This window comes from Algoriphagus halophilus (assembly GCF_900129785.1).
In the GTDB taxonomy this organism is placed as follows: domain Bacteria; phylum Bacteroidota; class Bacteroidia; order Cytophagales; family Cyclobacteriaceae; genus Algoriphagus; species Algoriphagus halophilus.
On the sequence record NZ_FSRC01000004.1, the window covers coordinates 1 to 57,671 of the forward strand.

General features: G+C 38.4%; 37 protein-coding genes (1 of these 37 running past the window's edge). 21 read left to right on the forward strand and 16 right to left on the reverse strand.

The genetic code is table 11. The features are described 5' to 3' along the window. Window positions 1-166 precede the first annotated feature (166 nt). On the reverse strand, window positions 167-1,492 hold the full coding sequence (locus BUR11_RS18990; protein ID WP_074226620.1) for a peptidoglycan DD-metalloendopeptidase family protein: 1,326 nt from the start codon (window positions 1,490-1,492) through the stop codon (window positions 167-169). Window positions 1,493-1,820: 328 nt separating this feature from the next. On the opposite strand from BUR11_RS18990, the gene aspS reads away from it, so the two are divergent. The 5 genes from aspS to BUR11_RS19015 all read left to right on the forward strand — a co-directional run bounded on the left by aspS (window position 1,821) and on the right by BUR11_RS19015 (window position 9,759). Then, window positions 1,821-3,575 (forward strand): aspartate--tRNA ligase, encoded by a 1,755-nt coding sequence (gene aspS / locus BUR11_RS18995; protein ID WP_074226621.1) that lies wholly within the window; start codon window positions 1,821-1,823, stop codon window positions 3,573-3,575. A gap of 144 nt (window positions 3,576-3,719) precedes the next feature. After that, a complete protein-coding gene (locus tag BUR11_RS19000) occupies window positions 3,720-6,146 on the forward strand; it encodes a glycoside hydrolase family 95 protein (RefSeq protein ID WP_234982203.1) in 2,427 nt (808 codons plus the stop codon). 207 nt (window positions 6,147-6,353) lie between these two features. Next, window positions 6,354-7,124 carry a 6-phosphogluconolactonase gene (locus BUR11_RS19005; RefSeq protein ID WP_074226622.1) on the forward strand — a complete coding sequence of 257 codons (771 nt, stop codon included), beginning with the start codon at window positions 6,354-6,356 and terminating at the stop codon, window positions 7,122-7,124. A 3-nt stretch (window positions 7,125-7,127) separates the two neighbouring features. Next, window positions 7,128-8,600, forward strand: a complete 1,473-nt coding sequence (locus BUR11_RS19010; protein WP_074226623.1) for a sodium:solute symporter family protein — start codon at window positions 7,128-7,130, stop codon at window positions 8,598-8,600. A gap of 10 nt (window positions 8,601-8,610) precedes the next feature. Beyond that, window positions 8,611-9,759, forward strand: coding sequence for an N-acetylglucosamine-6-phosphate deacetylase (locus tag BUR11_RS19015; RefSeq protein ID WP_074226624.1), 1,149 nt, complete (start codon window positions 8,611-8,613; stop codon window positions 9,757-9,759). Window positions 9,760-9,777: 18 nt separating this feature from the next. Here BUR11_RS19015 and BUR11_RS19020 read toward each other — a convergent pair whose 3' ends face one another. Continuing rightward, entirely contained in the window at window positions 9,778-9,999 is a 222-nt protein-coding gene (locus BUR11_RS19020; protein WP_074226625.1) for a DUF3820 family protein, read from the reverse strand. Between the two features lie 21 nt (window positions 10,000-10,020). Next, window positions 10,021-10,710 (reverse strand): lysoplasmalogenase, encoded by a 690-nt coding sequence (locus BUR11_RS19025; protein ID WP_074226626.1) that lies wholly within the window; start codon window positions 10,708-10,710, stop codon window positions 10,021-10,023. A gap of 334 nt (window positions 10,711-11,044) precedes the next feature. On the opposite strand from BUR11_RS19025, the gene BUR11_RS19030 reads away from it, so the two are divergent. The 8 genes from BUR11_RS19030 to BUR11_RS19065 all read left to right on the forward strand — a co-directional run bounded on the left by BUR11_RS19030 (window position 11,045) and on the right by BUR11_RS19065 (window position 24,506). Next, window positions 11,045-14,314, forward strand: coding sequence for a TonB-dependent receptor (locus BUR11_RS19030; RefSeq protein WP_074226627.1), 3,270 nt, complete (start codon window positions 11,045-11,047; stop codon window positions 14,312-14,314). Window positions 14,315-14,400: 86 nt separating this feature from the next. Next, complete coding sequence (locus tag BUR11_RS19035) at window positions 14,401-15,471, forward strand: DUF481 domain-containing protein (RefSeq protein WP_074226628.1); 1,071 nt, start codon at window positions 14,401-14,403, stop codon at window positions 15,469-15,471. Next, window positions 15,459-16,532, forward strand: coding sequence for a DUF481 domain-containing protein (locus BUR11_RS19040; protein ID WP_074226629.1), 1,074 nt, complete (start codon window positions 15,459-15,461; stop codon window positions 16,530-16,532). Before BUR11_RS19035 ends, BUR11_RS19040 begins: the two co-directional genes overlap by 13 nt. A 149-nt stretch (window positions 16,533-16,681) precedes the next feature. Continuing rightward, a complete protein-coding gene (locus BUR11_RS19045; RefSeq protein WP_074226630.1) occupies window positions 16,682-17,464 on the forward strand; it encodes an alpha/beta fold hydrolase in 783 nt (260 codons plus the stop codon). A gap of 21 nt (window positions 17,465-17,485) precedes the next feature. After that, window positions 17,486-18,568 carry an efflux RND transporter periplasmic adaptor subunit gene (locus BUR11_RS19050; RefSeq protein ID WP_074226631.1) on the forward strand — a complete coding sequence of 361 codons (1,083 nt, stop codon included), beginning with the start codon at window positions 17,486-17,488 and terminating at the stop codon, window positions 18,566-18,568. 1 nt (window position 18,569) lies between these two features. Continuing rightward, entirely contained in the window at window positions 18,570-21,632 is a 3,063-nt protein-coding gene (locus BUR11_RS19055) for an efflux RND transporter permease subunit (protein ID WP_074226632.1), read from the forward strand. After that, entirely contained in the window at window positions 21,632-22,978 is a 1,347-nt protein-coding gene (locus tag BUR11_RS19060) for a TolC family protein (RefSeq protein ID WP_074226633.1), read from the forward strand. The genes BUR11_RS19055 and BUR11_RS19060 overlap by 1 nt, the downstream gene beginning before the upstream one ends. 133 nt (window positions 22,979-23,111) lie before the next feature. Next, window positions 23,112-24,506, forward strand: a complete 1,395-nt coding sequence (locus tag BUR11_RS19065; protein WP_074226634.1) for an MltF family protein — start codon at window positions 23,112-23,114, stop codon at window positions 24,504-24,506. On the opposite strand, the gene BUR11_RS19070 is transcribed toward BUR11_RS19065, so the two are convergent. Together BUR11_RS19070 and BUR11_RS19075 are read right to left on the reverse strand one after the other, a co-directional pair. Next, on the reverse strand, window positions 24,503-24,976 hold the full coding sequence (locus BUR11_RS19070) for a RidA family protein (RefSeq protein ID WP_074226951.1): 474 nt from the start codon (window positions 24,974-24,976) through the stop codon (window positions 24,503-24,505). The genes BUR11_RS19065 and BUR11_RS19070 overlap by 4 nt on opposite strands. Window positions 24,977-24,995: 19 nt before the next feature. Beyond that, complete coding sequence (locus BUR11_RS19075) at window positions 24,996-26,309, reverse strand: gluconate:H+ symporter (protein ID WP_074226635.1); 1,314 nt, start codon at window positions 26,307-26,309, stop codon at window positions 24,996-24,998. 580 nt (window positions 26,310-26,889) lie between these two features. Between BUR11_RS19075 and BUR11_RS19085 the strand changes: the two genes are divergently transcribed. From BUR11_RS19085 to BUR11_RS19095, 3 genes are all read left to right on the forward strand, one after another. Continuing rightward, a complete protein-coding gene (locus BUR11_RS19085; RefSeq protein ID WP_074226637.1) occupies window positions 26,890-28,089 on the forward strand; it encodes an Lnb N-terminal periplasmic domain-containing protein in 1,200 nt (399 codons plus the stop codon). Window positions 28,090-28,150: 61 nt separating this feature from the next. Beyond that, complete coding sequence (uvrB, locus tag BUR11_RS19090) at window positions 28,151-30,193, forward strand: excinuclease ABC subunit UvrB (RefSeq protein ID WP_074226638.1); 2,043 nt, start codon at window positions 28,151-28,153, stop codon at window positions 30,191-30,193. An 18-nt stretch (window positions 30,194-30,211) separates the two neighbouring features. Further along, window positions 30,212-30,847: an AlbA family DNA-binding domain-containing protein gene (locus BUR11_RS19095; protein ID WP_074226639.1), complete on the forward strand. Its 636-nt coding sequence runs from the start codon at window positions 30,212-30,214 to the stop codon at window positions 30,845-30,847. Here BUR11_RS19095 and BUR11_RS19100 read toward each other — a convergent pair. Further along, window positions 30,831-31,763 carry a 1-aminocyclopropane-1-carboxylate deaminase/D-cysteine desulfhydrase gene (locus tag BUR11_RS19100; RefSeq protein WP_317045297.1) on the reverse strand — a complete coding sequence of 311 codons (933 nt, stop codon included), beginning with the start codon at window positions 31,761-31,763 and terminating at the stop codon, window positions 30,831-30,833. The two genes, BUR11_RS19095 and BUR11_RS19100, sit on opposite strands and share 17 nt — an antisense overlap. Window positions 31,764-31,810: 47 nt before the next feature. Between BUR11_RS19100 and BUR11_RS19105 the strand changes: the two genes are divergently transcribed. Together BUR11_RS19105 and BUR11_RS19110 are read left to right on the forward strand one after the other, a co-directional pair. Beyond that, entirely contained in the window at window positions 31,811-32,845 is a 1,035-nt protein-coding gene (locus BUR11_RS19105) for an RluA family pseudouridine synthase (RefSeq protein ID WP_074226641.1), read from the forward strand. A 1,326-nt stretch (window positions 32,846-34,171) separates the two neighbouring features. Then, a complete protein-coding gene (locus tag BUR11_RS19110) occupies window positions 34,172-38,278 on the forward strand; it encodes a hypothetical protein (protein WP_143186089.1) in 4,107 nt (1,368 codons plus the stop codon). A 69-nt stretch (window positions 38,279-38,347) separates the two neighbouring features. Here the strand turns inward: BUR11_RS19110 and BUR11_RS19115 are convergent, their stop codons facing one another. From BUR11_RS19115 to BUR11_RS19140, 6 genes are all read right to left on the reverse strand, one after another. Next, entirely contained in the window at window positions 38,348-45,010 is a 6,663-nt protein-coding gene (locus tag BUR11_RS19115) for an Ig-like domain-containing protein (protein WP_074226643.1), read from the reverse strand. An 840-nt stretch (window positions 45,011-45,850) separates the two neighbouring features. Continuing rightward, complete coding sequence (locus BUR11_RS21385; RefSeq protein WP_074226644.1) at window positions 45,851-47,368, reverse strand: T9SS type A sorting domain-containing protein; 1,518 nt, start codon at window positions 47,366-47,368, stop codon at window positions 45,851-45,853. A 329-nt stretch (window positions 47,369-47,697) separates the two neighbouring features. Next, window positions 47,698-49,452 (reverse strand): transcription termination factor Rho, encoded by a 1,755-nt coding sequence (rho, locus tag BUR11_RS19125; RefSeq protein WP_074226645.1) that lies wholly within the window; start codon window positions 49,450-49,452, stop codon window positions 47,698-47,700. A gap of 205 nt (window positions 49,453-49,657) precedes the next feature. Then, window positions 49,658-50,347 (reverse strand): DNA repair protein RecO, encoded by a 690-nt coding sequence (gene recO, locus BUR11_RS19130; protein WP_074226646.1) that lies wholly within the window; start codon window positions 50,345-50,347, stop codon window positions 49,658-49,660. Continuing rightward, on the reverse strand, window positions 50,347-50,931 hold the full coding sequence (locus BUR11_RS19135; RefSeq protein WP_074226647.1) for a thymidine kinase: 585 nt from the start codon (window positions 50,929-50,931) through the stop codon (window positions 50,347-50,349). The genes recO and BUR11_RS19135 overlap by 1 nt, the downstream gene beginning before the upstream one ends. Window positions 50,932-50,935: 4 nt before the next feature. Beyond that, complete coding sequence (locus BUR11_RS19140) at window positions 50,936-51,262, reverse strand: 2Fe-2S iron-sulfur cluster-binding protein (RefSeq protein WP_074226648.1); 327 nt, start codon at window positions 51,260-51,262, stop codon at window positions 50,936-50,938. A 32-nt stretch (window positions 51,263-51,294) separates the two neighbouring features. On the opposite strand from BUR11_RS19140, the gene BUR11_RS19145 reads away from it, so the two are divergent. From BUR11_RS19145 to BUR11_RS19155, 3 genes are all read left to right on the forward strand, one after another. Continuing rightward, the gene (locus BUR11_RS19145; RefSeq protein ID WP_074226649.1) at window positions 51,295-52,422 is read left to right on the forward strand and encodes a hypothetical protein; all 1,128 of its coding nucleotides are present in this window, start codon (window positions 51,295-51,297) and stop codon (window positions 52,420-52,422) included. A 148-nt stretch (window positions 52,423-52,570) separates the two neighbouring features. Continuing rightward, window positions 52,571-53,137, forward strand: coding sequence for a Pycsar system effector family protein (locus BUR11_RS19150; RefSeq protein WP_074226650.1), 567 nt, complete (start codon window positions 52,571-52,573; stop codon window positions 53,135-53,137). 70 nt (window positions 53,138-53,207) lie between these two features. Next, entirely contained in the window at window positions 53,208-53,729 is a 522-nt protein-coding gene (locus BUR11_RS19155; protein WP_234982204.1) for an HD domain-containing protein, read from the forward strand. Here BUR11_RS19155 and rodA read toward each other — a convergent pair. The 4 genes in view from rodA to mreC are tightly spaced (each overlapping or abutting the next) and all read right to left on the reverse strand, a layout consistent with a single transcriptional unit that may run on beyond the window. Then, window positions 53,726-55,000 carry a rod shape-determining protein RodA gene (gene rodA, locus BUR11_RS19160; protein WP_074226652.1) on the reverse strand — a complete coding sequence of 425 codons (1,275 nt, stop codon included), beginning with the start codon at window positions 54,998-55,000 and terminating at the stop codon, window positions 53,726-53,728. The two genes, BUR11_RS19155 and rodA, sit on opposite strands and share 4 nt — an antisense overlap. Continuing rightward, entirely contained in the window at window positions 55,001-56,803 is a 1,803-nt protein-coding gene (gene mrdA / locus BUR11_RS19165) for a penicillin-binding protein 2 (RefSeq protein ID WP_074226653.1), read from the reverse strand. Next, the gene (locus tag BUR11_RS19170; RefSeq protein WP_074226654.1) at window positions 56,803-57,324 is read right to left on the reverse strand and encodes a rod shape-determining protein MreD; all 522 of its coding nucleotides are present in this window, start codon (window positions 57,322-57,324) and stop codon (window positions 56,803-56,805) included. Before BUR11_RS19170 ends, mrdA begins: the two co-directional genes overlap by 1 nt. Next, window positions 57,314-57,671, reverse strand: partial view of a rod shape-determining protein MreC gene (gene mreC / locus BUR11_RS19175; RefSeq protein WP_074226655.1) — the end only. The gene runs 479 nt beyond the window's last position; 358 of the gene's 837 nt are visible here — the last part of the coding sequence; its start codon lies off the right edge, out of view; the stop codon is at window positions 57,314-57,316. Before mreC ends, BUR11_RS19170 begins: the two co-directional genes overlap by 11 nt.

Here is a 57,671-nt window from a genome sequence, read left to right on the forward strand (position 1 = left end):
CTGCGATGCACCAGCTGAACAGAAGGACAGAGCTGAGGATCGGAAAGTCCCAGTTCACCTACTCAGGTAGACAGAAAAAAGTGGATGTGCTGTAAGCCTAAGCAGAACATAAAAAAATGGGTTCCAGATAGCTGGAGCCCATTTTTTTATAGGGAGAATGTAATAATCAATCCGTTTTGGCCTTCAAGGTAGTCTGATTTGGATTTCCCTCAACTCCAGCTACTAATTTTGGAGTTTCTCCAGGGTAGGTAATGTTGGCCAATACTTTCAAAGCCTCGAATTTTGTGGATTCAAAAGCCGCTTTATTAGCCGCTAATATTGGTTCGGAAGGTGGTATTTTTTCTCTTAGCCAATCCACTTGCTTTCCATTTTTCCAGAACCTAAAACATAAATGTGGGCCTGTAGCAAGTCCTGTACTGCCTACATATCCGATTACTTGACCTTGTTTAATTCGAGTGCCTGGTTTCACACCATTAGCAATCTTCGACATATGAAGGTATTGCGTAGTATACGTTCCGTTATGTTTGATCTTTACATAATTACCATTGGCAGAGGTATAGGTAGCATGGGTAACTACGCCATCTCCTACCGAACGAATTTCTGTGCCCCTACTAGCTGCATAATCAGTTCCTAAATGTGCTTTGTATCTTTTTTGTACAGGATGGAATCTTCTCAGGTTATATCGAGAACTGATTCTAGTGTATTTTACAGGATCCCGGAGGAATGCTTTCTTCAAGCTGTTTCCTTCTTGATCAAAGAAATTCATTTCTCCATTTTGCTCAAAAGGAATTGCGTGAAAAGGTTCTCCCCTGTGCTCCATGTATGCCAATTTGATTTCACCAGCACCAATTACATTTCCATCAATCATTTTGACATCAAAAACCACTTTGAATTTGTCTCCTGGCTGAAGTGCTCCAAAATCCACGGACCAGCCATATAAATCTGCAAATTGATCGACAATGTCGTAGCTAACATCCTGCTTCAACATTTCCACAGCCAAATTACTTCGATCTTCTATTACGCCGGCTATTTCTTTTTCAACAAATTCAACTGGCTTTTCCGCCTTATAAATATCTACCGAATCCAAGTTAAAAACCACGTATTCAGCAGGATTGGGTTCATAAATAAAAAATTGAGCTTGGGCAGAATCGGAAGGGGTAATTACAGTAAATTTTTTGTTGGTAGCGATTCCTCTAACATCAAAGACCTCTTTTGACTTTTTGGCAATTTCATCAATGATTTGATAAGGAACATTAAAAGGAGCCAAAATGGTGGCCAATGTCTGGTTTTTACTGACTGTTCCTTCCACGATATTAAGACCTGTCACATTGATACCATACAAATAGACCTCATTGGAGACCTCCTCTACAGGAACCTCGTCTATAGGTTCTTGCATGGTATTGGATTCAGGTGAATTGCCATACTGCTGGAAAATAGCTGCTGCTCCAAGTGTTAAAGCCACGGATGCGACAACGATCCATCTTTTGTTCATTTAATTTGAAATCTTATGGGATGATTGAATAACCTTAAAGCAAGGAAAAAAGACACTTTATTCCAAGTTTTGAGGGAACTTACTTAAGTTAAAACAAATCCAACTTTAATGCCAACGCTTTGAGAAGGTGAAAAATTTTATCAAGAAATCTGAAAGTTTTTTGGAAGGAATGGAAAAAACGCTCTTCTCAATTAAGGATAATTTAATGATTACAGCGTTTTGAAGTAAAATCTACAAAGTTTTATTCAATATGGTAAGGAATCTCAAAAAGAGGGTGGTGTTCTAGAACTCAATTCTTTATCTTTGACCTCCCAAAAAAACTAATATCATGCTGAGGACGCATACTTGTGGCGAATTACGCCTAGACCATACTGACCAAGAAGTAACACTAGCTGGCTGGGTTCAGCGAGTTCGAAATAAAGGAGGGTTGATCTGGGTTGACTTGAGAGATAGATACGGAATTACCCAATTGATTTTTGAAGAGGAATCTTCTGAAAAGGAGTTGTTGGAAAAAGCTGCCGAATTAGGAAGAGAATTTGTCGTTCAAGCTTCGGGTAAAGTGATCGAAAGAACTTCCAAAAATGATAAAATCCCAACTGGATCCATTGAAATCAAAGTGAGCAAGTTGGAGGTTTTAAATGCCGCAAAAGTTCCCCCTTTTATTATAGAGGATGAGACTGATGGAGGCGAGGAACTTCGAATGAAATATCGATACCTTGATTTGAGAAGAAATGTGGTAAGGGAGAAGCTTCAATTGCGTCACAAAATGATGCAGGAGACCAGAAAATACATGGATGCTCAGCACTTCATGGAAGTGGAAACTCCTGTTTTAATCAAATCTACTCCTGAAGGTGCCCGTGATTTTGTGGTACCAAGCAGAGTGAACCCGGGAGAATTTTATGCACTTCCTCAATCCCCTCAAACCTTTAAGCAATTATTGATGGTGTCTGGTTTTGACAGATACTTCCAAATTGTAAAATGTTTTAGGGATGAAGATTTGAGAGCAGATCGCCAACCTGAATTTACACAGATAGATTGCGAAATGGCCTTTGTGGAGCAGGAAGATATTTTGTCCACTTTCGAAGGTCTTACCAAACATTTGTTTGCAAATGTTAAGGGAGTAGAGCTGGAGGAAGTTCAAAGAATGACTTTTGCAGATGCCATGAAATATTATGGCAATGACAAGCCTGACCTTCGATTTGATATGAAGTTTGTGGAGTTGAATGCCCTGGCTCAAGGAAAAGGATTTGGAATCTTTGATAGTGCTGAACTAGTAGTAGGAATCTGTGCTAAAGGAGCAGCGGAGTATACTAGGAAGCAGCTGGATGCCTTGACAGAATGGGTGAAAAGGCCGCAAATCGGAGCTAAAGGTATGGTTTATGCCAAATTCAATGAAGATGGCACCATCAAGTCCACGGTAGATAAGTTTTATACACAAGAAGATCTTCAAGCTTGGGCCAACGAATTCGGTGCAGAGCCTGGAGATTTGATGTTGATTTTGAGTGGTGATACAGCTACGGTTAGAAAACAACTTTCTGAGCTTCGACTTAAAATGGGCGAAGATCTTGGTCTAAGAGATAGAAATGTGTTCAAGCCACTTTGGGTGGTAGATTTTCCTTTATTAGAATGGGATGAGGAAACGAAGAGATATCATGCCATGCACCATCCATTTACCTCTCCTAAAACGGAGGATATTCCTTTGTTAGATTCCGATCCTGGAGCTGTTCGTGCCAATGCCTATGATTTGGTAATTAATGGAGTGGAAATCGGAGGAGGATCAATTCGTATCCATGATAGGGCTACACAGCAATTGATGTTCAAACATCTAGGATTCACGGAAGAAGAAGCACAAAAGCAATTTGGTTTCTTAATGGAGGCATTTGAGTATGGAGCGCCACCTCATGGAGGAATCGCCTTTGGATTTGACCGTCTTTGTGCAATTTTCGGAGGTTCTGACTCCATTAGAGATTACATCGCCTTCCCGAAAAACAATTCTGGTAGGGATGTGATGATTGATTCACCAAGTACCATTGCAGACGAGCAACTCAAAGAGCTCTCCATTTTGGTCAATCTAAAAAAATAGGGAAAGAGGCTTCGGCCTCTTTTTTTGTTTACGGTATAATTTTTTAGCGATCGGGTAGGATACCTAAGCGGAAGGGGATTATTTAGTATTTTCAAAAGAACCACCCTTTCAATGATTGCTATAAGTTTTTTACAAAGATACTTTTTGAGTATCCTTTTTTTAGTAGGGATCTCCCAATTTTCAAATGCCCAAAGGGCAGATTTAACTCTAAAATTTGATCAGCCTGCGATCAATTTTCTAGAATCTTTGCCAATTGGTAATGGACACCTAGGAGGAATGATCTTTGGTAACCCCAACCGGGATCGAATAGTATTGAATGAGAAAACACTTTGGTCAGGAGGTGTACAGGATGCAGATCGGGAAAATGCAAACCAATACCTCAAGCAAATTCAGCAGTTATTGTTGGAAGGAAAGAATCAGGAGGCTGAAGCATTATTGCAAGAGCATTTTGTCAGTAAAGGAGTTGGTTCTGGGTATGGAAATGGAGCCAATGAACATTATGGTAGCTATCAAACGCTTGGAGACTTATGGATTACCTGGAAAGATACTGCGAGTCTCTTTACAGATTATGAAAGAATTTTGGATTTGGAGAAGGCGATCGCAACTACTCAATGGAACCGAAATGGAGTGAAATTTATACAAGAGGCTTACTCGAGTATTCCAGATGATGTAATGATCATCAAATTGTCTGCTTCTGAAAAAGGTGAATTGAACTTCGATGTGGAGCTTTCTAGAAAAGAAAATGCTTCTTTGTCGAATTTGGGGGAGAATAGCTTACTTCTTAGTGGTCAACTTCCAAACAAGGATCTACCTGGGATGAAATATGCTGCTTTACTTCAAGTGATTCCAATCAATGGGACAATTTCGAATGGAGAAGGTAAATTACACGTGAAGGATTCAGAGATATGTTACTTGATTATTTCCTCAGCGACAGACTATAATATAGACCATCCAGAAATACCATTGGGAGATCCAGTTCAAAAGGCTCAAGAGATAGTAGCTGCATTGGATTTGAAGGAAGCTCAAGAAAGGCATGTAGAAGCCTTTCAATCGTTTTTCAATAGGAACAGCTTTAAACTCAATAAAGAAAATCCAGAAGTTCAACAATTAACTACCCCGGAAAGACTACTTCGATTTGCTGAAGGGAAAGAGGATGCTCAGCTTCCGGTGCTCTATTATAATTTTGGGAAGTATTTATTGATTTCATCTTCACAGCCTGGTCAACTCCCGGCTAATTTACAAGGAATTTGGGCTACTGAATACCAGGCGCCTTGGAATGGAGACTATCACTTGGATATCAATATTCAAATGAATTATTGGTTGGCAGAGCCGATGGGTTTAGGGGATTTAGCAGAACCCATGAGAAATTTCACTTCCAATTTAGTTCGAAATGGAGAAAAAACAGCCAAAGCCTATTATGATGCCGAAGGTTGGGTTGCTCACGTAATTAGTAACCCATGGTATTTCACTTCTCCAGGAGAAGGAGCCAATTGGGGTTCCACAATGACTGGAGGTGCTTGGATGACCGAACATATTTGGGAGCATTTTAGATACACCAGAGATACAGCATTTTTGGAGGAATATTATCCGGTTTTAAAAGGAGCTGCACAGTTTTTGGCATCGGTATTAATTGAGGAACCCGAGCATCGCTATTTGGTTACAGCACCATCTAATTCTCCAGAAAACACTTACCTAAAACCGAATGGTTACAAAGGTCATACTGTCATGGGGCCTACCATGGATATGCAGATCACCAGAGAGGTTTTTGGGAATACGATTGCTGCTGCAACTATTTTAGGGATTGATGAGACATTTGCCAATCAATTGAAGGATAAAAAGAAACGATTAGCTCCTAACCAAGTAGGAAAGAATGGGGATTTAAATGAATGGTTGCAAGATTGGGAAGATGCGGATCCAAATCATCGACATGTTTCGCATTTGTATGGGCTACACCCCTATGATGAAATCACCCGATGGGACACACCAAAGTTGGCAGCTGCTGCTAAAGAAACATTAATCCAGCGTGGAGATGGGGGAACGGGTTGGAGCAGAGCCTGGAAAATCAATTTTTGGGCAAGATTAGGAGATGGAGATCATGCTCTTTTATTATTGAAAAAATTACTGCAGCCTGCAGGAGGAGATGGGACCAAAATCGTCATGAGTAATGGTGGAACTTATGCGAATTTATTTTGTGCACATCCACCTTTTCAAATTGACGGTAATTTTGGTGGAGCTGCCGGAATTTCAGAAATGCTTCTACAAAGTCATGGCAAAGATGAGGTGATTCGTTTATTGCCTGCCCTTCCCACTGACCAATCCTGGGAAAAGGGTTCTGTAAAAGGGATGAGAGCCCGAGGTGGATTTAGCGTAGATTTTGAATGGGATTTTGGAAAAATATCCAAGGCCACCATTTTATCAGAAGTAGGAGGAGAATGCAAAATTTTACTTCCTGGAGGAGGTAATTTAGTAAATGAGAATGGGCAAGAATTAGTTAGAAATTCAGATAATAAGCCAAGGGTAGTTAGTTTCAATACGGAAAAAGGTGCTGCCTACCTAGTGAATATAAAATAAGGATACTTTAGCTAAAGAAATCCAATTTATTAAAGAGATAAGTGATTTGGGAGGTGTCTAATAGAAAGGCTATTTATAATTCAGCCAACTTTTAAAACCACAGGATGATGAATTTGCTTTCGAACTAATAAGGATATCTTATATTTAAGAGATAGCCCCAAGTAATCTTTTAGGTCTGTTAGGGGAAAGAACTTATATCTCAATTAGATGGAAGAAATTCAACAGGAAATCCATGTATTTTCTACAAGAGACTTAGCTTGGAAGGCTGCGGGAAAAGCAGTGGAAAAGTGTATAGAAGATCTTCAGGAAACGCAAGAAGAAATCAGGATGATATTTGCTGCGGCCCCTTCCCAAACGGGAATTTTGAACTATCTAGCCGCCTCCTCTAAAATCAAATGGGAAAAAATAGTGGCAATGCATATGGATGAATACATCGGTCTTCCCATTGGTGCTACTCAATTTTTTTCCAAGTATTTAGAGGAGAACTTGTTCTCCAAAGTTCCTTTCAAAGAAGTGCATTTGATACGAACTCATGGAAGTCAAGAGTTGGAGATTAATCGGTATTCAGACTTGTTAATGAAAGCCCCTATTGACATTGTTTGCTTGGGAATAGGTGAGAATGGACATATTGCCTTTAATGATCCTCCCGTGGCAAATTTTAAGGATTCTGTATTAATCAAAAAAGTACAGTTGGACCAGGCATGTAGAGCCCAACAAGTGCATGATGGGTGCTTTGAAAGTTTAGATGATGTTCCTAAAACAGCACTTACTTTGACGATTCCAGCCTTGATGTCCGGAGATAATTTATTTTGTGTGGTCTTGGGTGAAAATAAAAGCGAAGCAGTGAAAAATACATTGACCGGACCACTTTCTGAAGCTTGTCCTGCCACTATCTTGAGGACGCACCCTCAATGCAAATTTTACTTCGATGCTGCTGCCGTAAGCAAACTTCCACATGCTCCCCTCAACACCAATTGATTCATGGAATTACTGGATTGGATTATTCTTGCTCTGTATTTTCTGATGCTTTTATCCATTGGGATATGGGCTTATTTTAAAGTGAACAATTCGGCTGATTTTTTTACCGCAGGAGGAAAATTGCCTTGGTGGTTATCGGGTATTTCCCACCATGTTTCAGGTTATAGTGGAGCAGTTTTTGTTGCCTATGCAGGCATAGCCTATACCCATGGATTTACAATTTATGTATGGTGGGCCTTTACGGTAGGGATTTCAGTTTTGGTTGCAGCGTTTTATATCGCACCTCGTTGGTCACGACTCAGAATTCTTTCGGGAATCCAATCCCCAACAGAGTACCTTTTAGTAAGATACAATTTACCTACGCAACAATTAATTGCCTGGGTTGGGACTTTGATCAAAGTATTTGACACTGGAGGGAAATTGGCAGCCATAGCCATCTTATTAAATGTATTCTCTGGTGCTTCCATCACTTTTGGAGTGCTCTTGGTAGGGTTTGTATCTCTGATTTATATTACGATTGGTGGGCTTTGGGCAGATGTTTGGAATGATTTGGGACAATTTGTAATCCAAGTATTGGCTGGGCTGACCATGTTCGTCATGATCCTTATTCAATTGGGTGATGGAATAGAAGGGATAGTTACATTATGGGATAGGCTACCTCAAGAAAATGCGCAGTTTTTCCATGATCCCTATACCTTGGGTTTTGCATTAGTGATGTTAGTCATCAATTTTTTCAGTTATAGCGGAGGAACCTGGAACTTAGCGACCAGATTCATTTCTACTTCCTCGGGAGCGGTTGCGAAAAAGGCGGCAATTTTATCCTCCTTTTTGTATTTCATATGGCCTTTGATATTGTTCTATCCTATGTTTGCTGCTCCAATATTTTTTGAAAATCTTGCAGATCCCACTCTTTCTTATGGGAAATTGGTCCTAGAATTTTTACCAGTTGGGCTAGTAGGGTTGATTTTGGCGTCCCTCTTTGCAAATACACTTTCTATGACTGCATCGGATTCCAATACTATTTCAGCAGTCATCAGTAGAGATATCCTTCCAATATTATTTCCTCGATTAAAACATTTATCCAAAAAGAACGGATTGAAATTGGCCAGAATTACGACCTTTTGTTTTACCCTGTTGACCATTCTTACTGCACTGAATTCATCTCATTTTGGAGGAGTTATCGGTTTGATTATTTCTTGGTTTGCAGCCTTATTGGGACCAATTGCTATTCCTATGATATTAGGATTATTGCCTGCATTTAAACGAAGTGATGGAAAAATTGCAGTGATTTCTATTCTGGGAGGATTGTTGACATTTGTACTTCTCAAATTGTTTCCCATGGATTCCTTGGCAATTACAATTGGCGCACCTACCATCGTTTCGTTTTTACTATTTACCCTAGCTGGTTGGCTTAGTAAGAAGGAACCATCCTTAGAGGTTGAACAACTTTTAAAAAATCTGAGCGCGAAAGAATAGAAATAATCATATGGAATACAGCTTAGAAGGGATTCATTTTCAAACTGGGAAGCCAATCCAAGTGATCATAATGGATGGAATCATCCAAGAAATCATGGAATTGGAATCATCAAAATCAAAAAATCTGATTGCCCCCGGTTTTGTTGACTTACAGGTAAATGGTTTTCAGGGGATAGATTTTAATGATTCAAATCTAAAGGAGCAAGATGTTCTAAAGGTAACTAGAGCAATGTTTGAAAGTGGGGTAACTACTTATTTCCCTACCGTTATCACCAATAGCGATGATTCTATTCGAAAATCCTTAAAAATCATTTCTTTGGCTTGTGCTTCCAATGGACTGATTCAAAGTACTGTCCAAGGAATTCATTTGGAAGGTCCTTTTCTCTCCAAAGAAGAGGGGCCGAGAGGAGCTCACCCTTTAAAATATATTCAGGCTCCAAACTGGAAAATGTTCAGTGCTTGGCAAGAAGCAGCAGAAGGAAGAATCAGACTGATTACGATATCTCCTGAATGGGAAGGGGCAGTTGGATTCATTGAGAAATGCATTGAATCTGGAGTAAAAGTAGCGATTGGACATACAGCTGCGAATACTTCCCAGATTGAAGCTGCGATAGAGGCTGGAGCAACTTTGTCAACCCACCTTGGAAATGCAGCTCATCTTATGCTGCCGAGACATCCCAACTATCTATGGGACCAACTGGCTTCTGAAAAACTTTGGACGAGTTTGATTGCTGATGGATTTCATCTTCCTGATGCTGTCCTCAAAGTTTTTATGAAAGTGAAACCAAAAACCACTTTCCTTATCAGCGATTCCACACGTTTTGCTGGGCTTTCTCCCGGAAATTATCAAAGTCCAATTGGAGGAGATGTGGTGTTGAGCAAAAATGGAAGACTGTATATGGAAAAGAATCTTGGGTTATTGGCTGGGTCGGCTTCTTCTTTACTTCAATGCATTAACTACTTGGTAGATCGTCAACTAACTTCTAGACCAGAAGCAATAGAAATGGCTTCGGTAAGACCCTTACAATTTTTGGATACGGGTTATTCTGGTGGATTGAGAAGTGGAAGTAAAGCTGATTTGTTAGTATTAAATATCAATGGGAAGGATTTGGAAATCCTGCAGACGATAAAAACGGGGGAAGTTGTTTATACAAAGTAGTTGGTGAATGATTGGGTTTTAATACGAATAATTCTTTTTCAACTCTCTCAAAATATCTTCCAATCCATTCAGCCTGATTTCATACAAGGTATGTAGCCACATACCCAGTTTGCCTTCGGGGAATCCTTGTCCATGCATCCAGACTAAATAATGCTCTGGAATATCGCATAAAAGCCTCCCTTTATATTTGCCAAAAGGCATTTTTTTGGTGACAAGATCAATGAGGATTTGCTTATCCATTAGAAGTAGGTGTTGAATAAATCATTGGGGTTGAATAATGAAGCTTCGAATTCCCATAATTATTAATAGTTGACCTACCGCATAGGTGCCCATCACTAGGATTCCTGCTTCAGGAAACTCTAGGTAAAACCGATTAATGGCAAGGATTCCGTCTGAAATAAAAAATAAAGTTGCTCCAACCATTACCTGCCAAAAGCTAGGGGCATGCACTTTCCCATATCGTTCTCTAGCCATGGTAACCATGGAAATAATTGCAATCACATAGATGATCACAGGGATTTTCAATACCCCAAGATTAGGTTGAATCAGGTAATAAACAAATGCTGCAAGGATGTAGAATGGAAGGTTTAATAAAAAAGCCTTGACAAAATTTACATTGCCTATTTCTCCTGGATTTTTTTGAGCCACTTTAAACCCAATGATGTAACAGATATGTGCCATCAAAAAAGAGCCAAGTCCAAAGGCAAATAACTCCGGCCACAATAGGAGAATATCTCCTATCCAAGAGAAAATCAAGGCTCCCATAATTGTTCTGGAAAGCAAAGTTCGGGCTATCGGTTTGGAAATAAGGTAGAAGTAGATGATTAACCCCAATATTATCAGGGGTTTAGAGAAAAGGCGTAAGTCTGACTTATTCTCTAAAATAAAGAAAAGGTCTGCCAGCGTAGCAAACAAAAACAGGTATAACCAAGCAAAATCTTTATTTCTCAATTGGTAGGATATTTTGTGATAATTATCTGATCAAATTTATTTAACTGCAAAAGCAGGTGTTCTCAAAATCTGATTTTGAATTTGTGAAAATTTTAAGGCTCCTCCTTTTCGGTAAGCTTTTCAAAATTGACTCAAATTAATTTTCTATTCAATAAAGAATTGAAAGATTTTTTAGAAATAAGAAAACATTATTCGCTTTTTGATATTAATTTATTGTTAAAATTTGTGAAATTTGGGATGTGAATCTTAACAATTCCTACCCCAAAATACCGCATCTCGATTTTACTTTTGTAGGGAATTAATTAAAACCAACTTATATCAAAACCAATTTATTATGAGGCAAAATTTACTGAGAAATTTGTTGTCATTAATTTTCCTTTTTGTGGGTACAGGTATAGCCTTTTCACAGGGTGTTACCACAGCCAGCATTCAAGGAAATGTAATTGACGAAACTGGTGAGTCCCTTCCGGGGGCAAATATTGTGGCAACGCATGAACCATCAGGGACGCGTTATGGAGCAGTAAGTAATTTAGAAGGAAGATTTGTACTTCCAAATATGAGGGTCGGCGGACCTTATACGGTCGTAGTATCATTTGTAGGATTTGAAGAGCGAACTTTTGATGGGATTGTTCTAGGCCTTGGTGCTACTTACACCTTGAATGTACAACTATCCGATGGAATGGAATTAGATCTAGTAGAAGTGGTAGCAAGTAAAGATGCTATCATGAACTCTGATCGTACGGGTGCTTCTTTGAACTTAAACAATGATAAAATTAATTCATTGCCTACCGTAAACAGAAGTATCAATGATTTCACTCGATTAACACCACAATCGAATGGAACTTCCTTTGCGGGTACTTCAAGCAGGTTCAATAACTATACAATTGATGGCAATATCTATAACAATAACTTCGGTTTAGGTTCTGGCCAATTTGCTGGATCAAACCCAATTTCATTGGATGCTATCGAGGAAGTACAGGTAAACTTGGCTCCATTTGATGTTCGTCAAGCTGGTTTTACAGGAGCTTCTGTAAATGCGATTACCAAATCAGGAACCAATGATTTCTCTGGTTCTGCTTATTATTTCCTAAGAAATGACCAAATGATTGGTGATAAAGTAGGAGATACTCGATTGAATGTAGGAGACTCTAAAAATGAAATTGTAGGATTCAGATTAGGAGGACCAATCCTAAAGAATAAATTATTCTTCTTTGTTTCATATGAAAAAGAGACCGAAGCGGTACCAAGTTTTACAAAAGTTGCTTCAAGACCAGGCTTAGAGCCTGATGGTTTGACAGTTTCTAGAGTACCTGCGTCCCAATTGGATTTTGTAAGAGAGAGCCTTTCTCAAATATATGGCTACGAGGCAGGTCCTTATGAGAATTATTCATTTGCTTCAGAGCAGGAAAGATTTAATGCTCGATTGGATTGGAACATCAATGACAATCACAAAGTATCATTACGATATAACAATTACACAGCATTTACTGATGTACCAACCAACGGAAACTCTGTAAGATACATTTCTACCAGATATAGAAATACTAGCAGAACTGGAATTGAAGCAATGAATTTCAGAAATGCGAATTACACGAATGATAGAAAAGTACAGTCTTGGGTTGCTGAAGTAAACTCCAGAATCGGAGTGAATATGTCCAATCAAATCAATGTTGGATATACCTCAATTACGGATCCAAAAAGAGGGATCCCTGGAGGACAGGATTTTCCATTTATTGAAGTAATGGAGCCAGATGCATCTGGTAACTTACTTTACTACATGTCCATGGGTAATGAGTTATATACCGTGGGTAACTTATTGGAGAATAATATTTTCAATTTCACCGACAATTTCTCCATTTACAAAGGAAACCATACGTATACTTTTGGGGTGAACTTTGAATACATGACGTTCAAAAATGCCTTCAACCCGGTATTTAATGGATTTTATCGATTCAATTCCTATGATGATTTTGTAGCAACTGTTATTGATCGTACGCCAGGTTCCTATCCAGAAGCATTTGCAAAAGGATATGCATTAGACGGTTCAACAACTCCTCCAGTAGATAATACCAAATTTGGTCAAATCGGTTTTTATGTTCAGGATGAATTTCAAGTAACTCCAAACTTGAAATTGACTGGTGGGTTGAGAATTGATTTTCCTTTCTACCCAATTGATATTCCGACCAATGAATTGTTGGATGACTTAAACAAAACCTTTGAAACTCCAGACGGAACGATTACACCAGATGTAAGTCAGTTCCCTAAAGTGAACCCTCTTTGGTCTCCAAGAGTAGGTGTGAACTGGGATGTACATGGTGACCGTACCACACAAGTACGTGGAGGTACAGGTATATTCTCAGGGAGAATTCCTTTTGTATGGTTGTCAAATCAAGTGAATGGTTCCGGTGTGGTAAGAGGTGGACTTGGTTATGAAGGAGAAGATGTAGTAGATGCTTTAGGCCCTAATTACGTGTTCAATCCAGATGTAACTTTTGGGAATCCAGAAAATCCTGGCCAATCGCTTTCCAACGAGCTAAACCTGACCGATAGAAACTTCAAACTTCCTCAAGTATGGAGATCTAACCTTGCAGTGGATCAGGTATTACCATTTGGAATCATTGGAACCCTAGAGTTTATTTATTCTAAAGATGTTTCTACTCCTATTGCATACAATCCAGTGGTAAGAACTCCAGATGGAACATTCTCAGGTCCTGATCAGAGACCTTATTGGGAAGGAAGTAACTATTCCAATGATGATGATTTTAGAAATGTCTTTTATTTAACTAATGCTCAGAGAAAGGCAGACTATTATTCCATTACTGCACAATTACAAAAGCAATTCGATAATGGATTTTCAACGATGGTAGCATATACAAGATCTAGATCTCGTGATTTGGATGCTTCCAGCGGTGCCCAAGCGATCTCACTTTGGCCTGCTACTGTTCAATCAGATAGAAATGATCCAGAATTAAGTTTTGCTGGCTTTGATATTCCTAATAGAGTAATCGCAAACATTGCCTATCAAACAGATAATACCACGATTTCATTATTCTATGAAGGTTCTGACGCTGGTAGATTCTCTTATACTTACTCTGGAAACTTTGGCGATGCCTCAAACCGATTGATGTATATACCAAACAATGCTAGTGAATTGGCGTTCCAGGAATTTACCTTAAATGGAACTACCATTACTGCTGCTGAACAAGCGCAGTTATTGGATGCTTATATTGATCAGGATAAGTATTTAAGTGAGAACAGAGGGTCTATTGCTGAAAGAAATGGAGCTGTCAGACCATTTGTAAATAGATTTGATTTGAGAATCACTGAAGATATCGTGTTATCTAAAGATCAAAAGAATAGACTTCAATTATCTATTGATATTTTGAATATTGGCAATATGTTTAACTCTTCATGGGGAATTCAAAAGTTTGCGTATCAAGATAACTTGCTGAACTATAGAGGTGTTAATAGTGCTGGTCAACCAGAATATCGATTGAACACTATCCCTGGAACTAGTGAGTTCCCTACAGATACATTTAGAAATACTACCTCAATTGGAGATACTTGGAGAATGCAGGTAGGCGTTCGTTATATCTTTAATTAAAAATTGAAAATTTGGCAAAAAATGCACCCATTTTTGGGTGCATTTTTTATTTTTAACAATTCTAAGTTTTTAATGGTTAATCGTTTATGAAAAATCTTATAGCCTTAATTTTTGCTTTTGGAATTACTTTTTCCATTCATGCACAGACGGATTCTTTAATTTTAAAGAATAAAGACGTCATTATCGGTGAAATAAAAAGTATGGATCGGGGAGTCCTAACTATTGAAACCGATTACAGTGATTCTGACTTTAAAATTTCTTGGGACGGAATCGCACAATTGTATTCTAACACAAAATATTTAATTACCCTTTCTAATGGAAAGAGGTATAACGGTAAAGTGAATAGCGTAGGAGATGGGGTGATATCCATCGATACCTATGACCCTGATAATCTTCTTCCCTTAAGGAAAAAAAGAAGAAACACGGGTACTGAAGATATTGGAGGGGGAACAATTCAGGTTGATATAGATCAAATCGTTTACTTAAATGCGCTAGATGAAGGGTTTTGGAGTAGACTATCTGCCAACATTGACTTGGGGTGGAGCTTAACTAAAGCCAATAACCTAAGACAATTTAATATAAGAAGTGGATTGGGATATTTAGCAGACCGTTGGAAAGCAAACGCAACCTATAACTCTCTAAGATCCGCGCAAGATGAGATAGATCCAGTGAAAAGGACAGATGCAGATTTCTCCTATAACTATTTTTTGCCTAAAGATTGGTATTTACTCTACAACATTACTTTTCTTTCCAACACGGAGCAGTTGATTAAACTCCGAACCGGTAATAAAATTGGTATTGGTAAATACTTGGTTCATAATAATCAGACCTACTTTGGCTTTCAAGCAGGGGTCAACTATAACAATGAAAGATACTTTGACGACACCCCATCAAGGAGAACAGGGGAAGGTTTCATAGGAGCCGAACTCAATATGTATGATATAGGAGATTTAACGCTTTATTCCCAAGTAGTGGCCTATCCAAGTTTTTCCGAATCAGGAAGATTCAGAACAGATTTTAAAATGGATGTGAAGTATGAATTCTTTTCTGATTTTTATGTGAAGCTTGGTACAACCATGAACTACGATAACAGACCGATTGAAGGAGCCACTACGCTCGATTATATTTTCCAAACCACCGTTGGATGGGAGTTATAAATTTCCTTTACAAATTGATATTACTTGGAACCCTACTTTTGGTAGGGTTTCCTCATTTAAGCAAAGCTCAAAAAGATACGTTGAGGCTATCCAATGAGGATGTTTTGGTAGGAGAAATCAAATATATGGATAGGGGAATTCTTTTTATCAAAACGATTTATTCCAATGCTGATATTCAGGTCAAATGGAAAGAAGTAAATACCATTCATTCCGAAAGCCTATTTTTGATTACGCTTGAAAATGGGGAGCGGCTTGAGGGAAACTTAAAATCAATATCCAATGACTCTTTGTTGATTCATGTGATTAAACCCACAAAAAGGACATTGAGCCATATTGAATTGGATGAGTTTGAAAATTTTCAAATCAATAAAGACCAACTGGTATTATTGAATGAAATTAATACCTCTTTTTCAAGTCGGTTTAATGGAGATATTAGTGTTGGATTCAACTTGGCAAAAGCAAACAAACTGAGACAGTTCTCAATCAAGTCAAATTTGGGTTATTCAGGAGATATCTGGGGAGGAGCACTGGACTTAAACGTGATTAGATCCATTCAATCTTCTACTGCTGCTATTGAGCGTTATCAAGGTAGCGGATCAATTTTATTATTTCTCCCCAAGGATTTTTTTTTAATAGGGGTGGTCAGCTTACTCAGCAACACACAACAATTGTTGGAATTAAGGGTGAATTCCATCCTAGGAGCAGGTATGTATTTAATTCATACCAATCATTCCTATTGGAACCTACAAGTAGGGGTTAATAATAACAATGAACGATTTCAAGGTGACTTGCCATCTGAAAATTCATTCGAGGCAATAATTGGGACCGATATTAATTTTTATGATGTGGGTGTTTTTAATTTTTCAGGTTCAATAGCAGGGTATAGAAGTTTCTTGGATGAGGGAAGATATAGATCAGATGCGAGGTTTGATGTTACCTATAAATTTGTAGATGATTTTTTCCTAAAACTTGGATTGGCATTCAATTATGATAGTAAACCTACAGAGGGAGCCACTGATTTTGATTATGTCGTTCAAAGTACATTGGGGTGGAAATTTTAGGTTTATTTGAGAATTACAGAATAAAACATCCTCTTTTTTTTCCATTGATAAGGAACATTTGCCACGAGTATCTTTTTTACCATTAATCAAAAATTATCAATTTACTTTTATTGTTTACAACCTTTGTGTGGCATGAGGGTTTAATCTATATGTTATATAATAAAAGGTATATTCATCCGAACAGTTCTGAGTGGGTTGTGTTTATCCATGGTGCTGGAGGTTCTTCAGTGGTGTGGTATAAACAGTTGAAAGAATTTAAAGCCCATTTTAATCTACTGATGATTGATCTTCGAGGACATGGTAAGTCCAGCGATCTTTCTGAGGCAATTTGGAAAGAGGAATATACCTTTCAGGAAATAACCATGGATATCATTGAAGTATTGGATTATCATGCTATTCCACCTGCTCATTTTGCTGGAGTTTCATTAGGGACAATTATCGCTAGAAATCTTGCAGAGTTGGAACCATCACGTGTAAAATCAATGGTATTGGCAGGGGCAGTGACTAGGTTGAATATACAATCTAGGGTATTGGTATTTCTTGGCAATACATTTAAAAAAGTCATTCCCTATATGTGGCTTTATAGTTTGTTTGCATTCATTATCATGCCGAGGAAGCAGCATGAAGAATCAAGAAACTTATTTATTAATGAGGCAAAGAAGCTTTGCCAAAAAGAGTTTATCAGGTGGTTTAAATTAACAAAAGATATCAATCCTCTTTTAAAATATTTTAAAGAGAAAGCTATAAATATTCCTACCCTTTATGTGATGGGTGATCAGGATTTGATGTTTTTAGAACCGGTAAAAAATATTGTTGAAAAGCAGAGTAATTCTATTTTGAAAATTGTGGAAAAATGTGGGCATGTAGTCAATGTAGAACAACCAAAGCTATTTAATCAGTACGCATTAACATTTATTCAAGGACAAACCTAAAACGGAGTACTTTCATTATTTATGAAAAACCAGACAAAGATCATCCTGATAGTAGGGATTATCCTCATTATTATCGCAGCTTTTTTATATCCAAGGCTGGACAGTCGTAAAACCAATGATACAAGCGTTGCTTCTTCGGGTGCAGGACCAGGTGCCCCTGCTAATTTGCCCGTAAAAGTGGTGAAGCTTCAACGGGAGACACTTAGGAACCAGCTTTCCGTTACTGGAACTATTTTGCCAAACGAATCAGTTGACCTTAGACCTGAAATTTCGGGGTTGGTTACCAAGATTTCATTCAATGAAGGACAGTATGTATCAAAGGGTACTCCGCTATTGTATTTAAATGACGATGAGCTTCAAGCTCAATTTCAGAGATTACAGTACACGCAAAAATTATTTGAAAGTCAAGAAAATAGGCAAAAGCAATTGCTTGCAAGAGAAGCAATTAGCCAGGAAGAATATGATATTGTTCTAAATCAGTATAATACGACCTTATCTGATTTAAAATTGGTGGAGGCTCAATTGGCAAAGACCGTTGTGAGGGCTCCATTTAATGGGATACTAGGTTTGAGACAAGTTTCTGAGGGGAGCGTGATCGGAACAGGTGATATCATTGCCAATTTCGTAAATATTGATCCTGTAAAAATCGAGTTTTCCATCCCTGAAAGATATGCCAATCAAGTTGAGGTAGGGTCTGAGATTTACTTTACCAATGAGTCTTCCCCTGAAGAGGTAGTAGGAAAAGTATATGCATATGAACCACAAATTGACGCTGCTACCCGTACGTTAAAATTAAGAGCAGAAAGCCCAAATAAAGACAGGAAGTTTTTACCGGGAATGTTTGTGAGAATTCGTTTTGTTTTGGGTGAAACTGAAAATGCCTTGATGGTTCCTTCAGAATCCGTAATTCCAGAACTTCAAGGATATAAAGTTTTTGTTGTTGGTGCTGATAATAAGGCTGAAGAGCGTACTGTAGAAATCGGCACTCGTACAGACACCCATGTTCAAATCATCAGTGGTTTGGAAGTAGGCGATCTGGTGTTCACCACAGGTGTATTACAAGCAAGACAGGGATCCCCTGTAGAGTATACTCAAATCAACTAATATGTCGAGCTTATCAAATGTAAGTATCAACAGGCCGGTATTGGCAATTGTGATGTCTTTGGTCATCATACTTTTTGGAGCCATAGGGATTTCTTTATTGGGGATTCGTGAATTTCCAAGTGTTGACCCGCCTGTCATTAATGTTAGGACCACCTACGTAGGAGCCAATGCCGATGTAATTGAAGCCCAGATTACCGAGCCATTGGAAGAAGCCATCAACGGGATCCAAGGAATTAAATCATTGACTTCTACAAGTAATGATGGAGGTAGTAGCATAACAGTGGAGTTTGATGTGGGAGCGGATCTGGAAGCAGCTGCTAATGATGTTCGTGATAAAGTATCCGGAGCGCAAAGAAATTTACCTCCAGATGCAGAGCCACCAGTAGTATCCAAAGCAGATGCAGATTCTCAGCCCATTGTCTTTTTGAATGTAAAAAGTGATGAGCGAAGCCTTTTAGACTTATCAGATATTGCTGAAAATATTTTTAAAGAAAGGCTTCAAACTATTCCGGGAGTAAGTAGAGTTCAGATTTGGGGAGAAAAAGAATATGCCATTCGTTTAAGAATGGATCCCTTGAAAATGGCTTCTTATGGAGTGACTCCATTGGATGTACTTTCAAAAGTTCAAAGTGAAAACGTGGAACTTCCTTCAGGTAGAATTGAGGGAGAGACGATTGAACTTTCGGTGAGAACCAAAAGTAGGTTGAGTTCTCCTCAAGAATTTAATAGTTTGATCATCAAAGAAGATCAAAATAATATTGTCAGGTTTCAGGATGTGGGTAAGGCAGAATTGGCTGCTTTGAATGAGCGAACCGTCCTGAAGCGTGATGGGGTGCCAATGGTAGGGGTTGTTTTAGTACCTCTTCCGGGTTCCAATAACATTGAAATCGTAGATGAATTTTACAGAAGATTAGAATTCATTAAAAAGGATTTGCCGGATGATGTAGGCCTTGAGATTGGATTTGACTCTACTGACTATATCCGAAGTTCTATTGCAGAGGTTCAGGAAACAATAATCACAGCGTTTATCCTCGTAGTAGCGATTATCTTCCTCTTTTTAAGAGATTGGAGAACGACGTTTATCCCTGTATTGACGATTCCAATTTCCTTAATTGGGGTCTTCTTTATCATGTATTTGATGGACTTCTCCATCAATGTTCTGACGCTACTTGGTATTGTACTTTCTATTGGTCTGGTAGTGGATGATGCCATTGTGGTATTGGAGAATATATATACCCGAATTGAAAAAGGAGAAAAACCATTGGCAGCTGCCGAAAAAGGAGCAGAGGAAATTTTCTTCGCGGTTATTGCAACAACAGTTGCTCTAGCAGCGGTATTCCTTCCAGTAATATTCTTGACAGGGACTACAGGTAGACTTTTCAGGGAGTTTGGTATTGTGGTAGCTGGATCTGTAATTATATCATCCTTCGTGGCTTTGACCATGACTCCAATGCTTAGTTCGCGTTTATTAAAGCGTAGAGAGAAGCACAATAGATTCTACAATGCAACCGAGCCGATTTTTGTCTGGTTGAATAATGGTTACGATAAGATGTTGAGTGGATTTATGAAATTCCGCTGGGTTTCATTCGTATTAATCGCATTTATGGGTTTTGGGATTTATTGGTTGTTTAACCAAATTCCAAGTGAATTAGCGCCAGTAGAGGACAGAGGAGAAATCAGGATTCAATTGAGTGGTCCCGAAGGAGCAACTTTTGGTTACATGGATCGAGTAATTGATCAAATGGTGGCTGACTTCAAAGCGAAATTCCCACCTGAGGAAGTTACTGGGCTCATTTCTGTAACTTCTCCTGGATTTGGAACCGCCAGCACAAACTCCGGTTTTATTAGATTTATTTTGACCGACTCGGAGAATAGGGAGCGAACTCAAAACGATTATTTCAATGAAATCAATGCCATGCTTAAAAACTATACTGAAGTTAGGGCATTTGCTTCCGAACCCCAATCCATTGGGAATAGGAGAGGTGGTCTTCCTGTTCAGTATGTATTGCAAGCTCCCAACATGGAGATGCTTAAAGAAGCGATTCCAACCTTTATGGAAGAAGTAGGGAAAAGTCCAATATTCATTTTCTCTGACATCAACCTTAAGTTTACCAAACCAGAATTGGAGATTGAAATAGATAGGGCAAAGGCAAGGAATATTGGTGTATCCATACAAGAAATTGCCAGAACCTTACAGCTTTCTTATTCCGGACAGCGGTTTGCCTATTTTATCAAGAATGGAAAACAATACCAAGTGGTAGGTGAAATGAGATTAGAGGACAGAAATGAGCCTATTAATCTAAGAATGCTTTATGTACGTGCAGAAAATGGAAGCTTGGTTCAATTGGATAATTTGGTTACGGTAACAGAAAGAAGTACACCTCCTCAATTGTATCGATTCAACAGATTCGTAAGTGGTACCGTTTCTGCAAACTTAGCTCCTGGGTATACCATCGGGGATGGATTGGAAGAAATGGATCGTATTGCTGCGGAGGTATTGGATGAATCTTTTACGACAGATGTTTCAGGTCCTTCCAAAGAATTTAGGGAAAGTTCTAACAGTTTGCTGTTTGCATTCCTATTTGCACTGGTGTTAATTTATTTGGTACTGTCTGCCCAGTTTGAAAGCTTTATGGATCCGTTAACAATCATGTTTACTGTTCCATTAGCGATTTTTGGTGCCTTGTTTACCCTTTGGGCCATGGGCTTTACTCTAAATATTTTCAGCCAGATCGGTATAATTATGTTGATAGGTTTGGTGACCAAAAACGGTATTCTTATCGTGGAATTTGCAAACCAGAGGAAAGCTACAGGAATGTCAATTCATGAAGCGATTTATGGAGCAGCGGTAGCTCGTTTCCGTCCTATTTTGATGACTAGTTTATCGACCATTCTAGGGATTTTGCCTATTGCATTGGGATTAGGTGCTGGTGCTGAAAGCCGCGTGCCAATGGGGGCAGCTGTAATTGGAGGGTTGACATTTGCGACCATCCTAACCTTATTTGTAATCCCTGCTATTTATACTTATCTCACTTCCAAAGAAGGAAGATTAGCCAGAATTTAATGAAAAAATTAATTGCCACGCTCTTGATGAGCAGCTTAGGTTCCGTAATTTTTGCTCAAAGTCAAGAAGCTTTAGATCTTGAAAAAGCAATCCAAATTGGATTGGAAAAAAATCTGGATATAAAAATTGCGGTAGAGAATATCACAATTAATGAGATCAACCAAAGAATCGGTACGGGGGATTATTTTATGCCTACGATCGATGCGACCTACGCAAGAAATTTTAGTAGAGAGGATGTCGAGCAACGCTTTGTGAATGATCCAGAGCCCAGAACAATTGATGGAGCAAAGTCCCGAACAGAAAACTTTTCGGTAGTTGGTATATACGGGTTTCAGCCTGAAAATATTATTGTAATGAAAAGGCTAGGACAATTGACTGAAATCTCTGAGTTAGATGCCAAAGTGGCAGTGGAAAATACTGTAGCCTCCATCTCAACTGCCTATTACCGATTGGTTTTGGAACTTCAAAGGTATCAAGTGCTGGAAAGAACCTTGGAACTCAGTCAATCAAGACTGGATATCGCGGAAGCACAATATGAATTGGGTGGTGCCGGAAAACGAGATTTCCTAACTGCAGAGGTTGATTATAATTCGGATCTGACTCTTTTAGTCAATCAAGAGCAAATCATTAAAGCCGCTAGAATTAATTTAAATGAATTAATGGCATTGGCTCCTGACACTCAGTTTGCCGTGAATGACACGATCTTGATAGAGGAACCTTTGAGGTTAATAGATTTAGAGGAGAATGCATTTATCGATAATAAGCAATTATTGATCACGCAAAGACAGCAGAATGTTGCATTTCTACAGATGAAGGAGCTTCAAATGCAAAGGCTTCCTCAAATAAACCTAAATGGTAGCTATGTGAATAACACTTCCAATTCAGATGCAGGTTTCCTTTTACAAAATCAAAGGCAAGGTTTCAATTATGGGGGGAATATCACACTGAATTTATTTAGTGGATTTACCTTGAACCGTAGAATTCAAAATGCAAAGGTTCAGCAAAAAGTGCAAGCCTATGCATTGGATCAATATGAGATACAATTGCAGTCTGATATTCATAGAGCATATAATACCTATGAGACAAATCGTAACTTGTTAGAGATTGAAAAAAAGAATTACGAAGTAGCCAAGGAGAGTTCTGATATAGCATTAGAACGATTTAGGCTAGGTATTTCTTCCTATTTAGAGTTTAGAGATGCTCAGGTAAATTTGCTTATTGCTGAGACTAGACTGATTACTTCCATCTATAATATCAAAGAGATGGAGATTGAGTTAATGAGGCTTTCAGGAAGAATATTTTTCCAAAACAGCTATGAAGAACTCAACCTACCAACAGAAGATTAAAATATATTGAGCCTGATTCAATCAGGCTCATTTTTTTATTTGCTTTTTTTAAGAATTGCCTATTTTTCTTTTGGCATAGCATTTGCCAAAATATGTTTTCGAAAATCATTTGGTCTATTAATAGACCCTGTGTATGAAGAAAACAGCCATACTTCTTTTTACCATTTTAACAGTTTTGACCTTTGGGGTACAATGTACTTTTCTGGAAAAACAGTTTGGGGATAAGAGTAAACAAGAAGAGTATATTCTGGATTTGCCGGGAATAAAGACGCGTGGATTTATACGGGCTGCAGTAGATAATAATTCTACTGGCTATTACATCTACCGTGGTCGTAGAATGGGTTACGAGTATGAATTGCTAAGAGACCTAGCCAAAAGACTGGATGTTCAACTTCATCTGGTTTTGATTTCTGATATAGAAAAAGCATTTGATTACCTGGAAAATGGTAAAGTGGATTTGGTTGCTATGAATTTGGAGGAAAATCCAGAAAGAAAAAGTAGAGCTAACTTTTCTAGGCCATTGGGTAATATGAGTACTGTTCTGATAGGAAGTAAACCCAATCAAAAAATATCTTCTTGGGATCAATTACAAGGCGATACCATTATGGTAAGGCAGGGATCTGTATACAAATCCCAATTATGTGCAATCAAGGATTCGCTTCAAGTCCAATTCACAGTTCTGGAAAAGCCGGATCATGAAGAGGCTTTAATCGATCAGGTGGTGAAAGGTGAAATTAAATGGACTGTTGCAGACCAGAATATTGCTCAGGCAAATGCTACCTATTATGAAGGGCTGGATATTTCCTGGAAGGTAAAAAAGGAAGGTGAAGTCTCTTGGGTAGTCAGAAAAAATTCGCCTAAACTTCTTTCCTCATTGGATGATTGGCTGGAGGACAAACAGAAACGATTTATTCCAGACCTATATGCCAAGTATTTTTTGAATTCCAAAAACAGTTACTTCCGTTCGAATAGTCCATTTTCCTCCCTTGCTGGAAACAGAATTTCTCAGTTCGATGAGATTATCCAAGATGGTGCCGAGCAATTGGGTTGGGATTGGCGGCTTTTGGCTTCTCTTGTATATAAGGAGTCCCGTTTTGATACCACTGCCACTTCTTACGCAGGGGCTTCAGGATTGCTGCAACTTATGCCAGTCACATTGGAAAGATTTGGAGTCAACAATCCCCATGATCCAATCGAATCATTAACAGGAGGTGTTCGCTATCTCCGATACTTGGATAAATTTTGGTTAGAAAGAGTTCCAGAAACAAATGAACGGATCAAGTTTATCCTTGCTTCTTATAACATTGGTCACGGTCATGTGGAAGATGCCTGGAGACTTGCCATGAAATATGGAAGTAATACCCAAAGTTGGGAGGCAATTTCTGAATTTCTTGAACTAAAGTCCGATCCAAAATACTATAAAGATCCCGTAGTAAAGAGTGGGTTTGCCAAAGGGCATTTGGCTGTAAACTACGTCAAAGACATCATGAGTATTTTCGACTCTTATAAAGCTTTGGTACAGCCTTAAGCACCTTCATGCAATTCAAACATCGCTTCTACCTCTACCGGAATATTGTCGGGCAGAGATCCCATACCTACAGCTGATCGAACACCTATTCCATTTTCTTGCCCCCAAACTTCTGCAAATAGTTCACTACATCCATTGATGACATAAGGATGTCGAAGAAAATCTTCGGTACAATTGACCATACCCAATACTTTGATCACCCTTTTCACTCGGTTTAGGGAACCTAAATTTGCTTTGATTGTGGAGAGCATGGCTAATCCAACTTGTCTTGCAGCAAGTTTTCCAGCTTCGATGTCTAGATCGACACCAATTCTTCCAATAATCAAGCTGCCATCAGTTTGTACTGTACCATGTCCAGATAAATACAAATATTTACCGTCTATGAGGCATGGCTTGTAAACGCCAAGTGGCTTTGGTGCCGGAGGTAAGACAAGGTTTAATTTGGAGAAATTACTTTCTGGGGTTTCCATCATATTATTTTCAGTGAAATTAGACAAAAACATCTAAAATCAGTACACCTATTAATCCTATAATTGCAACCAAGGTTTCCATGAGAGACCAGGTTTTTATGGTGTCTTTAATACTGACATTGAAGAATTCTTTATACATCCAAAACCCACCGTCATTAAAGTGGGAAAACATAAGGCTTCCTGCTCCAATGGAAAGCACTAATAAGTTTGGGTCAACATTCATTGTCGTGACCAGAGGAGCTATGATTCCAGCAGTTGTCAGTCCGGCAACAGTTGCAGAACCAACGCAGACACGGATAATTGCAGTAATGATCCATGCCAAAAGTAAAGGAGGAATATCCCAAGTACTTAAACCATCCGCAATAACTTGACTGACACCAGTGTCTGTAAAAATTTGTTTTAAGGCTCCAGCTCCCGCTACAATCAATAAGATCATGGCAATGTCTTTGGTTGCAATGGTGTAGATATCCATTAACTGGGTCATTTTAAAACCCCTTTTTAAGCCTAGTGTATAGGTGGCCACTAATACTGAAATCAACATGACGATTCCAGGATTCGCAATGAAGCGAATAATGGGTCCAAGGCTGCTTTCAGGTTCAATATTGAGGTTCAAAGCAGTGGTGCTTACAAGTAAAAATACGGGTAGTAAAGCTGTGAAAAAGCTGTTAAAAGTGTCTGGTAGTTCAGATTCCGGTCTGATTTCAGCCTGGAAAGTACTTAAGGGATTGGCATGAACATTTTTTAAAGTTTTGGCAAATATAGGCCCCGCGATAATAATGGTAGGGATGGCAATTAAAAAGCCATAAAATAGGGTTAAGCCCATATTGGCATCAAACTGGGCCACCAAAGCAGCTGGGGAGGGGTGTGGAGGCAAAAAGCCATGTGTCACAGATAAGGCCGCCAATAATGGAATGCCCACGTAAACTGCAGAAATTTTGTATTGATAAGCTACTGTAAAAGCCAAAGGTACAAGTAGCACAAAGCCCACGTTATAAAAGAGGGGAATACCTACTACCAGGCCGGTTATGGACATAGCCCAGGTAATATTTTTTTCTCCAAAAATGCCCATTAAAAAACCAGCGATTTTCTGGGCAGCACCACTTTCGGCAACTAGCTTTCCCAGCATCGCCCCCATTACAATCACGATGACTAAATCACCTAATAAATTCCCCATACCCGACTGGATTGAGCCTGCAATTTGATCTGCAGGAAGCCCAAGAAGTAATCCTGCAGAGATAGAGGAGATGATAAATGCTAAAAAGGGATTGAGCTTAGCCCAAACGATTAGTAAAACAAGGATTGCAATACTAAGCAGGACAAGAAGTATGGTCATGGGTCTACAATGGGTTTAACGAACAAGATAAAAAAAATGAGCGAAAGACCTTTTACCCAAACTTAATAAAGGTATTGGATTTAGTTCTTGATGAGTTTGAACAAATGTGCTTCATCATTTCCTAGCTCCCAAGTTATCCTTGGTAGATTTTCTTTCCATTCTGCTTGGACTTCTTGCCAGATAATTGGCAGAATGCTCAATGTCCTGTAGCTGCCCACGGTATAATTGAATCCCGCTAGATCTTTGATTGAAATATTTCTTCTCGCGTATATTCCAGAATCTAATCAGAGTAGATGAGTACCAGGAGCAGCGTATCCGGTTCAAGTTCGTTCTATATCTCCAGACAGTGAAATTTACATTGGCACTTGCAAGTCCTGTGTTTCCTGCAATTTTAAATCATGAATGAGGTTAGGAGTGGAGGTGTCAGGATTAGAAGAGATCGTGCCAATGGGCATTATGAAATACAACTGACAGAAGAAACCTGTATATTCGGCTGACTGAAAAAAAATCCATTTTGGATGGTATGTAGCCTTTGCTAGCATGTATCAACTATTAAAAAAGCACAATTAATATACTAAAAATGAAATTGAAAAAGAAGTTCTTCTTCTACTTGATTCTTGGGTGGCTATTTCTAATTGGTGGAAATTTACAAGGGTTTGCCCAGCAGTACCGTATAAGTCTGCTCACGTGTGACCCTGGAGAAGAGATTTATAGTTCTTTTGGTCACAGTGCAATTCGAGTAGTCAATTTAGAGACTGGAAGGGATCAAGTTTATAATTATGGGACCTTTGATTTTAGAGCTCCTAACTTCGTGTTAAAATTTGCAGGAGGTAGGTTGGATTATTTTCTATCCGTATCAACCTTTGATCGGTTTCTGGCAGAGTATAATTATTTTCAAAGATCCATGCGGGAATTGGAGCTTGATTTGAATCAGCAACAGAAGACCGCCTTAGTTGAATTTTTAGAGATCAATTACCTTCCTCAAAACCGTAATTACCGATACGATTTTTTCTATGATAACTGTGCTACTCGGATTCGAGATGTCATAGAGACTATTGTAGGGGATCAATTGATATGGCACGATGAAGAACAGGAGTCTATTGAGAAGACGTTCCGGCAATTGATTGATGAAAAAGTTTTTTATATGCCTTGGTCTGATTTGGGGATTGATCTTGCTTTAGGATCGCGTCTCGATGTTGATGCGACTCCACGAGAGGAGCAATTTCTTCCAGATTACATGGAGCAGGCATTTTCTAGAGCAGAAATACAAGGTGATGGGCCTACAAGGCCCCTGGTAAAAAATGAACGAGTAATTCTTGATTTTGCCCCAAAAGAAAATTCATTGGGTCTATTTAATCCCTATCTTCTCTTTTGGATTATCGCTATACTATTTACTGCAACAACTTTCATTGGGTTTAAAAGGAAAAGGCTTTTTATTGGGTTTGACCTAGTCTTTTTTGGAATCTTAGGGCTTCTTGGATTAGTCATGAGTTTACTTTGGATTGGATCAGATATCCCTTCTACCAAATGGAATTGGAATATTTTATGGGCTTTCCCAGGGCATTTAGCTTTAATTCCAGGCTTACTTTCAAAGTCTTTGAAACCATGGCTCAGAAATTATCTCTTGACAGCCTTGATATTGGCTGATGCTGCGGTGGTGTTTTGGATTTTAGGCTGGCAATCTTTTCATCCTAGTTTGATTCCGATTATGTTGGTCATCATTCTAAGGACCAATTATCTTTATTATAATATAGCGCGTTATAAGACACCACTTGTCTGAAATATTCCATCTGGAAAACTTTTAAGGGGTTATTAACTGTTATAGGACTTAAGATTGAGCTATGGAATTTAAATTGACATCAGACTACCAACCCACAGGAGATCAACCTAAGGCAATTGAAAAGCTGACCGAAGGGGTGAATTCAGGCGAAAAGTCTCAAGTGCTACTAGGTGTAACCGGCTCGGGAAAAACATTTACGATTGCTAACCTCATCCAACAAGTACAGAAGCCGACGCTTATACTCAGCCATAATAAGACATTGGCGGCTCAGTTGTATGGAGAATTCAAGCAGTTTTTTCCAGACAATGCTGTTGAATATTTTATTTCCTATTACGATTACTACCAGCCAGAAGCTTTCATTCCAAGCTCGGGTACTTATATAGAGAAAGATCTTTCTATCAATGATGAAATTGAAAAGTTAAGATTAAGTGCTACATCCAGTTTGCTTTCAGGAAGACGAGATGTCATTGTCGTTGCTTCCGTGTCCTGTATTTATGGTATTGGTAATCCAGAGGAATTTGGCAAAAATGTGATTCGCCTCCAAGAAGGTGATCGCATACCAAGGAACCAATTACTATTTAAATTGGTGGATATTCTTTATAGTAGGACTCAGCAAGATTTGACGCATGGTACCTTTCGGGTCAAAGGGGATACTGTTGATATTTTTGTGGCCTATGCTGATTTTGGTTATCGAATTTTTTTCTGGGGTGATGAAATTGAAGCGATTCAAAGAATTGATCCTGCTTCAGGGAAAAAGCTTTCTGATGAAAAAATCATTTCCATATTTCCGGCAAATTTATTTGTGACAGGAAAAGATACCATCAACACTGCCATTCATGAAATACAGCATGACATGGTGGATCAGGTGAATTTCTTTGAAAAAGAAGGGAAATTCTTGGAGGCAAAACGACTTCAAGAACGGACAGAATTTGATCTGGAAATGATTAGGGAACTAGGCTACTGTTCTGGTGTGGAAAATTACTCACGGTATTTTGATCGAAGATTGCCCGGTACTAGACCTTTCTGTTTGATCGATTATTTTCCTGATGATTTCTTGTTAGTGGTGGATGAAAGCCATGTAACTATTCCTCAGGTAAGAGCCATGTGGGGAGGAGATAGATCACGTAAAGTCAATTTGGTGGATTTTGGGTTCAGGTTACCTTCTGCCTTGGATAATAGACCACTCAAATTTGATGAATTTGAGGACCTGACCAATCAAATAGTTTATGTGTCTGCAACACCGGCAGATTATGAATTGTCGCAAACGGAAGGGGTGGTGGTAGAACAGATCATTAGACCAACTGGCCTCTTGGATCCGACTATTGATGTGAGGCCTAGCCAAAATCAAATTGATGATCTATTGGAGGAAATTGATCAAACGATCAAGAAAGAAGCGCGTGTCTTGGTTACTACTTTGACCAAAAGGATGGCTGAAGAACTTCAAAAATATCTTGAAAAAGCTGGTGTGAAATCCAGGTATATCCATTCTGAGGTGAAAACATTGGACCGAGTTGAAATTCTAAGAGAATTGCGTCTTGGGATTTTTGATGTATTGGTAGGAGTGAATTTGCTTAGAGAAGGGCTGGATTTGCCTGAAGTTTCTTTAGTCGCAATTTTGGATGCCGATAAAGAAGGTTTTTTGAGAAACGAAAGAAGTTTGGTGCAAACAATTGGCAGAGCAGCGAGAAATCAGGAAGGTCGCGTAATCATGTATGCGGATAAAATTACTCCTTCTATGCAAATGGCTATTGATGAAACTAAGAGAAGGAGAGCTATCCAGATTGAGTATAACGAGATAAATGGAATCACTCCAACTACCGTTATTAAATCAAGGGATAAGATTATGGGTCAGACAAAAGTGGCTGATTCGAAAAAGAATGCTAAAATTTATGTGGAGCCAATGCCTGGTGAAGGTACTATGGCAGCTGATCCAGTTGTTCAATATTTAAGTAAGGACAAGCTTGAAAAGTTGATTCTGCAAACACAAAAGCAAATGGAAAAAGCGGCCAAAGAACTTAACTTCATGGAGGCTGCAAGATTAAGGGACGAGTGGCAATCTCAAAAGAAGAGATTGGAAGAGCTATCAAGAGGCCCTGGAAATTGAAAATTACAGAAATAAATGATGACCCTTCAAGAGGTGAAAAGTCTTGCTGCAAAAGGGGAGGGCTTAAAAATTGAATTTAAAAAGAAGGCTGCTTATCCAGAAAAGATAGTCAGAGAATTTATTGCCTTGGCGAATACTGCTGGTGGGGTGGTGATGATTGGAGTGGATGATGACGGAACCGTTTCAGGCCAGCGTTTTATTGAGGAGGAAGTTTATGTGATGGAAAAAGCAATTAAGGAATTGATTTTTCCAGCCCTTCATTATGAATTGTTTGTTCTACCTATTAATTCTAAAAAAGGAGTTGCAGTTTTTAAATTAGAACAAAGTCAAAGTCGGCCCCATTATTTAAAAATTGATAAAAAAAGGCAGTCTTTTATTAGAGTAGCAGATAGGAGCGTACAAGCTAGTATTGAAGTTTGGGAGATTTTGAAAAAGAGTAAAAACCCAAGGGATGTCGTTTTTACTTATGGTAGAAAAGAGGAGATTCTGCTTAAAACTCTGGAAGAAAAACAAAGAATTTCAGTTCGGGAGTTTTCAAAAATTGCCAAAATCCCAAAATTTTTGGCTTCCAAAACATTGGTGAGGTTGGTTTTGGCAAATGTGCTGTTAATTCATCCCCAAGAGTCTGATGATTATTTTACTTTGAAAGAATAGGAAGGTTGATCCCCGTTCTTTCCATGAATCCGAGATTTCCTTGAATGCCTCCAGTATGAATTAATAAGATGGAGGAGCCTTTTTGAAAGTAATTGTTTTGGATTAAATCCCACATGGCAAAAGCGGCCTTTCCTGTATAAATTGGGTCCAAGACTATTCCAAATTCCTGATAAAACATCCATATAAAATCGATCAAGCCGGGCTTGTATTTTGCATATCCCCCAAAATGGTATTGGTCAAAAATAGTAAGAGAACCTTTTGGTTCGATTTTATAAAATTCAATTAAGCTCTGAATTTCTTGATGGATAAAAGTTCCCTTGAGTGAAGAGATTCCAATTAGGGATTGATGCTTCTTTATAGTCGCAGCCAAACCAGCAAGGGTTCCGCCAGTTCCAATGGCAGTCACGATTTGTGAAAAGCTATAATCTTCAGGAGTTAGAATTTCTTGAGTTCCTTTTATGGCAAGTTGATTCGTGCCTCCTTCTGGGACTAAATAGAAATCTCCGAATTTTCTTGACAGATCCAATTGAAATTGCTCCTCCGTTTTTTTTCTATACTCTTCTCTTGAAACAAAATGAAGAATCATTCCAAGTGATTGAGCCAATTCCAGGGTAGGGTTTAAAGGTTGGATGTTTTCTCCCCTGATGATTCCAATAGCTTTGAGCCCCGCTTCTTGGGCAGCAAATGCAGTGGCCGCGATATGATTGGAATAGGCACCTCCAAAGGTGAGTAAGGTTTGATGACCCTTTGAAAGCGCTTCTTCGATATTGTATTTTAGTTTAAAAAATTTATTCCCAGATACTTGAGGATGAACTAAATCTAATCTTTTAATGGAAAGTGTCACTCCTTTTTCCCTTAAAAGGCGATGTTGAATAGCCTGGTTCATTACTTCATTTGGAGTAAGCATTGGGTTCATTTTAGAGATATTGGCAAAGTTAAGCTTGATCCTCCTATTTTTGCATTATGAATACAAATCCTGAAGAAGACTTCGAAGATGAGGAAGTTGAATTGTTTGAGCATTATCGGATTATTATTGACAAGGGACAAACTCTTACTAGGATAGATAAATTCTTAAGTGAGAAGATAGCTAATGCTACAAGGAATAAAGTTCAACAAGCCATCGATGCTGGTTCCGTATTAGTGAATGGAAGTCCAACTAAGGCCAATTATAAAATTAAGCCTCTGGATGATATTCGTGTAATGTTAGAAAAACCTCCAAAGGAAACGGAAGTATATTCTGAAAATATTCCATTGGATATCATATATGAAGATCCTTATTTATTGCTGGTAAATAAGCCTCCTGGGATGGTGGTGCATCCTGCACATGGAAATTGGTCAGGAACGCTGGTGAATGGGCTAGTTTATTATTTCGAGAATCTTCCTGAAATGAAAGGTAATACCGGTAGGCCTGGATTGGTCCATCGGATTGATAAGGATACTTCTGGTCTTTTGGTAATAGCCAAAACCGAAGAAGCAATGACCCACCTTGCCAGTCAGTTTTTTCATCATACCATAGATAGAACCTATATAGCCTTGGTTTGGGGAGAGCCGAATGAAGATGAAGGTACGATTACGGGGAATGTAGGAAGAAGTGCAAAAAACAGAAAGGTGATGGATGTTTTCCCTGAAGGAGATCAAGGAAAACATGCAGTAACACATTGGAAGGTTTTGAAGCGCTTACGATATGTCTCCTTAATCCAATGCAATTTAGAAACCGGAAGAACCCATCAGATTAGAGCTCATATGAAGTATCTAGGACATCCATTATTTAATGATGCCATGTATGGAGGAGATAAAATTCGAAAGGGTACCCAATTTTCTAAATACAAAACCTTTGTCCAGAACTGTTTTGACTTAATGCCAAGACAAGCACTTCATGCTCAGTCTCTGGGTTTTATACATCCTATCACCAAAGAAAAGCTCTATTTTGAGGTTCCACTTCCTTCAGATTTTAAGTCTGTTTTAGATAAATGGGAATCATATGTGAATTTTGAATGAGAATAACTGATCTAATATTTAATAAAATGGTCAAAATATTGCTAAAACGGCAATAAAAACATGTTTTTTAATCAGAAATGATAATACGGTTCCTAAAGATTGAAAAATCGTTAAAATCATACCTCATTTCACATCATTAATTTACATATTTATATATTTCAATCGTTTTCATTAAAAATACTGTAAAAATTCAGTTTATTTTTTATATAATTTGCAAAAATAAGCTGAGTGTGCCTATATTTGAATCATCAACAGAGATAAAAGATCTCTATCGACACATACTGTAGGATGTTGAAATTGGCAGACAAGCCCTCCTGTCTCGGGGGTGGAGGTCATGGGATAAAGCATTTAGCGAGCTCGTAAATTTGCCTAACTACTCCGTGGAGGTTCGAATCCTTCTCCTACAGCAGGTTATTTTGGGTTTATTGTTAATTGACTAAAACCATGAAATTTTGTTTCATGGTTTTTTTTATGCCTTATTTTTTACAGCATAGAATATCTTTTGTCAATGTATGTTTATACAATAGATAAAATTGTATAGTATGGGTCTAATAGAACATTATCAAATTGATAAAAAAGCCTTAGAATAAAAGTCGATATTTTTCGAATTATCAAAAAAAATAACATTTAAATTAATTTAATGTAAAAAATAAAATAATTTTTTGTCAAAATTTTAATAAACCAATGGTATTTCTAATTTTGAGCAGTCAATTAAAAGAATTGAACAAAAAACCCAAAAAGTCTCATTAAGCATAAATGAATATTTTTTCACTTCTGCTTCCTATCTGCAGGGTTCTTAAAACATAAAGTATATATACTTATCTGTTCTCAAACCTATTTTACCTATTTAATTATTGTAGGATGTTGAAATTGGCAGACAAGCCCTCCTGTCTCGGGGGTGAGGAATCCAGTATAAAGCGTAATTCAACCGGACTATTGCCTAACTGCCTCGTGGAGGTTCGAATCCTTCTCCTACAGCAACTAAAAGCAACACATCGTGTTGCTTTTTTCATTTAATAGAAAAATTTTGAATGGTGTAATATCATTCATAATGGCTATTTTAGGTCTAAATTACCTTGAATGTCAGAAAAAGTCCATCATACAAAATCAGCTCACCCATTTCGGAAAAAACTACTGAAATGGATAATGATTGCTTTTTTAGGGCTCCTGTTTTTAGAATTTGTTTTCTATTTCGGTTCTAATCTATTGTTGTCTAACTGGGCAAGAAACAAGATTAACGATGCTACTGATGATGTTTATCAAATTGAATTCAACCGAATTAATTTTTCCCTTATTAGAAGGGGCGTTTTTTTGGATGGAATAATTATGAAGCCTGTTGAGGGTGTGGTTGCTAAACCAGGGCAGACTTTATTTGACTTTACATTGGATGAACTCGCGTTTAAAGGACTCTGGTATAGTTTTTCGGAAAACATTTTTTACATAGGCAAATTAGAGTTTGACAATCCAAATATTAACATGGATTTACCAGAAGATAGGTCTGGAAATCTGCAACAAGTGGACTCGGTAAAAATCAATAAAGTATCTCCTGTCAAGGAACTGGAGGAGGAAGTGAAAAAGAGTATTGAAAAAATGAAGTTAAATGCGTTGGTGGTCCGATCACTGGAAATCAACCATGCGGATTTGTTTTTTCTAAATTTTTTAAGTCAAAGTTCTTTAGAGGCAAATAACACCAAATTACTTGTCAGGGATATTAATTTGACCACACAAGAGGAGTGGGAAACACCTTTTAATGCGAGGGGGTTTGAATTTGATTTAGAGAATGTACTATTTCCTTTGCCTGATAATGTTCATAAGATTACTGCAGATAAGGTCTTTATCAGTTCTTTGACCAATCAGGTTGATCTTAGAAATTTCGAATTGTCTGGGGATAAAAAGAAAGAAAGCAAGGCTTACTACTCAGCAAAGCTCAATGCTTTGCGGATTGGAAATGTAGATTTAAATCAAGCGTTCATGACCTCAAGACTTTTAGTAGACGAAATTGTCATGGAGGATCCTCTTTTTAAAGTAGAGAGGTTGACGAAGGCAGATAAAGACAGTACTTCTAGAGGTGATTTGAATGAGCTGATCGACGGAGTGTTAGAATCAATTTATGTAAAGGAGCTTTCTATTAATGATGGCAAATTCATTACCTCCAATGCGATTGACACCTTAAAAAATAGGATTGACATTGAAGGATTGGACTTTAAAATGATTGAATTCTATTTAGGAGATGATGAATCAAAAAAGCAGAACCAATTTTTTTATGGGGAAGATGCATCTATGGAAATCAGAGATGCAAGCTTGTATTTGTCTGATGAGGTTCATTTGATCAGGGGTGAAAAAATCAGTGTTTCTTCATTCAAAGATGAAATAGAGGTTGACAATGTAAGTTTTCAGCCAAGGGAAGGAGCTCTTCAAGAAAAAGACCCAGACCATATCATACGAATTTTTCTTCCTAAAGTAGCTTTAACCAAGGCTAACCTAAAATTATTGTATAATGAAAGGAAGTTTGAAATGGATGAATTAATGCTCAATTCTCCTAAAGTGGAATTTGTAGAGCGTAGAAAAAAAGAAAACCAACCCTCTCAAAACGTTTCAATAAAGGATTTATTGGAAGGATACCTTTCTGATGTAAAAATCGGAAAGTTTGATTTAAATGATGGGGAGGTTCAATTTAAAAATGAAGCTGGAGAAAGAACTAATGATATTGGATTTGAAAGATTTAGCCTAGAATTGGATGAGGTTTTTTTCCAACCTAATTCAACCAAATCAATCAGTGATTTCCTTTTTGCAAAAGATGTAGTTCTCAGTTTGGAGAAATATCGTTTAAAACTTCGGGATAACCTTCATGAGTTTAAAGCTGATCATGTGACCATTGATTCAAAAGATTCCCTTTTGTCTATCAGTGGTTTAAGTATAAGTCCTGAAAATCCAAATCAAGTCCAGCAAATATTGGATGCATATGGCAAAAGTGTGATTCTGGATATTCGAATTCCTGAATTTAGGGCGGAAGGTTTTAATATGAGAGCTGCTTTCGAGGAGGAAAAGTTAATAATTCAACAAATCTTGATTCCTGAACCTGAACTGTTCATGTCTAGGTTTAGAAAAAAGCGGAGCTCAAATTCATCAGCATCTTTAGAGTCCAGCGTTGAAATCAAGAACTTACTCACTTCCTATTTTAATGTAATAGAAATTGATTCTCTGAGCTTTTCAGAAGGAATAATAAAATATGAGAATTTCTCCGGTCCTAAGGATATAGCTTTTCAGGAGGACAATTTATCCTTAAAACTGAAAGGATTTTATGTGGATAATACTGGATATGAAAGAGAAGGGGATAGAACGTTTTTCTCTGAAGAAATCGATCTTAGGTTAAAAAATTATGCTTTTAATCTTGCTGGAGGAAATTATCGAGCAACTACAAATAATTTAAGTTTCAACTCGATTGACCAATCGATCATAATTGATAGTTTGGAACTAGTCCCTGGTCCGGACTTGGAAAATAAGCTTGCACTTTCTTTAGACTTGCCACAAGTGGCATTCAATGGGGTGGATATTGAATCTTTTCTTTTTGAAAATGTTCTTGATTTGAATAAATTAAAAGTGACAGGGGGGAGGATCAATATTGAAATTGATAAGGATTATGAACAGGAGGAGAAGGAGGAAAATGAGCAGAAAAAATCTCTCCCAAAATCAATTGAATTAATAAAAATCGATTCAATTGAAGCAGTGAATTCCACTTTGGGGATTAACTTTCGATCAGGTACCAATGAGGCCCAGTCCATTCAAACAAATTTTGATTTAGGTATTCTTGGATTCAATTTTGATTCTACAGCTAATACCAAAGAAGATTTATCAGGCCTTTTTTCTCAAATAAATCTATCCCTTCAGGATTTTTCTTTTGCGCTACCAGATAGTATTCATACCATCCAGTTTTCAAGTGTCAATGTAGATAATTCTGTAGATGCCACTATTTTTTCCAATTTTCAAGTGATTCCAAAAAGCACGACAATAGCTCCTGGATCTCCCATTATATCAGCAAGAATTGAAAGTCTATCACTTCAAAATAATACTTTAAAGGAAATCCAGGAGACAGGGGTTTTTGACATGACTAAGTTATCCTTAGTCAACCCTGTAATTGACATTTACTTGGATTCTGCGGAAAAAGAAGTAAAGGCCAAGCCTGTAAAACCAAAAAATAAAGAAGGGTTAATTCAAACCGTACTTTTGCAAGATATCCTCGTTCAAAATGGCAAGTTTACTTTATATAATAAGGAATTAGGTCCCATTGAGCATCTGGCTTTTGATGGGGTAAATGTGGAATTGGCGGAACTGAATTTTAATTTGATAGGGAAGGATCAAAAAATAAGTCCACAGTTCCTACTGGAAAGAGACCATAGTTTATCCTTGACAAACTACGTGTATTATAGTTCCGATAGTCTCAATAGAGTTGAAATAGGAAAGCTTAGTTTGCTAGATGATGATCTAATAGTAGAGGATATCAAAGTAGGTCCGACAATTGGGAGATATAATTATTTGAACCAACAAGGTTTTCAATCCGATGCGATCGATGCAGAAATAAAAAAGGTCACTTTATTGAATATTGATTTTAATGAGTATTTCCTGAATAATAAAGTAAGGGCTCAGGGCTTAATTTTGGATAGCTTGAGTTTGGATGTGTTTAGAGATAAACGCTTACCAATAAAAGAAGGTGTCTATAAACCCATGCCACAAGCCTTGATGAGGAATTCACCAATTGATTTGGAGGTTGATTCGGTAAAAGTGAACGGTGGCCTAATCAGGTATGAAGAGTTTGGCCCTAAGTCCATGCTACCTGGGATGATTTCTTTTAATCAAGTTGATGCAAAATTGGCTCCCTTTATTTTAACGAAGAGTGAGCAAGATTACCCAGTTATGAGTACGAAATTACATGCTACCAGTAAATTGATGGGGCAAGGGGATGTTCAGCTAGAGGCGACCTTATTTTATGATGATCCCTATCCGATGGAAGTGGATATCTCATTGGGTGAATTGGATTTGACCACTCTAAATAATATGCTTTCTAGGGGTGTGTTTGTAAGGGTGTTAGATGGGAGAGTAACTGATGGGGAATGGAATTTCAAGGTAAATGATGATGTAGCGCAAGGGAAGATGAATTTCCATTATGAAGATTTGAAAATCGAATTTTTGGATAGTTTAACCTTGGAGCGGGGTACAGGGAAGCTCAACTTAATGACCTTTATTGCAAACACGATAACCAAGAATTCTAATCCCAGAAAATTTTTCAATAAACGAGTAACGGCCACAATTTATAATGAGCGAGATAAATCCAAATTCATTTTTGGAGGTTGGTGGAGAGCTACATTTAGTGGACTAAAAGGAAGTCTAGGTTTAGGTCAGCCAAAGGTGCCAAAAAGAAGGGAAGAAGAAGAGTAATACTCTATTCAAGACAAATAAAAATCCCCCTTTGATCTACTTGATTAAAGGGGGATTTTTTAGATGTTTTTATTTCCGTATTAATTTGAGTTGTTCACTCTGATCTCCCCAAATAAGTTGGACAATATGCATTCCAGAGATGGCTGTTTCCAGATAGGAATTTACAGCTCGGTTTACTTCTTCGACAGAATTAGCAGAATAACTAACATTAATCCCTCTTACATCTGAAATTCGAACAATGATTGGTTCATCATGATAATTGGATGGATTGATTAAACCGACTGTTACATTTGATCTCAGTTCACTAGGATTAGGATAGATGATCCAATTGGACTCACCCTTCAAGCTTGGAACTTGGATGGCTCTAGTGACGCTATAAGTAAACGTGTCTTCAAAATCCACTTGCTTTAATCGATAGAAAATATTACCTCCATAACCTGGGAGTTGAGTATCTGTAAAGGTATAATCAGTTTGGCTATCCTTATATCCTTGACCTGCTACTTCTCCTATTTTTTCCCAATTGTTGGCGTCCCCAATGGATCTTTCTACTTCGAATTTCGCATTTGCCCATTCCTTAGAGGTTGCCCAAGATAGTTGCCCATTACGGTTAACTTCATCAAACTTCGTTTCAAAATAGAGGTATTCTACTTGGAGGATTTTGAAGTTTTTGAAAACAATGTAAATGATTCCATCTCCTCCTTTACCTCCGCCATTATATCCAGCGCCTCCACCAGATCCAGTTTTATCTACTCCGGAATAACCTATCCCATTTGTATTTAAAATATCAAGATTTCCATCTCCTCCTAATTTGGTTTCATCTACTAAGGATTTCCCTCCTTCTCCAATTTTTTCTGTTCCATTAAAATATTCACCAATACCTCCACCACCGGCACCATAATATCTTATAGTGTCTCCAAGGCTCAGTGTTACTGCATCTCCTCCTCTACCACCTTCTCCTTGACCGGCTCCGGCTGCTTTTCCGTGCTGACCATCTTCAGCAGGAGCTGGTTTCCAAGGAATAAGTCCACCACCACCACCACCGGCAATTGCATTTTGTGGATCATTGTAATCCCCGTTTCCTCCAGCATTGCCATTGTATATCACATCGGGAGTTCCTGAATAAGTAAGTGGAATAGCATTTCCGCCTGATCCAAAAGACTTATTTGGTGCAGGAGTTGCTCCACCACCACCTCCAGAAGAACCGTTACCTCCAGCGTTAACAATTTGGGATCCACCACCGCCTCCACCTGATACAAAGATATCAATTGAATTTCCATCAATTTCCCCTGTAAATTCAGATGCTTCACCATTAGTACCAGGTCTTTCACCTACTCCAGCACCAGGTCCCCCTTGTCCAACTTCAAGTCCAAAAGTAGTTCCAACAGGTAGTCCATATGGATTTGTAGTAGAGAAGGTTTGAACAATCATTGCACCAGAACCACCTCCACCAGAACCTTCGCCACTTCCGCCACCACCTCCGCCACTTCCTACATATACAGTGAACTCAGATAATCCTTCAGGTGCCGTCCAAGTACCATCACAAGTATACTCGATAACTGTGTTTCCTGATTTTGACCCATCATCAATAACAGTTATACAGTCGGTGTCATCTGCGTCAGGACAAGAATAAGAAATAACAACTAGTCCATTACCTCCTTTAAATCCTGTTCCGTTTGATGAACCCCCGCCACCTCCTGGTGATTTACCGGCCGTTCCTGAGGTACCACCAGAACCGCCTATACCTCCAAGTGGCCCGCCGCCGTCACCTCCTTTATTACCTACTGAGTTTGTCCCATCCTCTCCTGAGTGCCTTGTGTCATAATTACCACTTTCTCCTTTAGCAAATGATGTCGAAAGACCGCTATTACCACCCCCGGCATAAACTAGGCTATTTCCTTGTTGGTCAGAAATATTTGAGTCTCTTGTAACATAAGACATACCGCCATTTGTATTTTCAGAACCACCAGCACCTACAATAACACCCAATGGTTCTCCAGGGGTAACTGGAATATTAGTACGTATAGAATATGCACCGCCACCACCACCAACGGCAGCGTTTCCTTTACCACCACCGCCACCACCGCCATAAACTTCAATAGTTATACTATATACATTTGCAGGAACATAGAATGTACTACTGGTAGAATATACTGCTGCACAAATTCCAAAGTAAGTTGTAGGAGGATCAGGTAAAGTTACTGTACACTGATCTGTTGTTTTCTTGAGACTTAAGATTTTAACAGTATATGTTTCGGTATTATCATTGATTGCATTCGTTAGGAAACTACCTTTTCCATTATTTACTGATACATTGACTGGACCAACTTGAGTAAAAGAACCTGCACCTTCTGCAATTTCATATACAACTTCATAGGTGCCATTCGATAAAATTGTAGGATCTCCATACATAGTTATTGTGGCAGATCCACCTATTGTAGTTGCTGAAACTGAAGTGACAGCAGTTAAGGTATAGTCTGGAGAAACTTCGATGGTTCCCGTAGCCTCTAATCCATTGATACAATCACCGATTAAGGGAATACTATAGGTTTGTGCTCCAATTGTTGGACTAGTTGCAGTACCTGAAAAAGTAATTAAGCCAGTATTTATATCAAATGATGCATTAATACCATCTGGTAATCCAACGGGCGTTCCTATACCCGTAACACCATTAGTAGATTGTGTAAATGGTGTCAATATTGGACTACTTATACAGACACTTGGATAAGCTACTGAAGTAGGGCCTACAGTTGCTAGAGGCGTGACTGTAATGGTTCCAGTAGCAAGTGTTGTTCCGCATCCTCCAGTTAATGGAATAGAATAATTGAAGGTGCCTGACTCAGAAGGTGTTCCAGATATAGTTATTACATCACCTGACCAAGTAGCTAATACACCTGCAGGTAATCCGTTCACTCCTGTGTCATCTCCGTCATTAGAAATCCCAGTTGCTCCTGTAGTAGCAATGGTAATATCTGTAAGAGCAGAATTGATGCAAAGTGTTGGGTCAGAAGAAGGGGCTCCAGCTGTATTATCAGGAGTGACAAATATAGAGCCCGTCGCATTCACTATTCCGCATCCTCCTGTCAAAGGAATTGAATAATTGAAAGTTCCGGATTCAGTAGGCGTTCCGGTAATTGTGATTATATCACCTGACCATGAGGCCGATACCCCCACAGGCAAACCATTAACACCTGTATCATCCCCGTCATTTGAAATTCCGGTAGCACCAGTAGTAGCAATTGTGATATCAGTTAAAGGAGTATCAATACAAAGCGTTGGTTCAGAAGAAGGTATGTTAGCTGTATTGTCTGGAGTCACAGTAATTGTTCCTGTAGCTTCTACTATTCCACATCCTCCAATCAAAGGTATAGCATAGTTAAAGGTTCCTGACTCGGAAGGACTCCCCGAAATAGTAATAATGTCGCCTGACCAAGAGGCTGATACCCCAGCAGGTAAACCATTTATACCTGTATTGTCCCCATCATTTGAAATTCCCGTAGCACCAGTAGTAGCAATAGTAATATCAGCTAACGGAGTATTGATACAAAGAGTTGGATCCGAAGAAGGAGTTGAGGCTGTGTTATCTATACTAACCGTAAATGCTCCCGAAGTACTAGATATCACATTTGGTCCACAATCACTTGAAACTTCTACAAAATAGAATGTGGTTGTTCCTTGAGCTGTAGTAGGTGGAGTAAATGTATTAGAGTCCGTTCCAACCATAGTTACATCCGGTCCGGTTGTGGATGCAGTTGAATTACTGTACCATTGGTAATGGATAGTTCCTGTTCCAATAGCATTTACTGAAATAGGGTTAAAGGTTTCAACATCACAAATGGTTTGGCCAGCTAGACTCTCATTTTCTATTTCTGTTAGAGGAGTAACTGTAAATGCTCCCGATACATCTGTTGGTATGGTTCCGCAATTACTGGATGCCACAGCATAATAATAATAGGTTCCAACCTCATCCGAAGGAGGAGTATAATCCTCACTAATCGCACTTGGTATCAACGTTCCACCAGTATTGCTTGGAGTAGTATTTTTGTACCATTGATAAGTTACTGTGCCTTCCCCAGAGGCTAAAACAGATAATGTTGGAAATGGATCCCCTAAACACTCTGTTTCATCAGAAGTGGATGGGTTTATATCGATGACAGTTTTAGGAGGGTTTACTCTAAATTCTCCTGAGACTGAAGAAGTCTCTATTCCACAATTTCCAGTAACCACAACATAATAATAGGAAATACCTTCAGTTGAAGAAGGTGGTGTGAATGTAGCTGATGTGGCACCAACTACTGCAGTACCCCCCGAATTTGTTTGTGTTGGCACAGAATACCATTGGTATGTTAAATCTCCGCCTTCTGCTACTACTGATAAAGGATTAAAACCATCTCCAAAACATTCTACTCTATCTGAATTATCTGGTTGAGTAGTTATAGCCGTTATAGGGTCTACAATGAACGCTCCTGAAATATTTGAAGTAACAGTAGGCCCGCAATCACTTGAAACTTCAACATAATAGTATAAAGTGCCTAAGGTAGAGGCATCCGGTGTATAAGATGAGGAATTTGACCCAACAGGAGTCCCCCCTGAATTAGTTGGTGTAGAGGTACTATACCATTGATAATTTAGGGTACCTGTACCACTTGCTGAAATGGATATTGGAGAAAATGATGTCTGTCCAATACAAGCTGATTGCGCTGAAAGGTTTTCAGAGTCAATGGAAGTAGCAGGGTTAACAGTAATTGCACCTGAAACATCAGAAGTCAAAGTACTACAATCACTTGTTATTTCTACAAAGTAGTAAAGTGTACCGACAGTTGTTGAAGGGGGAGTAAAATTTGGAGAGTCAGTTCCTACAGGTGTTACCTCTGGACCGGAAATAGAATTAGTCGTATTACTGTACCACTGATAAGTTAGTGTTCCAGTTCCACTTGCTAATACTTGTAATTGATTAAATCCAACACCAATACATTGAGTTTGGTCTATAGAAGATGGATGAGTATCTATTACCGTTTCAGGAGTAACGATAATTTCAACGACATCAGACGTGGCCTGCCCACAGACAGAGCTTGAAGCAACAGCATAATAGAACATGCTTCCATCTACGTCTGTAGGAGGAGAATAAGTATTTCCAGTCCCCACAGAGGTTCCTCCGATAGTACTATTGGAAGTATTTGAAAACCACTCATAGGTAAAAGTCCCAGTACCGGTTGCTGAAACAGTCAAGTCGACTGGAATATCATCTTGGCAATAAGTTGCGCCGACGGGCTGAGAGTCTATTGTAGTTTCAGGAGTAACGATAATTTCAACGACATCAGAGGTGGCTTGCCCGCAGACAGAGCTTGAAGCAACAGCATAATAGAACATGCTTCCATCTACGTCTGTAGGAGGAGAATAAGTATTTCCAGTCCCCACAGAGGTTCCTCCGATAGTACTATTGGAAGTATTTGAAAACCACTCATAGGTAAAAGTCCCAGTACCGGTTGCTGAAACAGTCAAGTCGACTGGAGTATCATCTTGGCAATAAGTTGCGCCGACAGGCTGAGAGTCTATTGTAGTTTCAGGAGTAACGATAATTTCAACGACATCAGACGTGGCTTGCCCGCAGACGGAGCTTGAAGCAACAGCATAATAGAACCTGCTTCCATCTACGTCTGTAGGAGGAGTATAAGTATTTCCAGTTCCCACAGAGGTTCCTCCGATAGTACTATTGGAAGTATTTGAAAACCACTCATAGGTAATAGTTCCTGTACCGGTTGCTAAAACTGTTAAATCGACTGGAGTATCATCTTTGCAATATGTTGCGCCAATAGGATGAGTGTCTATTGTTGTTTCGGCAGTAATGTTAATAGTGCCTGTTGTGCTAAGGGTTACACCATATCCTGTTGTGATATTAATATTATAGGTGCCACTACTTGTTGGAGTTCCTGAAAAGGTAAGAATTCCAGAACCACTAGTAAAAAAGGGGGTAATACCTGAAGGTAAATTTGTAACTGTTGCAGTGGAACCAGTTGGAACAGAATAGATTATGCCTGTAATCGGAGATCCTTCACACACTGTTTGGTTATCCGTCCCTGTCGCCGATGTAAGTGCTATATATGAAATTCTGATTTGACCATTTCCTCCTCTTGGTCTTGTTGTGTTAGATTGACCAGAACCGCCTCCACCTCCTCCTGGATTTGAACCTATTGTACCTGCAATGGTATTTGCACCTCCAGCGCCTCCTGTTCCACCATTTCCAGCAGCATTTCCTCCGTTGCCACCAGAACTTCCTGATTTAATATTCCCAGCTGAACCTACTAATTGAGATTCATTTCCTACAGTGGCTATACCACCGGCTCCACCATTTCCATTATCAGTCCCTTTTGTTCCGCCACCTGCAGAAACTAAAATAGGACCAGATCCAAAGGAAGATAAGCCTCCATTAGAATTGCTTGCTCCTGCACCCACAACATATGGATAAGAACTCAAAAATGGAGACGAAATATTAGATCTTGAATAGGAACCTCCGCCGCCACCGCCACCACGGTCATTTCCTCCTGATCCACCTGCCCCCCAAGCCTCAACTTTCAAAACTTTCACTCCTGGAGGAACAGTGAAAGTCCCTGATCCAGGTGTTGTAATTGTCTGTGTCTGAGCTGCTAAAAAATTTGAAAATACCATTCCAAGCATCATTCCAAGCAGAAAGATGGGTTGAAAAAGTATTTTAGGTAAAAAGTGTTTCAGACGCATTAATTATTATCTGGTAACAAACATTTCGAATCCATTAAAATGTATTTCAAATATACTATGTTGCTTTTTAGTTTAAAAGAAATTGAACATAAATTATTGAATTACAATTAGTAAAGATTCATTCCCGCTAAAACTAAAGAGTTAAATTGACAAGAATAAATTATTGTCTTCCAACCTTGATTTTTTTGTAAAGTTTCAAATAGGCAATAGAAATTTTTAACTATTATTTTAAAATACAAATATATGCATTTAAGATTCACTTATATGAGTATATATAAAACATTGTTTTGAATATTAGTAGAAATGGAGCCTAATCTATCTATAATTATATAAAAAACAAATAATGTTCTATTTTAACTAAATTGTATGCAAATAATACTTATTATTTAGTTATGAGATGTTTTGAAAATTTGGAAACTCAAAAGTGGTCTAAAATTTAGTCAGGATATAAATGCCTTCCCTATTTTTTAAAATTAAGTAGAAATATAAATTCCATTCTTATTCTTGTAACTCTTCCTTATACCTGAAGCCTAGTGTCCACTGTCTAATTGAATAACACACTTGTTGGCCTAACATTTTTTAGACAATGACCAATGAATTAGGAGTTAAAGGGAGAAAATGGAATATGATTTAGTAATCCTGATCTAGGATAGGGAAAAAATTAATGGATATAGTTATTACAATTTAGGTCTTAAGGATGATTTGGCAACTTTTTATGAGTTTACAGCTGAAAAAGCATCCTACGATGTGTGTTAGCTTAATGAACCTTTATTCTTCCTCCTCTTAATCTACCATTTATTGATTTGTTTGTTCTGATAAAATTGGAAGGGCTAACTAGTTTTATTCCTTAAGGATTTTATGAGATTCTTGATGTGATCCCCAATTAATTTTTATAGTGTATAACCCATTTTTGGAACGAAGAAGATATTCCCGAATAATAGTTGTTAGTTCATCAGGGTTATAGCTTGAAAAAGTGTCGGTTATCCCATTCATTTGAATAATTGAGACAGTTATTAGCTCGTCAAAAATAGATGATGGGTCATTTAATATTAGATTTAAATTGGCTCCATTGGTTGGGTTAGGATAAAGATTCCATTTATTAGAAGGTAACAAAGGGTCTAACTGGATAGCTTTGGTTTTACTATAGCTAAAGCTTCCATTTACATCTATTTGTTTTAATCTGTAAAAAATATTTCCACCTGAAAAAGGAAGATCTTCATCCTGATAAGAATAGGTAGAAATTTCCTGAGCAAAACCCTCTCCATCTACTCTCCCAATAGTTTCCCAATAATCGATTGTATTTACTGCTCGCTCAATTTCAAAATGAGAATTTTGCCACTCCTTGCCAGTCGCCCAATCCAAAATGCCTTTGCGGTCTCTTGAATTATAAACAGCATTAAAATAAAGAAACTCAACTGGTAAGATTCTATAGATTATATTTACCACAACCACTCCATCAGCACCTCTACTTCCCCCTGAAGGTCCAGCATTTCCTCCTGAACCGTACGAACCGTATCCATTTCCACCTACTCCATCGGCTGTAGTGCCTGTTCCACCTCCTCCAGCTCCAAAAACTCCTGTAAAACCATTCGGAGTAATTCCATCTCCTCCATTTCCACCCTGCCCAATAGAAGCAGACGATATTCCAGAAGACCCTGTTCCATTTGCACCTCCTCCTCCAGCCCCGGCTGCTAAAACACTCGTAGTATAACTTCCGTTTCCCCCAGAATTTAAATAAATGATTCCTGATCCAGCTCCCGAACTTGTTCCACCTCCAGAACCTGGACCAGCTTGAGATGCGGGCGTTTTCCTAGAACCTGCACCACCGCCCGAACCTCCAATACCACCATCTCTATTTGAGCCAGAACCTCCTCCATATCCACCTCCATTAGCTCTAAACGAACTGGTTGTAATTCCAGAATTTAAAACAACGATTGTATTTCCTCCTACAGTTCCTCTATTGCTTGAGTTTACTGAACCATTCCCTCCAGCCCCAATTGTTATAACTAATTCAGCTCCTAAGTTCAAATCCAAGTTGATGACTTTAACTTCTCCACCACCACCGCCACCGGCTGAAGTGCCACCTCCTCCGCCACCTCCTCCGCCGACTAATAAGATATCTACATTTGCCACTGCAAAAATCTCATTTGTTGGGTCGTATCCTGTGATATCAGTCAGGTCTGTAATAGTGAAAGTTCCATTGGTGGTGTAGGTCTTAGTTGCACTAACTGACCTGGCATATTGAGCTGAAGAATCTAATACACTCCATAGAAAAGTGATTGAAAGCAATGAAAACCGTAATAGAGCATTCAAATTCAAATAAAACTTGAAGCCCCAAAGAGCATATTTTAGATGCATTCTTTAGACTTAAAATCTAATCTTTATCAGGGTGAGATTAAAGACCAAATCCTTTCAGAATTAATTAAAACAACTAGCTAATAGGATGTCAACTGAAATTTAAATTATATGCCTTAACATTTAAGTCATAATTCATTGAATGTCAGTGGATAGGGTGTACTTTCATAGGGTTTTCAAATGTAAAAAGTCTATATCAATTTTTTACATTTACCTCCAAAAAAATGTCGAATAACTACTGAAAAATCTATTTGGAATTTTTATTCCTCAAAAAATAAAAGCCTTTGATTTAATTAAATCAAAGGCTTTAAAATCGATCCGGAATTGAGAAGTTAACCGTTCATGCTGATCAAAAACTCAGCATTATCTCGGGTTCCTTTCATTCTTTGTAACAAGAATTCCATGGACTCCTGAGCAGTCATATCACTCATGAGTTTACGCAGAATCCATACTCGCTGCATTTCTTCTTTGTCCATCAAGAGATCTTCTCTTCTTGTTCCAGAACTCAATACATCGATAGATGGATAGATTCTTCTGTTGGCAAGTTTTCTGTCCAAGGCCAGTTCCATGTTGCCTGTTCCTTTGAATTCTTCAAAGATCACTTCATCCATCTTAGATCCTGTTTCTACCAAGGCGGTGGCGATGATGGTTAATGAACCACCATTCTCAACATTTCTCGCAGCTCCAAAGAACCTTTTTGGTTTATGAAGCGCATTGGCATCCACACCACCAGAAAGAATTTTTCCTGAACTAGGAACTACTGTGTTATGGGCTCTAGCTAGTCTGGTAATTGAATCTAATAAGATCACTACATCATGACCAACTTCCACCATTCTCTTTGCTTTCTCCAACACAATATTGGCCACTTTTACGTGACGGTCTGCTGTCTCATCAAATGTGGAAGAGATCACCTCAGCATTCACTGATCTTGCCATATCCGTCACTTCTTCTGGTCTTTCGTCAATCAGAAGTATCATCAAATGCACTTCAGGATGGTTTTTGGTGATCGCGTTTGCAATCTGCTGTAATAGTACAGTTTTACCAGTTTTTGGCTGTGCAACAATCATCCCTCTTTGCCCTTTACCAATTGGTGCAAATAAATCTAGGATTCTAGTAGACATTTTATCAGGAGAAGTAGAAAGATTTAATCTTTCCTCAGGGAAAAGAGGTGTCAAATACTCAAAAGGTACTCTATCTCTAATTTCATCCGTGGTTTTACCATTGACTGTCTCAATTTTTAATAGGGCAAAATACTTTTCCCCTTCTTTTGGAGGTCGGATGGATCCTTTAATATGGTCTCCGGTTTTTAAACCGAACAGTTTTACCTGACTTGGTGATACATAGATGTCATCTGGAGAAGCTAGGTAATTGTAATCCAAAGACCTTAAGAAACCATAACCTTCCTGCATCATTTCCAGAACACCTTCATTGACAATGACACCGTCAAATTCGCGGGCATTGACAAAAGGTCTCTTTCTATTCGAATGTGGAGTCGTTTCAGCAGCAGGTGCCATCACCTCATCCTGAGATTTGAAGTTTTTCCTTCTTGGAAGTTCTACCTCCGGCTCTGGCTTATCATTGGATTTTGGAGAAGGAGCAGCTGCTTTTGGATTTTCTTCTTTACTCTTCTCGTCAAAAACCTTTCTTCTTGGTCTAAAAGTTTTGGCATCTTCTGCCTTGGCGGAATCCTCTTTAGGAGTTTCAGCTTTGGCGGGAGCTTCCTTCTTAGGGGCTCTTTCAGTTTTTGCTTCTACCTTCTTGGGTTCTTCCGAAGACGAGTTCTCAGCAGGCTTTTCTTTTGGGATCTCCGTTACATTTTGCCTTTTAAATTTAGGCTTGAATTCAGGTTCTTCGGAAGCAGGTTTTTCACTTGGTGCTGCTTTCTTCTCTTCCTCTGGAGCTTTGGTTTCAGCAACAGACGGTTTCTTTTTAGGCAATGCTTTTTCTGGGGTGATAGCTTGCTGGTCAAGGATCGCGTAGACTAGATCGTCTTTCTTTAGAGTCTTGTGGTTTTTAACTCCCAGTTCCTCTGCGATTTCCTTCAGTTCAGACAGTAGTCTGATTCTGAGTTCTTCTATGTTGTACATAAAGAGGGTATGAAATAATAATATTTTGTAAAATGCGGTATTTGGGATCGTAATTGATTTTCTGAGCAAAAATGGTCTGCAGGAAAAACTTAAGTCAAAGTGGGCTGACTTAGACAACTACGCTACGTCACAATATTAAAGGATCGGTTTGGATTTAGCAAATTTTTATTCCTTTACTGTCATTTTCTTTCTAATTGTTTTTAGATCAGTCTAAAAGCTGACGAAGTATAGTCATGGATTTCCAGGTTTGATTGTTTTCCAATTGTTGATTATAGAACTCAAGTAAGTGATCCATTAATTTCCTTCTTAAAGACAAAGGCACCATGACATCACAAGCATATTTTGAAGTAATTAACTCATTAATGAAGTTTTCGGCTGACTCTAGCTCTTCTAATTTAAAGGGTTGGCCTTGATTCTCTGTTAAAAATTCTTTGGCACTTTCGGGAGCAAAGCCTAGATATTTTGCATGCTCAATTAAAAATACCAGGGGAAAATGACTTAAAGAACATTTTTGACGATCCAATTCGATAATGCTTTTTTCCAGGAAATCAAAAAGGTATTCATTCTGATAATTCTCAAAAATGGACCTCGTAAGTACCTCAGTCATGAATAAGGCTATTCCGGTTCGGTTAAAATCAAAAGGGATTAATTGATTGGCTCGGGTGAGTTTGACTTCAGATATCCGTTGGAGGCCTGTACTTTCTTTATTATACACAACCATGTCCAATAAGGTCATGGGTTGGTATAATGCTATTTTGGATTTACTATTCTGACTTCTTACTCCATTGATTAGATACGACTTCAAACCCAGCTCTCTAGTGAAAACTTTGCAAATGATGCTACTCTCTTTGTAGCGGATATAGCTTAATACGATTCCCGACGTTTTTTGGAGCATTAGTTTTTATCCTCGAAGAAACATTTCCTACACCTTGCTTCATAGGCTTCTTTCTCTCCCAACATCACTTTTTGTTTGGAGTCTGAAAGTCTTAAAGAAAAGGCCGCTAGATCACCACATTTCATACAAATTGCATGCACCTTCGTCACATATTCAGCTATAGCCATTAAGCTGGGCATGGGTTCAAAAGGGTTTCCTTCAAAGTCCATATCCAATCCCGCCAATATCACCCTTTTGCCTTGTCTTGAAAGTTTTTGCGCAACAGAGACTATTTCATTGTCAAAAAACTGAACCTCATCTATTCCAACTACATCACAATCCCCACTGAGCAAAAGGATGTCATCCGCAAAATCGACAGGAGTGGAGCGTATCGTATTTTCATTATGTGAAACAACCTCTGAATCACTGTACCTTTTATCGATTGATGGTTTGAAAATCTCTACTTTTTGCCGGGCAATTTTTGCTCTGTTTAACCTTCTGATCAACTCTTCGGTTTTGCCAGAAAACATAGAGCCGCAAATAACCTCTATTTGGCCTTTTCTTTCAGGAGATTTGTTCCTTCCTATTGAAGGTTCGATAAACATACCTTTATTTACTATATTCTATATGTGGAAACTTATTGATTTCAGCCACACGAACCACCACTTCACCTGAGATCAATTCTGCTTGACAAGATAAGCGTTCATTGGTTTTTAACCTTCCAAGATTCTCAAATTTCTCTTCTGCGGGAGTTTTGGGACTCAAATTTTCACTTCCAGACATGACAATGATCTTACAAGTAGTACATCGTCCCTTTTTACCACAGGCATGCATCCAATCAATACCATTTTCATGAATTAATTCAATAACTTTACAATGAGCTGCATTAGAATTAATTTCTCGATTAAATAAGTTTTGAATGACTATTCGGGACATTTATTCGTTGCTTTTTTAAACAGGACTAACCAATGACTATTCAAATTAACAGCAATTATTTAGAAAAATACGGCAAGGAATACGCCAGCATCGTGTGCGAAGGGTTTTTTGCTTCGAAAAAATACATGACGGGTCAGGATATCATTCAATTGACCAGCAGTACCCAAGTAAACTTTTTTATTATAAAAAGACTATTTGAGCTTTGGCAGGATGAGTTGGCCAAATTGAAAAGCAATCCTTATTTTGATTATCGAGACATTGCTGTTCATGAAGCCCTTACCCAATTTATGAATGTATTGTCCAGAAGGATTAAAGTGGAACGGGCCCATATAGAACCTTTGATAGAAACGGCCGTCATTCAATCTATCCAATTAGCGACTGATCCAGTATGGTATTACCAATCCGAAATAGAGGGTGCTCCGGAAGGAAAAATTAATGAGTATTTGAAAGAGAATAAAAAATACTATAAATGGCATGATCGGGTAATTACATTTCTGATTGATAAGGCAGGATTCGGTCATGATAAAAGTGAATACCTGAGAGCAATCAGTGCCAACTATCAAGTAGTAAAGGATTCTTTAGAGTCAGAAAATCTTTTGTTAGCCACCTTCGGTGATATCAAAGCCTTTAACTTGGATGCATACAGAGAATCTGTCGCAACAGAGGAGCCAAGGAAAAGCACAGCTTCTCATGAAAATGATTCCTCGACTTCCTTTTTTGATCAAATGGATGCTGCAGAAGATACCCCTTCAAAAAATGAGGGGAAGGAAGAAATTAAAGAAGAAACTCCTAAATTGGAAAAAGAGGAGCCGGTATTTTCTACTCCTAAAACAAACGATAGAGGAAATGGGGCTTCACTAAATATTGCTGCACTTAAAAGCAGGTTTGCCTCGGAGTCTTATAACGGCATGAAAGGCGTGATAGGTGATTTGTCTGAAAGTCTTGCTATCAATCAACGGTTCATGTTTACCAAAGAGCTTTTCGATGGCAATTCAGATTTATTGACCCACGCATTAAAATCAATAGATGAATGTCGAAATTTTAATGATGCAATTGACCTTGTGAACTCACGCTATGTAAACGAATTGAATTGGGAAACTGAGTCAGAACCAGTGCAGGAGTTTCTTTTATTGATATATAGAAAGTTCGATGATGTATAATCATCAGTGTTTGATTGAGAAAGGGGCATTTTTTAAATGCCCTTTTTTATTTTACCCTTTGAATCATAAATCAAAACGAAAGGATTTGTTTAAATCATAGAATATCTTGAATTTAAAGGATTAAATTTTTAAAAATTAAGATTAGGTAATGGTCAAAAAAGGAGAAGGGATGGAGGATATCCCTGAATTTGATTCTGGTATAGATATTATTGATAACTACTGGTATCTGATTAATTACCTAAGGGATTTGATAAAAGCCTCAGAAATCAAGGCCGGTTTAGTGCTTTCTTTTTATGGTCTCCTTATTAATGTGTTTTTTCAATTTTCTGACCATTTAATAGAAGTGGCCGCTGAAGACCCAGTTATTTATATTTTTCTTTCAATGTGGTTTTTGTTTAGTGTGACCTCCATTTTTTATAGCTTCCGATGCTTTATGCCCCAAATTGAAAGTAAGTTTGATAATAGTGTATTCTTTTTTGGAGACATCATCAATTCTTATGGAACCATTAAAGAATATGTAAAAGTACTGGAACAGGTAAGTGTAAAACGGAAGCCTTTACTTGATCAATTAGGAGAACAAGTATATATTAACGCCAAAATCACCGCTGCAAAATTCCGCAATGTGAATCTTTCGATTAGATTTCTTTCTTTCAATATTGGCTTATTGTTTGTGTTTATTTTGTATTATGCCTTAAGAACTGCGTTACAAGGCTGAACTCTTTTTTAATGAAATGAAGGGATATTTAAAACTTAGGAGAATTGTACTAAACAAACTTGAAGCCGATTTGCCTTCATATCTTTCCTATCATGGAATGGATCATACATTGGACGTATTGAATGTATGTGAGCAATATATCAGACGCTTAAATCTTACGGAAGAACAAAGATATCTTTTAAGAATAGGAGCAATTGTTCATGATATGGGATTCTTAAAAGGACCAGCAAATCATGAGGAGGTAGGTTCTGAAATGGCTGCAGGGATTATGCAAGAATTAGGAATGGGAGAAAGCCATATTAAGGAAGTGAAAGGTTTAGTGATGGCAACCAAGATCCCGCAAACTCCTTTAAATCCTTTGCAAATGATCATTTGTGATGCGGATTTGGATTATCTAGGAAGGGCCGATTACCCCGAAATTAGCCAGAAACTTTTTGAAGAGCTTAAATACATGAAGGTGATCGAGACAGATGAACAATGGAAAAATTTACAAATCAATTTTCTAAAAGCCCATCATTTTCATACTCCTTTTGCAATCAAGAACCGAGAGCCCCAAAAGCAGGCTTGGCTTAATAAGCTGCTAAATTCTTAACCCAATCTTCCTAATTGCATTGCTCTAGACGCATCTATATTCACAAAGATGAACAGAAGGATGGTAAAGGACCAGAGAGAGGAACCTCCATAGCTAAAGAATGGCAATGGAATACCAACTACTGGGAATAAACCAATAGTCATGGCAATATTGATCATAAAGTGAAATAGCAGGATAGATATAACTCCATATCCATAAATTCTTGCAAATCTGGTTTTCTGCCGCTCCGCCATGATTACCAAGCGAACCAAGAGAGTTACAAATAGTCCGATTACCACTAGACTACCCACCCAGCCAAATTCTTCTCCAAGCGTACAGAAAATAAAATCGGTATGCTGCTCGGGCACAAAATCAAATTTGGTTTGAGTCCCTTCTAAATAGCCTTTGCCCAATAGACCTCCTGAGCCAATCGCAATTTTAGATTGTGTGACATTCCATCCCACTCCCAAAGGATCTAAATTAGGATTAAATAGTACCATAATCCTATTTTGCTGGTGATCTGGAAGTTTGGAAACTACAAAATCAATACTGTAGCTATAGGCTACCATGCCTAAACCAATCAATGAAAAAACAATGGTTCTCTGCCAGCTTTTTTTTCCGATAATGATTAAAACCAGAACAATTAACCCAATCCCTGCTACCAGGTATAAGTTATTTTCTATTCCTAAGGATAAAAGTGTCAAGGCGATAAATCCAAAACCCAAAATGTAATAACGCTGAGGAAGACCTTCGCGATAAAACATCACAAGCAAAGAAAAATAAACCATGGCTGTTCCAGTATCCGGCTGTAATAGGATCAGAGCCACCGGAATTAATAGAACGCCAAAAGCAATCAATTGATTTTTGGTTTTACTTAGATCAAAGGTAGGACGCTCCATCACCTTGGCCAGTGCCAGTGCTGTAGCCAGTTTTGCAAATTCACCCGGCTGAATTCTAAAAGAGCCAAAGCCCACTGTAAGAACTTGTCCATTTACCTCTTTTCCTATAAATGGAGTAACAACTAGTAAGGCAATAAAAAAGATATAGATGAAAAGCGAAAGATTCTCAAAAAAACGGTAATCTGCTACCATGATCAGGATAATCAAGACTACAGAAATTCCAATCCTCACCAGTTGCTGTCCCGAGTTGATAGACATGTCAAACATGCTTTGTGGAGCCTGACTATCATAGACTGCAGCATAGATATTGAACCAGCCGAAAATGACCAAGGCAAAATAAATGGCTACTACTAACCAATCCACACGACTGATATGAATATCGGACTCTCTCATTTAATAGATAAAATTCCCTGCCAGTACATATTGCTCTAGCTCAGGCCTAGTGATTTCCTTACGGATGTATTTTTCGATCATGAGAGAGGCTGTACTAGCAGCTGCTCTACCACCCCAACCCGCATTTTCTACATAAACTGCGATGGCTATTTTGGGGTCATCCTTAGGAGCAAAGGCCACAAACACAGAGTGGTCTTCACCATGAGGGTTTTGAGCTGTTCCAGTTTTACCTGCAATGACTAAATCTTTCATAATTGCTCGGGTTGCTGTACCATATAGGGCTTCTGCCATGGCATCCTGAATCATGTCAAAATGATGAGCATCAACCCCGACCTCGTTTTTCGTTCTATATTTCTCTGGAATTTGTGTGGGATCGTTGTCTATTGCTTTTACTAAATGGGGGGGATAGTAAAATCCTTTATTCGCAAATATTGCAGCTAAATTGGCCATTTGTAGCGGTGTGACCAGCATTTCACCTTGACCAATAGAAAGGGAGTAAATCGTACTGTATTTCCATCGACCCTCTCCATAAAAACGATCATAGTATTTACTGGAAGGGACGCTGCCTCCTTTTTCATTTGGCATATCTACTCCCAATCGGCTACCTAATCCGAATTTCAGCACTTTTTCCCGCCAAGCATTTAGACCAATTTCAGTGTCCTTATAAGTATTGGAAGAAACTTCTTGATTGATGATTTGACGGAAAGCTTGATGATAATAGGGATTACAAGAATTCCTGATCGCACCGAATAAATTAACTGGTGAAGGGTGATTATGGCATGCCACTAATGACTTGTTACAGGCAAAGGTGGTATTAGGAGTCAAGATTCCCTCTTGCAAACCAATTAAACTCTGCACCACTTTAAAAATGGAGCCAGGAGGATAAGTTGCCATGATAGGCCTGTTAAAAAGAGGTTTGCTTTCATCAGAGTTTAAGCTCCTGTAAGTTTTACTGAAATCAGCTCCGGTTAAATCATTTGGATTATAATAAGGAGCGGAAATCATTGCCAAAATCTCTCCTGTTTTTGGTTCAATAGCCACTACCGATCCTTTTTTTCCACCCATTAAGAACTCGCCATATTTCTGCAAGTCCATATCAATAGTGGAGGTAATATTTTTTCCAGCTACAGAAGCGGTATCGTATTCTCCATCTTTGAAAGGTCCTTTGTCCACTCCCCTTACATTGACCATTTTATATTTTACCCCTTTCTCCCCTCTTAAATCATCTTCATAAAATCGCTCCATGCCACTCAGACCAACGTAGTCCCCTTGGACATAATAATTGGTTGAGTCCCTTTCCAATTGTCTTGCGTTGATTTCTCCAATATAACCCAAGGCATGCGCAGCAATGGGCAATGGATAAGATCTGACAGAGCGAGTCATGATAAATAATCCCGGGTAATCAATTAGGTAATCCTGCATTCTGGCAAAATCCGTAGTAGAAATTTGCTTGATAAGCGGAGATGGTTTCACCCAAGAATATTTTCTTGCAGCCTGATAGGATTCTATCAACTCCTCTTTAGTGATTTTGAAAAGTTCCAAGAATCGGGTAGTGTCTCCCACTTCAAATTCCTTTGGCACGATCATCAGATCAAAGATGGGGTTGTTGTAGACCAATAGTTTCCCATTCCGATCATACACGAGCCCCCGGTAAGGGTGGTCTACCACTCGTTGTATAGCATTCCTTTCAGCTTTTTTCATAAAGCTGTCGTCCATTACTTGGATCATAAATAGTTTGGTCAATAGTACCAAACCGATCAAGAAAATGAAGATGATTATTGCTACGGGTCTTTGGTCGTTCATCAGATTCCTCTCCTACGTTTGAAGAACAGTAGTTGTACAATTATAGCCAAAACGACTGTAAAAATCGAGGAGAATAAGCTTTTGTTTAAGATCCCTAAAAAAGCTCCTGACCCCCATTGATCAGCAGTAAAGAATAGAAGACAAAATGCAAAGGTCAAAGGAAGGGAATAGCTTATGAACCAACCCAATCCCATTTCCTGTAGGGTAGGCTGGGTGGAGTCATCATATCCTCCATTTGGCCGGATAATTTTTAACCACAGTGGTCTTAAAAATGCGAGTAGGGTAGCAGCAGAAGCATGCAATCCAATCGTGTCATAAAACACATCAATTGTCAGACCGACTCCAAAACTGATTAATAAGAGTTGGATTTCTCTAATTTGAAAAGGCAAACTGAGAATCCCTACTAAGTACAAAAAGCAAAATGCAACACCGAATAGGGCAAGATTTTTTAAGAAAAGAATCTGAACGAGCCCTAATATCAATAGAAGAAAAATAAAAGAGATCAGATTTCTAAAATTCATTAGTTAATTCAGATTGTTGATATAAGGAATCCAATTCATCGATCTGCGTATTTTCTACCAAATACACATAAGAAATTTTACTAAAATCCGCAGTGAGTGTTACCTCAATATCCAAGTAATTTGGATCCGAGGATTGGATAACATTTGAGATGATACCTATTTTTAAATTTCTAGGAAATACCGCACTGTAACCTGAAGTGACTACTGTATCTCCAACTTGTGCCTGTACATGTCTTGGGACATACAACATTTTGGCTTTCTGGGAATCTTGACCATCCCAATTGATGGATCCAAAATCTCCGGTGGACTTGATGATCGACGAAATCAATAGATCATTGTTCAATAAC

Coding starts and splice junctions, on each gene's coding strand:
- BUR11_RS18990 (WP_074226620.1), bottom strand. CDS start 1,492: ATGAACAAAAGATGGATCGTTGTCGCATCCGTGGCTTTAACACTTGGA.
- aspS (WP_074226621.1), top strand. CDS start 1,821: ATGCTGAGGACGCATACTTGTGGCGAATTACGCCTAGACCATACTGAC.
- BUR11_RS19005 (WP_074226622.1), top strand. CDS start 6,354: ATGGAAGAAATTCAACAGGAAATCCATGTATTTTCTACAAGAGACTTA.
- BUR11_RS19010 (WP_074226623.1), top strand. CDS start 7,128: ATGGAATTACTGGATTGGATTATTCTTGCTCTGTATTTTCTGATGCTT.
- BUR11_RS19015 (WP_074226624.1), top strand. CDS start 8,611: ATGGAATACAGCTTAGAAGGGATTCATTTTCAAACTGGGAAGCCAATC.
- BUR11_RS19020 (WP_074226625.1), bottom strand. CDS start 9,999: ATGGATAAGCAAATCCTCATTGATCTTGTCACCAAAAAAATGCCTTTT.
- BUR11_RS19030 (WP_074226627.1), top strand. CDS start 11,045: ATGAGGCAAAATTTACTGAGAAATTTGTTGTCATTAATTTTCCTTTTT.
- BUR11_RS19035 (WP_074226628.1), top strand. CDS start 14,401: ATGAAAAATCTTATAGCCTTAATTTTTGCTTTTGGAATTACTTTTTCC.
- BUR11_RS19040 (WP_074226629.1), top strand. CDS start 15,459: ATGGGAGTTATAAATTTCCTTTACAAATTGATATTACTTGGAACCCTA.
- BUR11_RS19045 (WP_074226630.1), top strand. CDS start 16,682: ATGTTATATAATAAAAGGTATATTCATCCGAACAGTTCTGAGTGGGTT.
- BUR11_RS19050 (WP_074226631.1), top strand. CDS start 17,486: ATGAAAAACCAGACAAAGATCATCCTGATAGTAGGGATTATCCTCATT.
- BUR11_RS19055 (WP_074226632.1), top strand. CDS start 18,570: ATGTCGAGCTTATCAAATGTAAGTATCAACAGGCCGGTATTGGCAATT.
- BUR11_RS19060 (WP_074226633.1), top strand. CDS start 21,632: ATGAAAAAATTAATTGCCACGCTCTTGATGAGCAGCTTAGGTTCCGTA.
- BUR11_RS19065 (WP_074226634.1), top strand. CDS start 23,112: ATGAAGAAAACAGCCATACTTCTTTTTACCATTTTAACAGTTTTGACC.
- BUR11_RS19070 (WP_074226951.1), bottom strand. CDS start 24,976: ATGGAAACCCCAGAAAGTAATTTCTCCAAATTAAACCTTGTCTTACCT.
- BUR11_RS19075 (WP_074226635.1), bottom strand. CDS start 26,309: ATGACCATACTTCTTGTCCTGCTTAGTATTGCAATCCTTGTTTTACTA.
- BUR11_RS19085 (WP_074226637.1), top strand. CDS start 26,890: ATGAAATTGAAAAAGAAGTTCTTCTTCTACTTGATTCTTGGGTGGCTA.
- uvrB (WP_074226638.1), top strand. CDS start 28,151: ATGGAATTTAAATTGACATCAGACTACCAACCCACAGGAGATCAACCT.
- BUR11_RS19095 (WP_074226639.1), top strand. CDS start 30,212: ATGACCCTTCAAGAGGTGAAAAGTCTTGCTGCAAAAGGGGAGGGCTTA.
- BUR11_RS19100 (WP_317045297.1), bottom strand. CDS start 31,763: ATGAACCCAATGCTTACTCCAAATGAAGTAATGAACCAGGCTATTCAA.
- BUR11_RS19105 (WP_074226641.1), top strand. CDS start 31,811: ATGAATACAAATCCTGAAGAAGACTTCGAAGATGAGGAAGTTGAATTG.
- BUR11_RS19110 (WP_143186089.1), top strand. CDS start 34,172: ATGAAGCCTGTTGAGGGTGTGGTTGCTAAACCAGGGCAGACTTTATTT.
- BUR11_RS19115 (WP_074226643.1), bottom strand. CDS start 45,010: ATGCGTCTGAAACACTTTTTACCTAAAATACTTTTTCAACCCATCTTT.
- BUR11_RS21385 (WP_074226644.1), bottom strand. CDS start 47,368: ATGCATCTAAAATATGCTCTTTGGGGCTTCAAGTTTTATTTGAATTTG.
- rho (WP_074226645.1), bottom strand. CDS start 49,452: ATGTACAACATAGAAGAACTCAGAATCAGACTACTGTCTGAACTGAAG.
- recO (WP_074226646.1), bottom strand. CDS start 50,347: ATGCTCCAAAAAACGTCGGGAATCGTATTAAGCTATATCCGCTACAAA.
- BUR11_RS19135 (WP_074226647.1), bottom strand. CDS start 50,931: ATGTTTATCGAACCTTCAATAGGAAGGAACAAATCTCCTGAAAGAAAA.
- BUR11_RS19140 (WP_074226648.1), bottom strand. CDS start 51,262: ATGTCCCGAATAGTCATTCAAAACTTATTTAATCGAGAAATTAATTCT.
- BUR11_RS19145 (WP_074226649.1), top strand. CDS start 51,295: ATGACTATTCAAATTAACAGCAATTATTTAGAAAAATACGGCAAGGAA.
- BUR11_RS19150 (WP_074226650.1), top strand. CDS start 52,571: ATGGTCAAAAAAGGAGAAGGGATGGAGGATATCCCTGAATTTGATTCT.
- rodA (WP_074226652.1), bottom strand. CDS start 55,000: ATGAGAGAGTCCGATATTCATATCAGTCGTGTGGATTGGTTAGTAGTA.
- mrdA (WP_074226653.1), bottom strand. CDS start 56,803: ATGAACGACCAAAGACCCGTAGCAATAATCATCTTCATTTTCTTGATC.
- BUR11_RS19170 (WP_074226654.1), bottom strand. CDS start 57,324: ATGAATTTTAGAAATCTGATCTCTTTTATTTTTCTTCTATTGATATTA.